A 55,857-nucleotide genomic window follows, 5' to 3' on the forward strand; every position below is an offset into this window, starting at 1 on the left:
CCACAACGAAGAAATTTTCGGGTGCGCTGATAAAGTCCGTGAATATACCTGGGGAGGTAGAGGACTGAAATTCCGCACCGGTCACCACGAGGTAGTTTTGCGTGTTGGTGAGCAGGAAGCCCCAGCCCACGGTATCGCCCGCATCGCCTTCGATTAAGCCGTTTGTCGGCTCTAATTGTAATGAGGTCGCTGCTTGGCTAGAGGGAAGAATACACAGCAAACTGGCTAACAGGATAAGTTGTTTGATCATCAGAATATCTCCTTATTAAGGTCTAGCGGAATTGATTGGTTAAGGTTTTCGATCCGGTTACTTCGCCGTTATTGCTGCTAAACGGGATGACAGCTTTAAATCTGGCGCTATTTGGGCAACCGCTAAAATTGATTGTGGTGGTGCCGCTCACTTTAGCCCCTGCCTGGATGTTGCCGACGCCTAACGGAAAGGATAAGGGACTTGTAATGACTGGGTTACAAGCGGCTCCGGAAGTTTGTGTAAGGGTTAAGCCGTCGATCTGGGTATTTTCGGCGATACATCCGCTCTTGTTTGACAGGGTGATAGTCCATTGGCGTTCAGTTTGAGTACCCGATTTAGCGGTGATAGATGCAAACAACTCAGGAAGATCACCTACTCCACAACCCACTGGGTTTTCTATAAACCGGTCAGAAAAGTCCGTTTTAACATCGTCCCAGACAATTAAATTGTCAATTGCAACACTAGCGCCTGAGATATTGTAAAAGTAGGCGAGAGCAAGGCGTGAGCCATCAGGTATGGCACCCCATGGTGAGGCATCATGGTAGCGCTGTGTTGTAACAAGGTTTCCATCAAGATAAAGATAAAGCTTACGTCCACCAAATTGCGCAATACCTGTTTCATTCCATACCATCGCATAATGGTGCCAGGCTGAACGGTCACCAAGAATGCTATCTAATGTTCCGGATTGGGTTGCAGTATCCACTAGCCCACTACAAAAGCTATTAGTTGCGACCCCTACTGTCCCGTAAAAGCCGAAGCCACCACAGCCGTTATTAGACCCAAACCCCATTCTCCAATGAAATACCGGCAAACTAGGTGGAGGCACGTAAAAAATCATAGTCACTGCATCAAAAAAGTTACTTGGGAAATTACTGAGTTTTGCCCAGAATTCTATTGTTCCCTTACTTTTTGACACAACGGATGTGGCAGGAAAAGTTAAGGCAAACACGTTTGAGTTCCCAACGTCATTCACAAAAGACTGACCAAAATTAGCAAAAGGGCCTGGCGCGAAATGCCCAGCTGTTTTTTGGCCTCCAGGCCCCACTTCGCTATTCGCAATCTCAGCATCACTGCCCAATTTGTTCCATAACACCACATTCCCGGTTTCAGCTTGGGCTGCAGGGCTGAGCAAGCCGAGCAAAGCCACCAGGCATGCGATGGCAGATAGGGTTTTGCGTTTAATTCCGTTCATAGAATCCTCCTTTAGGGAGTCAAGAAATACAATATGCCGCAACCCGTTTATGGTGTCGGTTAGCTGGGTAGGGCAGGCGAATAGTTAGAATTATTGTAAGAAAAGAGGATGGAGCGAAGCGCCATGGCCGGCAACAAGCCGATAAAAGCCAGGAGAGGCGCCAAAATTTATGGTACGAAATATAAGGTAATTAGGCAATCGATAACTAGTGAGTTAATTCTGTGGCTTGATGACATTTAGGGTTGATTTGTTTGATTTACCGGCATTCGTCAAAGCGCTCGGCGCTGCCGCTATGGGCATAGCCGGGTATAATCCGCGGCTATTGTTGACAACCCTTCTCCGCCATGTCCGAAGACTACTATTTCACCCCCGATCAAGCCGTCGAATCCCTAAAAGTGCCGCCGCATTCCATTCAGGCCGAGCAGTCGGTGCTGGGCGGTTTAATGCTGGATAACCAAACCTGGGATTCGGTTGCCGATAAGGTGGTCGAGACCGACTTTTATCGCCGCGATCATCGATTGATTTTCCGTGCTATCGCCCAGTTGGCGGAGAAGCAGGACCCGTTCGACGTGGTGACTTTGTCCGAGGTGCTGGAAACGACCGGCGAATTGCAGGATGTGGGCGGTTTGGCTTATTTAAGTACGCTGGCGCGCGATACGCCCAGCGCCGCGAATATTGTCGCCTACGCCAACATCGTCCGGGATCGTTCGGTTTTGCGGCAATTGATTCATGTCGGTACCGAGATTTCCGATTCGGCATTTACCACTGAGGGCCGGGAAACTGCCGATTTGCTCGAAAATGCCGAACGCAAGGTCTTCGAAATCGCCGAGCAGCGCCAACGTGGGCAGGGCGGGTTTAGCTCGATCAAATCCTTGCTGGCCAAGGCCGTGGATAAAATCGAAACTCTCTACGAACTCGATGGCGACATCACCGGCGCCAGCACCGGCTTCACCGATCTGGACGAAAAAACCTCCGGTTTGCAGCCCGCCGATTTGATTATCGTGGCTGGCCGGCCATCGATGGGTAAAACCACGATTGCGATGAATATGGCTGAAAACGTGGCGCTGAAAAGCGGCATGCCGGTTGCGGTGTTCAGTATGGAGATGCCGGGCGAATCCTTGGCGATGCGGATGATGTCGTCGCTGGGCCGCATTGACCAGCATAAAGTCCGTACCGGCAAATTGGACGACGACGATTGGCCGCGTTTGACTTCGGCGATCAATCTGCTCGCGGAAACCAAGATGTTCATCGACGACACGCCGGCCTTGACGCCGACTGAAGTCCGCTCGCGCGCCCGGCGTTTGACCCGCGAACACGGTCAGTTGGGCCTGATCGTGTTGGACTATTTGCAGTTGATGCAATCGCCTGCAAGCGGCGATAACCGGGTGCAGCAGATTTCCGATATTTCCAGGGGCTTGAAGGCGCTGGCCAAGGAGCTCAATGTACCGGTGATCGCGCTGTCGCAGTTGAATCGGAATCTGGAGCAGCGCCCCAACAAGCGGCCGGTGATGTCGGACTTGCGCGAGTCCGGGGCGATTGAGCAGGATGCCGACTTGATCATCTTCGTTTATCGCGATGAGGTCTACCACGAAGACAGCCCGGACAAAGGCATCGCCGAAGTGATTATCGGCAAGCAGCGGAACGGACCTTTGGGGACGGTGCGGTTGACTTTCCTGGGCCAATACACCCGTTTCGAAAACTTTGCCGGCGTTTATAACGGCCCCGAGGATTACGAATGACGCCTGCGGCTTTTGTGCATCTGGATTTGGAAGCCGTGCGGCACAACTTGGCCCAAGTGAAGCGTTACGCGCCGGACAAAAAAATCATGGCGGTGATCAAAGCCAACGGCTACGGCCACGGCATGACGCGGGTAGCCACCGCTTTGGAAGCGGCGAATGGTTTTGCGGTCGCGCGGGTGGACGAGGGCGTCAGGCTGCGGCAAGCTGGATTTAAACAAGCCATCACCGTATTGCAGGGCTTTGTCTGCGTCGATGAGTTGTTGCAGTTGTTGAAGTATCAATTGGCGGCGGTGATCCATACCCCGCAGCAAATTGCCATTCTGCAGCAGCAAGCCGACGCCGAAGGCAAACTTGCTGTCTGGCTGAAAATGGACACCGGCATGAATCGCTTGGGCTTTAAAGGCGCCGATTTCAATGATGCTTACCAGCAACTGTTGGGCTGCGCGCGGGTCGAGCAACCGATCAATCTGATCACCCATTTTGCCAATGCCGACGATTTGCTGGACGATAAAACCCGCCGGCAAATCGATTTGTTCAACGACGCGGTCAAAGACTATCCCGGCGCGTGCAGCATCGCCAATTCCGCAGGGATTATCGGCTGGCCGAATGTCCGTTTCGGCACCGCTCAGGACCGCAGTAGCGATTGGGTGAGACCGGGATTGATGCTCTATGGCTGCTCGCCGTTTGCCGGTAAAACCGGTGCGGATTTTGGTTTAAAGCCGGTGATGAGTTTGCATTCACGGCTGATCGCGGTCAAGGATGTCTCCGCAGGCGAAACGGTCGGTTACAGCGGTACCTGGCAATGCAAAACCGCAACTCGACTGGGCGTAATTTCCATCGGTTACGGCGACGGCTACCACCGCCACACCAAGAGCGGCGCGCCGGTGTTGGTAAACGGCCAACGGGTGCCGTTAATTGGCCGGGTATCCATGGACATGATCACCGTTGATCTCAACCAACTGCCGGATGCGCAACCCGGCGATCCGGTAACCTTGTGGGGCGACGGCTTGCCGGTGGAAGAAATCGCCCGTTACGCGGAAACCATTCCGTATACTTTGTTGTGCGGAATTACGCAGCGGGTGCAGGTGATCGAGCGTAGGCTGGATTAGGCTGTAAGGCTCAGTTGCAAAGCGAAAATCGGAGGTTGTTTGGTCGATTGCCGAATTTTGCCTGCATTTATGTCCAGGCAAGTCTTAGATTGCAGGCGCTTTTGAGTGATGAGGCTCTGGCCTAAAGATCGGTAGTCCACGCATCGAGCTGCAAGCCTGAACGACTGAGTTATTTTCTCGGCGATTCAGGCTTTTTTATTGATTGGCCGAGTTATATGCTAAATCGCTGCAGATCAGAGAGAGAATATTTTAGCTTCGAGCGGCCATCGTCTAGCTTGGCAGAAGAATGCGCTGGATCCGAGGCAGAGTGGCGAGGCTTTGTTGGCGAGAGGGGCTTAAAATGCCGAACTTTAGTGCTTTCAAGCGTTGGCTTGAGAAAATTATTCGGGAAGGCGGGGCTTTTAAACTTGTCGCTGCTGGGAGCTAGGTTGGTTGTTAGTCATGGTTAGTCTAGCTTGCGTAATTGCACGTTTAAAAGCTTACGTTCCTCCGATTACGTGATCGCCAATTAGAGCTTGTTTTCCTTGGTGCGACCGCACTGTAAAACTATTGATTTATCATTTAACAGCATAGAAAAGGGATAACCTTGTATGTTTGAAAGAGTTGTGTTGAAACGTTCACTTGATGGTCCGGGAATTTCTATAGGTGAAATTGCGGAAGCATTGCTTTTTTATCAAAGTGTTCATGTTGTTTTAGATCATTCAAGCCTTTTTGGTCTTATTAAAAACATAGGAATGCGTAATGTATTGAAATTACTGTCTTTACCAGATATCCGAACGACATACATCGATGAAATGACAGGAACACGCACTGAGCAGACTTCTGCTGGACCTGAATATTCACTCGTATCCTTCATGCTCACAGGACACCAAGATATTGGGGTTTTTCCCTCTCGAAAAAAACGACTTGAAGCTATGCTTGAAAGTAATGGTTACAATAAATCAGATGTAAAGTTTTTCGTAGAAAAGTTTCGTAAGTGTGTAAGTTATAAAAAATTAGGCGACGATTATTTTATAAAAGGAGGGTTAATTTCCGCTGCCCGAGTTGATTTATTTGAGAATGCATACGTTGCAGAGGCTTCAAAAGTTGTTGCACAACATCTCCTTGGGCAACACTCTTTATCCAGTAACTTTTTCTTTCGTGTGATTCCAAATGGTGAAACATTTAGCGTCGCTACAAATCTTGATTTTGATTTGATCTCTACTATCCAACAAGCAAAAGATAAAAATGCGGGACAATATACTCCTGCCCATATCACGAGTGAGCTACTTAATGCATCAATGGGAGTCATATTTGCCGGACACTATGGAGGCGATTTCTACACATCCGAGACAGAGTCTAAAATAATTCAGTTACGACAGCGTTATCTCCTTCATAGGTTTCAACTTGACCGTTCCGCAATTAGTGATTTTCAAGAAATAACTCTTAAGGGAAGTCCAAGTATTGTTGAGGTAATCAATCAAAAGAAACGATCATTTGAAGAGTTTCTTGAACTCCTATCATCTGCAAAAAAGTTTAAAAACTGGCTTAAAGGCAAATCACCAGATGAATCTCTAATAACTGGTTATCTAGAAGATATTACGGCACAGGGGTGGCTGAGCAGTGCACCAGGAAAGGTGTTGCGATATGTTGTCGGATCTAGCGTAGGTGCAATAGAGCCTATTTCTGGATTAGCCATCTCCGCAGGTGATAGTTTCTTCTTAGACAAATTATTTTCTGGATGGAAACCTAATCAATTCATAGAAAGCAAAGTTAGACCTTTTGTTGATCCAGATGGAGACTTTGACTGAACAAGTTATCGCATTAACACATTGAGCTTGGTAGGAACCAGCCTATTCCAGTCAAACCCTTACTTCCACTTCGTACCCCGAGTATTTGCGGATATTAATTACGCCGTTGTCGAAGATCAAATACTGGCCTTTGATGCCTTCCAAAATGCCGGACACTAATGGCTCTTTATCGAAATTAAACGACTTCACTTTGCTGGGGTATTGCAGCACCGGATAGTCGAGCGTTAGCGGTTCGGCATCGCTGAGCAGCTGCGGCGGAGTGTGGGGAAATTGCGCGGCGATGGTTTGCAACTGCTCGGCGCATTCGGTGAGTAACCCGTTGCGGATGGCCGGCAAATCCAAGGGCGCAGCGTTGTTTTTCAACATTTGTTGCCAGCTGGTTTTGTCGCTGACGTGTTGCGCCAGAGTGACTTCGATTAAACCCGACAGATGGCGGGAAGCGACCTTAAAAATGGGTAAGGCCTGCACCGCGCCTTGGTCGATCCAGCGGGTTGGGGTTTGCGATTGGCGGGTGATGCCCACTTTGATGCCGGAAGAGTTGGCTAGATAGACAATATGCGGTTGAAAGCAAAACTCTTCGCCCCAACTGGGTTCGCGGCAGGTGCCGGCGGCGTAGTGGCAGGTTTCCGGCTTCATGATGCACATGTCGCATTGCGCCAGTTTGATGAAACACGGGTAGCAATAGCCTTGATTGAAGCTTTTGTTGGTTTTTTTCGCGCAATGCACACAAAAGATTTGGCCGGTGTAACGTAGCGTGAGTTTTTTACCCAACAGCGGGTTCAATTCGATTGCCTGCTCGCCGACCGGCAAGCGGTATTGCACTGGCGCGGCCAACGCGCTGGTCATTTTCTGCAGACTGCCTAACACTTGATTTAATCCCGATAGCTGAATAACGGCAGCTATAATGACAGCGTTTCCAGCGTACTCAAAGAGGATTCGATGTCATTCATGCAAGTTGCTGCGGGTGGCAATATTCCGTTTGAAATAAATGTGGTGGTCGAGATTCCCGCATTCAGCGATCCGGTCAAATACGAGGTGGATAAACATACCGGCGCTCTGACAGTGGACCGCTTCATGGGCACCGCCATGCAATATCCCTGCAATTACGGCTACATTCCGCAAACCTTGTCCGAAGACGGCGATCCGGTGGATGTGATGATCATCACGCCGGCACCGTTGCTGAGTGGCTGCGTGATCAATTGCCGGCCGGTAGGTGTGTTGAAAATGATAGACGAAGCCGGCCCTGATCCCAAGCTGTTGGCGGTACCTGTGCCGCGCTTGACGCCGTTTTACAATCACGTCAACGATTACAAGGATTTGCAGCCAGACAAGTTAGCCAAGATCACCCATTTTTTCCAACACTACAAAGATCTGGAAGAAGGCAAATGGGTCTGCGTGGAGGGTTGGGGCGGGGTTGAAGATGCGCGGCAGGAAATTTTAGATAGTGTCGGCCGCTATAAAACCTCGCATAGCAGCCGTCGCTAATCTGTTGTTCTGTGGTTAGTTGATCGTTTGGGCGAGTTTCAGTTTTTTCGCGCGGTACATCGCGCTATCGGCTCGGTTTAGTAGGTCAAGACTGCTTTGGCCGTCGTGGTGATAGATGGCCGCGCCGATGCTGGCACTGATAGCAACCGGCTTGCCCGCAATGCTGCAAGTTTCAGCCAACTGGGACTGAATTTTTTCTATCACCGCCGCCACGCTGTGATCAGCATCGACTTCACCCAACAACACCAAGAATTCGTCGCCGCCGTAACGGCAAGCGGTGTCGCCGCAGCGCAGACAAGCCGACAAGCGTTCCGCCACTTCTTTCAGTAATTGGTCGCCGGCCGCGTGGCCGAGTTCGTCGTTGATGTTTTTGAATTCGTCCAGATCGATAAACAATAGTGCGACCGGCCGTTGCTGACGATCCGCTTGGGCCATGGCCTGTTGCAGTCTATCCAGTAATAAAACTCGATTGGGTAAGCCGGTTAACTCGTCGTGATGTGCGCAATGCAGCGCTTGCCTGTAATTCTCGTTACTTTCCAGTAGTTGCTGTTCCAAGGTTTTGCGAGTGGCGTTCAGCGACTCGATTTGTCGGCGGGCGTCGGCCAGCTGTTGCTGACTAATCGCCAGGGCGCGTTCCAATGCCGCAAGCTCGGCTCGGGATTGATTCAATTGACAGCATTCGCTGTCGCTTTCGCATACCGGTGTTTGGTTAAGCCAGCGCTGGGCGACGATGGGTGAAACAACAGTGTATTTATGTTGCTGGACTCTGATTCGGTTATCCATCACAGCGCCTCCATTAAGTCAGCGGCTGAATCGATGGTAGTCAACACTGCGCTAGAGAAGATCGAATTATCAAATTTCATGACAATAACCCATATGAATTGAGTGGCCGGAAATCTCGTTAACCGAGGTTTGTTGGCTTAACTGGATCAATTCATGTGCCAGACGCGCGGGTTTTAAAGCTGTTGTTGGGTAACTGCCTGTTGTTGAAGGAGTTTGGCAGGAATGAAAAGATGGAAGAGAGGCTGGATAATGCGGGATATGGGGTCTAAGTGCAGACGGTATTTCGTCAATATTACGAAATACCGTATTCCCAGGTTTGGATAGCTGGAGAGGGGGGCGGTAACTTAGGTTTTTTGCTCGATAACCAAGTTTTTTTGCAATTCTTGTGGCGGTACCGGATGGGTCGGCTTCTGATACGCTGCCAGAATTTGCTTAACGTAATTGCGAGTTTCTTGATAGGGCGGGATGCCTTGATAGCGCTCTACTGCGCCTTCGCCGGCGTTATAAGCGGCCAGCACCAAATCGACTTTACCTTCGAAATGTCTTAGCAGCCAGTGTAGATAAGCGGTGCCGCCTTTGATGTTTTGAATGGGATTCCAGCTGTCTTTTACCCCAAAACGCTCGGCGGTTTCCGGAATGAGTTGCATCAGGCCTTGGGCATTTTTACCGGACAGCGCGCTGGGGTTGAAAGCCGATTCGGCTTGAATCACCGCCATGATCAGTTGCGGATCGATGCTGTAAATGGGGGCAATTTCTTTTACCCAAGCCTCTACCCGTTCGCGGTTAGGATTGGGATCAGCGACCAGCTTCACTTCGGGTTCCGGAGTCGGTGGTTGGCAGGCGGGGTCGTCACTGGGTGTGACATCGCCGAAACGGGTCAGCATTTGCTTGGCATGGCTATCGCCGTGTTCTGCCGCTTGTTTGAACCAGTGACTGGCCAGCGGAATGCTGCGAGCCACGCCGCGGCCGTTGAAATACATAAAGCCGATGCTGTAAGCCGATTCGGCATCGCCTTGCAGTGCGGCCTTGCAGTACATATCAAAAGCTTGATGGTAATCTTGTTTGACAGTGCGGCCGTGTTCGAAATCGGCAGCGGTCTTGCGGATTTGTTCCAGATTAACCGGCGCTACGTCCTGAGCATTAGCGATTTGGGTGGTGAGGCTCAAGCACAGGGCAAGTAGCGATTGGCGTTTCAAGGTCATAAAATTCTCGTTCTGTATTGCTGAGACTAGGCTCTTCTAAACCCGGCCGGAAAAGGATTGAAGCGTCAATCCTCCAAGCTTCCAGCTACCGTATACATTGCAAGTGCTTGATCGCCCATATGGCCGAGTTTCCGTGCAATTGCGCTTCATAGCATCCCGCAGGATGTTGGCAAACCTTGAAATAGTTCCGGGGCCGCTGAGGGTGTTAGCTTTACCGGAACTGCTTCAAGGTTGTCCGCACTATACCGCCTGTTTTGCTGAGGCTATATTGCCCATATGGGCAGGTAAGTCTGGCGCGAATATATCACAGCGTTGATTTTACGGCGATTTAAACTGTTGTTTTTGATGTGGTTGTGGCGGATCTGCCGGCGCGGGGCCTGGTTTGGCTCTCGGTTTTCATTAGTACAGAGCAGACAAAATCATCCCCTGATTTCTTATCAAGATGACTTGCCGCGGAATTTTCAGGATTGGCCGGCAAATTTGCTCCTACGAGAAATTGCGCTGACTAAGCCCATGCCCAAAGACATCAGCAGGAAGCCGCCAGGCAGCGGCACCGTCGAGGGTGGCGGCATTATTGCGACACCACTGAAATTCACTTGCTGTAGTCCGCCAAAATCAAAAGCAAGTGCGGTATCAAACGCTTCGTCGCCCCAGTTAATCACCCCAAACTCAAGAAAATACGATCCGGTTGCGGTGAACGAGTAAGCGGACTTAATCCAGCCGGTCGGGCCACAGGTGTTGGCGTTATCCCAGCAAATGCCGCTTGAACCACCCAACGGTATCCAGCTTGTGCCGGCCGCAGCAAAGCCAATGGTGTTACCGTCATTCAATACCGCATCGAGTTCATCCGGTAAGTTGTTATCTACCTGACGATTCAACACATTACCGGGCACGACATTACCGTTAGCGGAATTGGTGCTGCGGGCTGTAAACAACCAGGCGGCAGTGTTGTGGGTATCCGCATTGACCAAGCGCGCCCAGGCGTAGTCGTCATAACCACGGCCATCCGTTGAAATGTAATTGAATTGCAAAGTCAGCGTGTCATTCGCATTGGCACTGAAAGCATTCGATTGAATTTTCGAGCCATTGGTTTGGTTCTCGGTGCCGCGTCCTTCATCTCTCAGAACCAAAGACGAAACACCATAAACACCGCCGGATGTCGACACGTAACCGAACTGAGCGTTTCCAGTCGGTGAGTTATTGACCGTATTGTCCCCGTAAATCAGCCCAGCTGCGCCGCTTGCCGTCCAGGTGTTATTGCTTAAGGAAATATTGGCAGCTTGCGCGGTAGGTAGCACAAGCGCCCCGCTTAAACTGAGGGCGATGAGGGGAGTGCGCGTAATTTTCATGGTTTTACCTTTTTAATCTGTCTATGGATAAGGCTCAGGGTTTTTATGAATAAGCCGCGCCAATCTCATTAGATCGTGCTGTTTGCCTGGTTAATCGGCGAAACTTATTTCGCGGTGTATTCCATGTGGCGGCAAAAAGGTTCAATGCAGGAGGTCGGTTTTCAGCAAAGCAACTTTAGAATCTAAGGTTTAAGCTTTGGCGGTGCGGACTGATTGCAAAATGAGCTGTTCCTATACATCAAAGGTCGAGTTTGCCATAATTCCAAGAACTGATCTTCTGGGGGTATGGACATTAACAAGCGAATTTTGTTGGGGGTTTGCGGCGGTATCGCGGCTTATAAAGCGGCAGAACTGGTGCGCTTGTTGCGGAAGCAAGGCCACGAAGTTCGCGTAGTGATGACCGCAGCCGCCCGCCAGTTTGTTACGCCGCTGACCTTTCAGGCCTTGAGCGGTCATGCCGTACATAGCGACTTGCTGGATGTCGAGCAGGAACAGGCCATGAGCCATATCCATTTGGCACGCTGGGCAGACCTATTGCTGATTGCGCCGGCGACCGCCGATACCTTGGCGAAAATGGCGCATGGTTTGGCGGATGATTTGCTATCTACCTTGTATCTTGCGGCCGAGTGCCCGGTATGGGTCGCGCCGGCGATGAACCAGGCAATGTGGCGTAAATCGGTAACCCAAGAGAATGTTGCCAGGCTGCAAAGCCATGGTGTGCAATGCATCGGCCCGGCTGCTGGCGAGCAGGCTTGCGGCGAGCAAGGTTTGGGACGCATGGTCGAGCCGGCCGAGATTTGTCGGCAACTGCTGGCGCCTGAGCAGCCCGGTTTTCTGTCGGGCATTAACATAGTCATCAGTGCCGGACCGACGCGAGAGCCGCTTGATCCGGTGCGGTACATCACTAATCGCAGTTCGGGCAAAATGGGTTATGCCTTGGCCGTCGCCGCCCTCTCAGCCGGTGCCAACGTGACACTGGTCAGTGGCCCGGTCAGCTTAGCCGTGCCGGCCGGCGCCAAACTTATTCCAGTGGAAACCGCCTTGCAAATGTATGATGCAGTGATGATGCATAGCCGGATGGCGGATATTTACATTGGTGCGGCGGCGGTAGCGGATTACCGGCCGCAACAGCTGGCTGACAGCAAGATAAAAAAGGCTGGCGACACCAGCAATATAGCCTTGGTAAAAAATCCGGACATCATTGCCGCGGTGGCTGAATTACAACCAAAACCTTTGGTTGTGGGATTTGCCGCGGAAACCGACGATCTGGAAAATTACGCCAAACACAAGCTGCAAAGCAAACACCTGGACCTGATCGCCGCGAATTGGGTTGGGCAGGCTGAAGGCGGTTTCGAGAGTGATCGCAACGCCTTGCAAGTATTTTGGCCGGGTGGTCAACAAATGCTGCCGATGACCGATAAACATACCTTAGCCGCACAGCTGCTTAAACTGATAGCCGAGAAATTGCATGAAAAAAATCCAGTTAAAAATTCTTGATCCGCGTCTGGGCCGGGAGATTGCTTTGCCCGCCTACGCTACCCACGGCTCTGCGGGGCTGGATTTGCGCGCCTGTCTGGATCAGGCCTTGACCTTGCAGCCGGGCGAAACGGCCCTGATACCTACCGGCCTAGCCATTCATATCGACGATCCGCATTTGGCGGCGGTGTTGCTGCCGCGCTCGGGCCTGGGGCACAAGCACGGCATCGTGCTGGGTAATTTGGTGGGTTTGATCGACTCTGATTACCAGGGGCAGGTGTTTATCTCCTGCTGGAATCGCGGCAATAGCGCATTTACCGTCGAAATAGGTGAGCGCATCGCGCAAATGGTGTTTGTGCCGGTGGTACAGGCCGAATTTGAGTGCGTGGCCGAATTCGACGAAAGCCATCGCGGCAGCGGCGGTTTTGGACACAGCGGCCGGCACTAAGCGGAGTCGCGACGGATGGGACGCATATTTAGCATAGTAGCCGGCATCGCGGCGCTGATGGTGTTATTGGCCGGTGGTGGCGCCTATTGGTTTTCCGCGGCCCAGGTTAGCGAAACCCAGCAAACCAGTACCACGGCCATTGCCAGCGGCATGACAGTCAGCATTGTCAGCCAGATCGAGACCTTGCAGCGGGTCATCGACGGTCTGGCGCAGGCGCCCGATGTGGTGGCGGTACTCGCCAGCGATAGCCACAATCCAGCGGCTTTGGATAATGTCGCTGCCAGGCTACAGAATACGATTCCACAAGCGCTGCGTGTGCGCTTGTTGCCAGCGACGGTCAGCGAGCCGGATCTTAGCCAAGTGCCGAATATGGGCTTTGCCGATTTGGAAATGGTGCGCGCCACGCTGACCGCCAAGCAAAAGCCCTTCGTGCAAGGCGAGGGCGAGCATCGGCATTTGGCAATGACGGCTGCGGTCAGTCAAAACCAGCAAGTGATTGGCGTGATTTTGGTTAGTTTAAAGCCGGATTTATTGCAACAGCTGATTAGCAAGACTACTGTCGGCAACGGTTATGTGGAGATCAAGCAAGAGCAGGCGGTATTGGCTAGTGTCGGCATGCAGGAATTGAAGGCGGAGGAGCCGCAAGTGATGCCGCTGACTAACAGCCGGTGGTCGTTGGAGTTGTCGATAGGTGGCGGCACCAGTACCGATGACATCATTTTATTTTCCTGCATTATATTGATCCCCGCTTTGTTGGGTTGTTTGGCGTTTTTTATCGGTTATCGTAAATTGGCCGATTATCTGCATCACGATCAAAGCAGTATTTTAAAAGCCGCCAAGGACATGATGACCGGCAAGCAGGTTGGCCACTATCCGGTGCAACTCGATGAAATGCGGCCGATTATTTCGACTTTGGCGCAGTTTAAACGCATCCTGGAGCAAGAAAAAAGCCCGAGTAAAGTCCCTGACGAATTGGGCGAGTACGATTTTTTCGACGAGTCGTTCGACATTGATTTTATCGAAGAGTCGCCTAAAACCGCCGAGCACTATGCCAGTGTGCCGGTCAGCTTGGGGACGGCGCCTATCAGCGTGGCCGAGCAGGCGCCGCTTAGTGTCGCGGCTCCCGCCGAGAAATCGGCACCCGTGGCGATGCCAAACGTTGCGCCGACGGCAGGCGAGTCTTTTGCCGATATTTTCCGTACTTATGATATTCGCGGTATTGTCGGACGCGGTTTGACGCCGGAAACGGTGCACAAGATCGGCCGGGCTTTGGGTAGCGAGGCCAGGCAGTTAAATATCAAGACTATTGTGATGGGCAGGGACGGCCGGCTATCCAGTCCCGGCTTGGCGGATGCGCTGGCAAAAGGCATTACCGAAGCCGGTTGCGATGTATTAAACATTGGCTTGGTGCCGACGCCGTTGCTGTATTTTGTCACCCAGCACAGCGAAGGCCGCAGTGGTGTGATGATTACCGGTAGTCACAATCCGGCTGACTATAACGGCCTGAAACTGGTTTTGAACGGTGAAACTTTATCCGGCGACAAGATTCAACAATTAAAAAAACGTATCGAAGCCGGCGATTTTAGCGAAGGTACGCCGGGTTCCATAGAGCTGAATAACCTATTCAGCAACGAATATGTCGGCATGATTTCCGACGACGTGCATTTGGTTAGACCGATGAAAGTGGCTGTCGATTGCGGCAACGGTGCGGCCGGACAACTGGCACCGATTCTGTTGCGCACGATGGGTTGCGAAGTGATCGAGTTGTATTGCGAGATTGACGGCAATTTTCCCAATCATCATCCCGATCCCAGCAAGCCGGAAAATCTGGGCGATCTGATTAAGGCTGTGAAGCATTATGATGCTGATATAGGCGTCGCTTTTGATGGCGACGGCGACCGAATTGGCGTGGTCGATTCCGGCGGCAAAATTATTTGGCCAGATCGGCAAATGATGCTGTATGCCCGCGATGTCTTGGCCAATAAACCGGGAGCGGAGATCATTTACGACGTGAAATGCTCCCGGCATTTGCACGATCAAATCGTCAAACGCGGTGGTCGGCCGTTGATGTGGAAAAGTGGCCATTCGCTGATGAAAGCCAAACTCAAGGAAACCACGGCGGCGCTGGCCGGTGAGATGAGTGGACATATTTTCTTTAACGACCGTTGGTTTGGTTTCGACGACGCCTTATATGCGGCGGCGCGGCTGATTGAAATTCTGTCTGCTGATATGCGTAGCAGTAGCGACGTATTTGCCGAACTGCCGGATAGTATCAATACACCGGAGCTGCATGTGCCGATGGTAGAAGGCGAAGGCATCCGCTTCGTGGAACAGCTATTCAGCCAGGCCAAGTTTAAGGACGGCAAGATCATCAATATCGACGGCATGCGCGTCGAATTTGCCGACGGCTGGGGCCTGGTCAGAGCCTCTAATACCACACCGGTTCTAACCCTGCGTTTTGAAGCGGATAGCCAGGATGCGATGCAACGTATTCAAGCTCAATTCAGGCAGCTGATGCTGCAAATCAAACCCGATATCAAACTACCTTTTTAATTGTTAGTGATCATGAAAGAAAAAACCGCGCACCAGATTGCCCACGTTCTTATCGAAGCCTTGCCGTATATTCAAAAATTCAAGGGTAAAACCGTTGTGATTAAATTCGGTGGCAACGCGATGGTCGATGATGCGTTGAAACACAGCTTCGCCCGCGACATCGTGTTGATGAAGCTGGTAGGTATTAATCCTATCGTCGTGCATGGCGGCGGGCCGCAAATCGGCGACTTGTTAAAACGCCTGGGTAAAACCTCCGAGTTTATCGACGGTATGCGCGTAACCGACAGCGAAACCATGGATGTGGTGGAAATGGTGCTGGGCGGCCTGGTAAACAAAGAGATCGTGAATATGATCAATATGCAGGGCGGCAAGGCGGTAGGTCTGACCGGTAAGGACGGTAACTTCATCCATGCCCGTAAGATCAACATGACCAAGGCCGGCGCGACGCTGGATGATGCTCCGGAAATTATTGATCTGGGACATGTCGGCGAAGTCAGCAGTATCGATCCGGCGGTGGTGGAAATGTTGGGTAACAGCGATTTTATTCCGGTGATCGCGCCGATTGGTGTGGGTAAGGACGGACATTCCTACAATATCAATGCGGATTTGGTGGCCGGTAAGGTTGCCGAAGTGTTAAAAGCTGAAAAGCTGATGTTGTTAACCAACATACCCGGCATTATGGACAGACAGGGCAATTTGCTGACCGGTCTGACCTTGACCGATATTGATAATCTGATTGCCGATGGCACGATTTCCGGGGGGATGATTCCGAAAACCCGCTGCGGCACTGATGCGTTGAAGGGCGGTGTGACCAGTGTGCATATCATCGACGGGCGGGTCGAGCACGCGGTGTTGCTGGAGCTGTTCACCGATCAGGGTGTCGGTACCTTATTGTTGCGCCGCTAAGCTGGATTGAATGAATGGTGCAAAGGCTTGGCGAATACTTTGCGCCTTGGCGCCTGAACATAATTCGTTGCCCAGGCTGGATTGGCGGCAGCGAATATCCAGAAATATCTGCAAAGTGTTGTTACGCTCCAGTAGCGATACCGACAGGCTTAAATCGTCGTCTTTCTGCGGGGCCGCGCGCATGATCAGTTTCTCGCTTTCCACGTCTTGGCCGGTGGTGGAGTGAGTCGCGACAAACTCGCCGGCGACTTTCCAGGCTTTTTCGCATTGCCCGGCGTCCTGGCAAACAAACAGGCCTAACTCGTTGCTGGCGTTACTGGCCGCTAAACTATCGCCGTTGACCGGTTTTCCGTCGTTGTTGTTGGCTTGGGTGAGGAATTGAAAGCGGGCTATGTCGGCTTTGAATTCTTTTTCGCTGTTTTGTCTGTCTTGTTGGTGACGCAAAAGCTCTTGTTTGCCCGCTTCTATCTGTTGTTTGCTGGCGGCAATATCCGCCAGTAATTTCGGCGGTATCTTGCTGCCGCCGCGCTCAAGATTGGCGGCTTGTTGCTGTTGCTGCTGCAATTGCAGTTGAATGCGTTCGATATTACCTTCAATCACTTTTTGCCCGGCATCGAAGGAAGCCATTTTATTGATCAAGGCTTTATTCATATCATCAATGTTACGAAAAGTGCTCAGCAGGACTTTGTCGTTGGCGTTTTGCCTGGCAATGATCTTTTCCTGTTCCTTGCGTAGCGCATCCAGCCGCTTTTGCTGGGCTATTTGTTCGGCGGTTTTGGCTTTTTCAAGCACATCGAGCACGCGGGCTTTCTCGCTTAATGTTTCCCGTTTGTGCTTTACCTGATCCGGCGGTACTTGGTCGGAGAAATAGACGTTACCGTTTTCATCCACCCAACGATACATTTTTTTGGCATATGCCGGCTGACCCAATGCACATAGCAAAGCTAGAGCGACAAATGAGGTTCGTTTGAAGGGGGCATGTCGCATGGCAATACTGGCTAGAGGCCTAGCCCAGTAGGCTGACCAATTGATGCAAGGGCGGCAAAATCATCATTTTTGCCAGTTGCAACAATACCAGCGCCACCAGCGGCGATAAATCTATCCCGCCCAGGTCGGGTAAAACCTTGCGACACACGTTCAGCAGCGGATCAGTCAAACTGTACAAAATCGATGAGGCTGAGCCGTAGCTGCCGGGGGCGAACCAACTGAGGATGGCGCCGGCAAAAATGGCGTAAACGAAAATATCGATCAGCATTTTCAGCAAGTCGGTAAACGACAATAACGTCAATGCCACAAAACTCACGGACAAGCCTTTAATAGCCAGTATCGAGAAGTTGGCTACTATTTGCAGCAACAAGGCCAATACCAGAGAAGAGCTATCGATGCGGCCGATAGACGGGATGAAACGGCGCATGATCCTTAGCGGCGGATGGGTGATTTTCACCAGAAATTGCGATACCGGGTTGTAAAAATCGGCCTGGGTCCACTGCAATAAGAAGCGCAATGCCACCGCTAAAATGTATAAAGAAAACAGGGTGTCTATCAGGAACACTATCGGGTCGGTCATGTAATTGCTGCCCATTAGTCGGCTCCTAGTTGTTTTGACATTTCAATGGAACGGTCATTGGCGGCATGCAAGGCTTTGGCAACCAGTTCGACAAAACCGTTTTGCATAAATGTCTCTATGGCTTGCTGAGTGGTGCCGCCCGGCGAGGTAACTCTGGCGCGCAATTGTGCGGGCGATTCGGCCGATTCCAAAGCAATTTTGGCGGCGCCCAGCGCGGTTTGTTGTATCAGCAGTCTGGCGGAACGTTCGTCCAGGCCCAATTCCAGGGCGGCTTTTTCCATCGCTTCCATCAGCAGGAAGAAATAGGCTGGTCCGCTGCCGGAGACGGCGGTTACCGCGTCAAGTTGGTTTTCGTCGTTGACCCACAGGGCCAAACCGACAGCGCGTAAAATATTTTCGGCCAGATCTTTTTGTTCGTCATCAACATTGGCGTTGGCGTGCAATGCGGTTGCACCGGTTTGCACCAGTGCCGGTGTGTTTGGCATGCAGCGCACGATAGCGGCCTCGCTACCTAGCCACTTAGACAGGCTTTGTTGGGAAATGCCGGCGGCAATCGATACGACCAGCACATTCTTTTGTTTCAGGCTGGGAGCGATTTGCAAAGCAACATCGCGCAATATTTGCGGTTTAACTGCCAGCACCACGACTTCGACTTCGTTAATGACTGTCTCGTTGTTGGCGGTAGTATTGACATGAAGTTGATCGGTGTGAGCCTGCAACGTGGCGGGCGCGGTATCCGACACCCAGATCTGCTGCGGTGAATGGCCGCTGGCAATCAAGCCGCTGATTAGACTGGTCGCCATATTACCGCCACCAATAAAACCGATTGTTTTTGTTTTCATAGCTTACTGATTAGTCTGTTGAATTGTTACGGAAACCGCTTTTCGCGATGCATTCTACATGACAATGGTGGCGTCGCAGAGAATCTCAAGTCGTTACGGATTTTTGCAAGCCGATATGCCGGGGGCGGATACCTAACAGTATCAGCGCCGAACTATAAATCAAGATTGCCGAGCCGATTGTTATCCCCAGGTGCAGGCCTCGTTGCGACGCGCTCCAATCGAGCCAAAGCGTCACGTCGACAAAATAATATAAAAACGCCGACATCACTGCGTTGGCCACCACAACCCGCATTATGAATATTAGCCATTGCTCGCAAGGCTGGTAAATTCGGGTTTTTAACAACGTCAACAAAAGAAGGAGCGCGTTTAGGTATGCAGACAAGGTAGTTGCCAGGGCGATGCCAAGATGAGCGAAGGGAAATGCCAGCAGCACACTCAATATGATATTCGCGACGATGGAATGCATACCAAAACGCATTGGCGTTTGTGTATCCTGGCGGGAAGTGAAGCCTGGAACCAATATCTTGATCAACATAAAGGCCAGTAAGCCTAGCGCATAAGCCATCAGGCTCTTGCCTGCCATCCGCACATCGTCGCTGCCGAATTCATTATATTGAAACAGCGTTGATAACAAGGGCTCAGCCAGCAGTGTTAAACCCAGGGTAGCAGGCAGGCCGATCAGTAACACCAGTTTCAAGCCCCAGTCCAACGCTTTGGAAAAGGCCAGGGCATCTTCAGCGGCATGGTTCTCGGACAATCTCGGCAAAATGACTGTCGCCAGCGCCACACCCAAAATTCCGAGCGGAAACTCCACCAGTCTATCGGAGTAGTAAAGCCAAGAAACGCTGCCCGAAGTTAAAAATGAGGCTACCAGAGTGCCGAACAGCAAATTGACTTGCACCACGGAGACCCCAAAAATGGCGGGGAGCATCTGCTTGAGCATACGTTGCACCGCTGGGTCTTGGTAGCCCCAGCGCGGCCTGGGCAGCAAGCCGAGCCTTATCAGTGCAGGGATTTGAAATAACAGTTGCACTACGCCGGCGCCAAATACGCCCCACGCTAAAGCCATAATCGGTTCGGCCATTAACGGCGAAATCCAGATTGCAGCGCCTATCATGCAAATATTCAGAAATACTGGAGTCAGTGCCGGAATGGCGAATTTGCCGCGTGCGTTCAAAATCGCACCGGCGAAGGCAACCAACGTAACGAAGAACAGATACGGGAAGGTGATGCGCAGCATCTGCACAGCCAGTTCGTACTGGCCGCCTTCCCACAGAAAGCCGGGTGCAAAAAGCAGGATCAGCAACGGCGCTGCAATGACGCCTGCCACTGTGAATAACATCAACAAGACAGCCAAGGTGCCGGCGGTGCGGTCGATAAACAGCTGGAATGCCTCGCGGCTACCTTTTTCGTTATAATCGGTCAGTGCCGGCACAAATGCCTGCGCGAACGCGCCTTCCGTGAATAAGCGGCGTAGAAAGTTCGGAATCCTGAAGGCCACGAAAAACGCATCGGTTGCCGCGTTAACGCCAAAAATGTTGGCAAATAGCATGTCTCTTACAAAACCCATGATCCGCGAAATCATGGTCATACTGCTAACGATTGCGGTGGATTTAAACAGCTGCTTGCTCACTGCAGGCCTCAGATTGAGTTTGGGAACACTAAAAATTTGACAATCATAGCATCCAAAATGATAATACGCGGTTCCAGATTAACTCAAAAGAACTGATAGACTATGGCTAATTCACCACAAGCTAGAAAAAGAGCGCGTCAGGCTGAGAAAAGCCGTATTCGCAATGCCGGACAGCGCAGCAACTTACGCACTTTCGTTAAAAAAGTGATCGCCGCTGTTAGAGCAGGCGATAAAGAGCAAGCTCAAGCCGCGTTTAAAACCGCTGTTCCTGTAATTGATTCGGCTGTTAACAAAGGCCTGATCCACAAAAATAAAGCCGCTCGCAGCAAAAGCAGACTTAACGACAGATTGCGCGCAATGGCTTGATCTCGACGCAAAGTCGATAGATCAGCAAGGCCTATGCAACAGATGTTGCTTGGGCCTTTTTTATGCGCGGCGGTTTTATCTCGCGCAGATACCAGATGCTCTGGTTCCTAATCTTTCCGATAATCAAAGGTTGTTAGCTTTCAAGCAACTTATTTGGAATAAGTTGCTTGCGGCGCGTGGACATGCTGCTAATCTGATAGCTTTCAGCTCATCAGCCTAAGGTACTGTCATGAATAACCAAGACCAAGCCAAACTGCGTTGGGGCATTCTCGGCGCGGCCCGCATCAACGAACGCTTATTGCCGGCAATAGTCGAAGCATCCAATGCCGAACTGATTGGTATCGCCAGCCGCCGTCCCGGGGCTGCGGCGCAAACGTTGGCTAAGTATGCCCCCTGCCACCCTGAGATACAGAGTTACGACAATTTAGATTCTCTGCTCAACGACGATGACGTACAAGCCATTTATTTGCCAATGGCCAATCATGAACACGCTGAATGGACTTTACGTGCCATCGAGCATCGCAAGCATGTGCTGTGCGAAAAACCGATGGCGCTGACAGTTGCCGATATCGATGCAATTGAAACCGCTGCTCGCCGTTACGGGGTGACCGTGATGGAAGGCTTTATGTATCGATTCCATCCGCAACATGCCCGAGTATTGGAGTTGATCGGTTCCGGACTGATAGGTGAAATTCGATCAGTACGTGCCAGCTATTCGTTCATGATGCGCCCGGCCCGGATGTATCGTTTAGCCGACGATGTTTCGCACGGCGGTGGCGCGATGTGGGATATCGGCTGCTATGCAATTCATTCGCTACGCATGTTTTTTCAGCAATCCCCTTGCCGGGTAACGGCGTTGTCTAAATACGTGGAAAGCGGCGCCGACATCGCCACTAGCGGCGTGCTGGATTTTGGCGAAGGCAAATTTGCGCATTTCGATTTCAGCTTTGAACGGGCTCGGCGCTGCGAATACGAAATCATCGGTACCCAAGGGGGTATCAAATGTCATGTGGTTTGGCAATTGCCCGGTGATGTGCCAGTGATTTCTTGGTGGACCGAGGACGGTCGCCAGTCCGAAGAGCGTTTGCCGGCTTCCAATCACTTCCGCCTGGAGATTGAGCATTTCAGCAATTGCGTGCTGAGCGGTAAGGGGCCGCAGTTGTCCCTAGCCGATGCCCGCGACAATTGCAGAACGATAGTGGCCGCATTGCAATCGGCGGCGGAAGGTCGGGTCGTCGAAATTTAATGGCAACAAGGCGAGGACGTCTGAGCGAGTGCTGTCAAACTCTGCAAAAAGGCCATGTCTTTGAGCCTCGTTCGCGTTTAATTCATATGAGTTTGCGGCCTCAGGAGCTTGTCGATGAACGAAATATTATCCAAAATTGTTCGGTGTGATGCCTTACGTATCGTTGCGATGTTAGCGACATTGAGTGTTCTTCAAGTGGGTTCTGCATGCGCCGTTGACGTGGTACAAGCCCGGAAAGATTTGCAGCAAATGGGTGTTGAATACACGGCACAGCAATTCGCGACCTCGGCTGGAGCCGGCGATATGGCGGCGGTGCGATTATTTCTGGATGCGGGAATGGATATCAACGCTGGCGATAGTGCCGCTTTGGGGTTGGCGGCCGGTAGAGGGCGGACGGAAATGGTGGAACTGCTATTGGCGAACGGCGCTAAGCCGACAGCAAATGCGCTGCAGTTTGCTAGAACACGAGGCCATTGGGAAATTGCAGATATGCTGGTGCGGGCGGGGGCCAAGGAATAGCCATCGCGTGCGCACAGATTGAGCGATTAGCGGGGATGCCAAGATTTTTCGACGAGAAAAGATGGGCGTGACTCCCTCGAGTTAGCTTAAGGGAGTCACGCGGAGACTTAACGCGCGAGTTTTTTCCGGCCGTTGATTCCCAAAATACCTAAGGCAGAGCCGAACAACCAAATCGCCGCTGGTACGGGCACTGCGGCAATATTGCTGGCGAACAGCTGGTTGTGGAATTCGATATTGCCGGCAAACGACTGAGCAACCAATTGGCCGTTCAATTGTCCGTAACCGCCGAATACGTTGGCCCAGGGCGCTAGAATCGAGCCCTGAGGGTTCTTGCTGCCCGCTAACGTTAACGACGTTGCGTCATAGAAATTGTAGATGACGTGTGTGGCGTCGATGCCGTTAAGATTGACTTGGCCGTTTTGAAATATCTGGCCGGTGCCGCTGACATTGATCAATACCGTGGAATTGCTTGGAGCGCTGATGTTGATCGTATTGCTCGCGGTCAGTTCGGCGCCGTCTATGTCAAACACGTTGAGTTCGCTATTGTTGCCGGTCAGATTCAGCGTACCGTAATTGTTGCCGACACTGCCGTTGGCGGTCAAAGCGTTCCAGGCGTTGGAGATATTTTGATATTGGGTTTGCGCACCGGAAAAATCCACCAATGTTTGCGCGAAGACGCCGCCATTGGCGGTAAAGCTGCTTAGCAGGGTGCCGCCTGCATAGATGCTGCCGTTCTGACCGTTGCCTACACCGCCGTTGTTGGCGGTAAGCGTGCCGTTGACGACCAAACGGGCTGCGTTGCCACTGATTTGCGAGGCCACCGAATAGTTGGCCAATGTAATATTGCCGCCGGCAGCCAAGTTGCCCTCTGTATCGGAATTTGAGCTGATGAAGTTGCCGAATACGAAAACATTGTAGTCGCTGGCCGGCCCTACCAAGGCTGCATGGGCTGGAGAGATGGCGGCAGCCAATAATAAACTAGTAGTTGCTATAGTGTGTGACAAACGCATTTTCCTTTAACCTTGAATAAGTATGATGGCGGGATGCCTTAAATTGATAATGTCTCGACAATATCCTTTCCCATGCGGAAATGTCTTAAGCAAAACCGACGGTTCAAATAAGAGCGTGATGACAAATACTTGACCACGCCGTTGGTCGACCGGAGAAGTTGGCTTTTACCGATTCGAGACCTATATTAAGTGACGAGCCGTTAATAGTCGGTTATCCCGGATTGCGGCGATAAACCATGCACTTCCGGCGTCCATTCTATCTGATTTGAATTTCGGGCGATACGGCCGTTGGTACAGGTGACTACCGGGTTAGCAAACTGCTAACCCGGCAGCTTATTCGAAGCCGTTTTTATTGGCTAAATGTCAATCCGTCATTTGCGACATCGATTTTGATCGAGTCCCCAGGGATGAAGCGTCCTGACAAAATCTCATTAGCCAGCGGATTTTCCAATTGCCGTTGTATCGCCCGTTTCAAAGGCCGTGCGCCGTAAACCGGATCGAAACCGGCTTCGCCGAGTAGATCCAGTGCGGTTTCGCTGACTTCCAGACCAATGTCTTTTTCCTGGAGACGACGGCGCAACAATTCGATCTGAATTTTACAGATGGCGCGGATTTGGCCCTGGCCGAGCGGATGGAAGACCACTGCTTCATCGACCCGATTGATGAATTCCGGTCGGAAATGCTGAGCTACAATCTCCATCACCGCATCTTTCATTTCGACATAGTTGTCTTCGCCCGCCAGTTCCTGGATCACGCTGGAGCCCAGGTTCGACGTCATTACCACCACCGTGTTTTTAAAGTCGACGGTGCGACCCTGTCCATCCGTCAAACGGCCGTCGTCAAGCACTTGCAGCAATACGTTAAACACATCGTTATGGGCTTTCTCGATTTCGTCAAGCAGGATGACCGAGTAGGGTTTCCGGCGCACGGCCTCAGTTAGATAGCCGCCTTCTTCATAACCGACATAGCCGGGAGGTGCGCCGATCAAACGGGCCACGGAATGTTTCTCCATGAACTCCGACATGTCGATGCGCACCATTGCTTCCTCGGTATCGAACATGAATTCGGCCAAAGCCTTGCAAAGCTCGGTCTTACCGACTCCTGTCGGCCCCAAGAATAGGAACGAGCCGTTGGGCCGGTTCGGGTCCGACAGGCCGGCGCGGGAGCGGCGGATCGCGTTGCTGACGGCTTTCAAGGCCTCGGTTTGGCCGATCACCCGTTTGCCCAGCTCTTCTTCCATGCGCAGCAATTTTTCGCGCTCACCTTCCATCATTTTCGAGACCGGAATGCCGGTCCATTTCGAAACCACTTCGGCGATTTCTTCTTCCGTGACCTTGCTGCGCAGCAGGGTGGTTTCCTGCATTTCTGCTTGCGAAGCCAAGTCCAGTTCTTTCTCCAGTTTGGGTATGTCGCCGTATTGCAGCTCGGACATCCGCGCGTAATCCTGGCTGCGGCGGGCCGCTTCCAGTTCCAGGCGGGCATGTTCCAGGCGTTCCTTGATCGTTGCAGTGCCTTGCAATGCCGCTTTCTCGGCTTTCCAGATTTCTTCCAAATCGGAATATTCTTTTTCCAAGTCGGCGATTTCCACTTGCAGGATTTCCAGGCGTTTTTTTGAGGCCGCGTCGCTTTCGTTTTTCATGGCCTCGCGTTCGATTTTCAATTGAATCAAACGCCTGTCAAGTTTATCCATCGATTCCGGTTTGGAGTCCATTTCCATCCGGATCCGGCTGGCGGCTTCGTCGATCAAGTCGATGGCTTTGTCCGGCAATTGCCGATCGGAAATGTAGCGGTGCGACAGCATGGCGGCGGCAACGATGGCCGGGTCGGTGATGTCGACGCTGTGGTGGATTTCGTAACGTTCTTTCAAGCCACGCAAGATGGCGATGGTGTCTTCGACGCTCGGTTCGTCGACCAGTACTTTTTGAAAACGGCGTTCCAATGCGGCGTCTTTTTCTATGTATTGCCGATATTCGTCCAGCGTTGTGGCGCCGACGCAATGCAGTTCGCCGCGAGCTAGAGCGGGTTTCAGCATATTGCCGGCGTCCATCGCGCCTTCGGCCTTGCCGGCGCCGACCATGGTGTGCAGCTCGTCGATGAACAGGATGATCTGGCCTTCCTGTTTGGCAACGTCATTAAGTACGGCTTTCAGACGCTCCTCAAACTCGCCGCGAAACTTGGCGCCGGCGATTAATGCCGCCATGTCTAGCGACAATAGTTGCTTACCTTTGATACCTTCCGGCACTTCGCCGTTAACGATACGTTGCGCCAGACCCTCGACAATGGCAGTTTTGCCGACGCCCGGCTCGCCGATCAGCACCGGGTTGTTTTTGGTGCGGCGTTGCAAGACCTGGATGGTGCGGCGGATTTCGTCGTCACGACCGATCACCGGGTCCAGCTTGCCTTGTTCGGCACGTTCGGTCAGGTTGATGGTGTATTTTTTCAAGGCCTGGCGTTGATCTTCGGCGTTGGCATCGTTGACGTTCTGGCCGCCGCGCATGTTTTCGATGGCTTTTTCCACGGCCGAAGCGGTGACGCCTGCTTGCTTGAGGATTTTTTGTAAGGAGCCGCTGGCTTCCAGGGCTGCCAGCAAAAATAATTCGCTGGAGATGAACGCATCTTTACGTTTCTGCGCCAGTTTGTCGGTCAGATTCAACATCCGCGACAATTCGTTGGAAATCTGCACATCGCCGCCGGCGCCGGAGACGCTGTCCAGACGATCAATTTCCTTGCTTAGCTCATTGCGCAAGGCGTTGACCTGGATGCCAACCTGCATCAGTAAAGGTTTGATACTGCCGCCTTCCTGATCGATCAACGCCAACATTACGTGCACCGGCTCGATGAACTGGTGGTCCTTGCCTAGGGCCATGCTTTGCGCGTCGCTGAGCGCCTGTTGAAATTTACTGGTTAATTTATCCATTCGCATGCTGCGTACCTCATTTGGGATATAAATTGTGTTGCCGCAGAGATGGGGCGCTACGTAACGCTTTTCAAGCGAGGGCTGGTGGATAATTCCACTATTTTTCGGGTGAAATTATTGCTACTGATTGGTGGCTTGAGATGGACATCGTTGGTAGCCTTGATAAATGATTCAAAGTACAATGCTCGCGCTCAGATAACAGATGTTGAGGGATTATGGCCTTTGCTAGTCAGCAGGTCCGGTTGTCAATATTGTCGGTCTGCGTAACCATTAGTTTTATTTTGTAGGAGTTTTAGAAATGGCAACAGGCACTGTAAAGTGGTTCAACAACACCAAAGGGTTTGGATTTATCGAGCCTTCCGAAGGCAAGGAAGATGTGTTTGTGCATCATTCCGTAATTAAGGGCGAAGGTTTTAAAACCTTGTCTCCAGGCCAGTCGGTTCAGTTCGATATCGAATCCGGTCCTAAAGGTTTGACTGCCGCGAACGTCCTGCCCAGATAAGCGTTAACGGTTACGGGTAAAAAGGCTCTTGCTTGCAAGGGCCTTTTTTATGCCTGTTACAAAATGGATTTTTCGGTCGAGGACAATATAACCAAGCTATAATGCAGCCATCCCTTCCAAACCGGCGTAACTGACTATGGCACGCGAATTTTCTTCTTTAAAACAAATGGATACCCCGGTCAAAGTGCTGTTTACCGGCTATTTGACTACCGTGGCGGTTGGCTATCTGATGGCTTTGATCCAAATTCTGTTTACTCATGGTATGGCTGACGGCAAGTTTGGTCTGTCGATAGACGACATTGTTTACAGTTATTACGGCAATCGTTCGGGAACCGTGCTGGAAACCAAGCTGAACGGGTCCATGAAGGAGAATGCATCCGAACAGGAACGGTTCGCCATTATCCAATGGGTACGCGATGGTGCCGACAAGGACGATTTTATCGACGATGGTATCGAAAAAATCATTCAGGAACGGTGTGTGATGTGTCACAACAAAGACGCACCGGTCCCGGATTTGAGCGATTTTAAAGTGTTGAAGGAATTGACCAAGGAAGACGAAGGCGCGACCTTCAGTTCGCTGACGCGGGTGTCACATATTCACTTGTTCGGCATCAGTTTTATTTTCATGTTTGTCGGCTTGATTTTCAGTTTTTCGGAAACCAGTACCATCAAGTACAAATGTATTGCGATCGGTATGCCCTATATGTTTTTGCTGGTGGATATTTTGTCGTGGTGGTTGACGAAGCTGAACCCGATGTTCGCCTGGCTGGTGATTGTGGCGGGCGGCGGTATGGCGGTGTCGTTTGCGTTTATGTGGACGGTGTCCGTCGCGGAAATGTGGTTGTTTGATAGGGTGTTTCTGGATGCTGACGGTCAGCCCAGAGTGCAGTGGAGCACAATAGTAGAAGCCAAGTTTAAGCAGGTTGGCGGAGAAGCCGCAGCCAAAAAATTAGGTGAAGTACTGAAACAAGCGGGTGTTTATGTCTGGTCGAAATTTCAGAATCAGGGGCTGCCGTTTTTGAAGGATTTGTACGTAAAAATAGCCAAGAAAGACAAGTAGTTAAGTAAATGTGATTGGGTAGGCAAAACACTGTCGAGAAGTTAAAGTTCCGCGCTTGGCAAGCCGATAACCGGAGCGGTATGATGCAAGCTCGATTTGCAGGAGGTGTACCATGATTAGCAATGTACTGAATAGCGCAACCAGTCTGATCAGTAATGCTCAGCAAAAAGCCAGTACCGCCGCGCAAACCATCGCGAATTTGCCGGTGCAAGCTCAAGAAGTCGGCGGCTCAAAAGATGTCGGTTCAGCTGATTTGTTCAAGCCGGTGTTGAGCTTGAAAGAAGCTGAGTTGGAAACCTCGGCTGGTGCCAAAATGATCAAGGTTCATGAAAAAACGCTCGGATCTCTTCTCGACGTGACGGCCTAATGGCTGACGCTGACATCATAGCCCAGCGCTTTGATGTCAGCGGCAAACGCATTCATTTCTTCAACGCTCATTCTTTCCAGTTCGTCCGCTTCCATTTGGAACGATTGCCTGGCCACGCTGTAAAGCATAATTTCTTGCAGTTTAATCTGGTCAAACTGTAATTCCTGCAAAAGCGCTAAATAGGCCTGCTTTTCCCCATCAGACCACGCTTGCCGATAATGCAACATGCAGGTTTGTAGTTTGGTTGGACAAAGTCTGGTGGCAATTTCTAGACGTTCCAATAACTTTTGCTGACTTTGACCTGTGCTGTTGATCAACTTGCGGCCCTGTTCGGTCGCGCTATCCAGCTTGAACCATAATTCGCCGTTGTGTCCGCTCAATTCCGCCAAGCCCGCTTGTACTGTCGATTGGTGTATCAAACTGCCATTGCTGATCAATACAAATTTGCTGGCTGGAAATACGCCGGATTCCGTGGCGATCTTGCCGATCAGATGCACGGCTTTATCAAAATCTATTAAGCTGGTCGGTTCGCCGTTGCCGGAAATGGCGATATCCTTGATAACGCGGTGATCGATTTCGACGTTAAATTGCTCAAAAAAATCGCCGTGTTGCACGTAATTTAAAAAGAAGCGCAGTTCCTGCTCCAGTAAGGCAAAATCCATTTCCGGCGCATTACCGCGCTGTAACTGCGGTACTTGGCAGTAAATACAGCGCCAGTTGCAGGCATTGTTCGGATTGAAATTGACACCTATCGATAAACCACCCGCACGGCGGGAGATGACCGGGTAGACATATTTCAGGCCAGCGACATTACGGTTGTGATTGGTGGTGGTGAGTATCGGTTTCACTTGAGATGCGCCGCGCAAACCGTAACGGGTTTGCGCGGCCATGAGTTAGATTCGGACTAGCACTTCGCCGCGTCCGGTTTCCGCCATATCGCCGCCGTAACGCTGCACGCGGTTAAACGCCGCACCACTGTCGGCAAAACGGGAATTGAAGGATTTGAACGATGCGAACAGTATGGGCAGGAAGGCCAGTGTGTGGGAGCCGCAGTCGTTAAAGGTCGCTGATAATTGCGGCTGATTCCATAGCAACAAAGTGCCGCGCCGCATCGCATAGCCCAGATAGCGGCCGGTGTTACCCATCACCGCGATAGTGCCTGCCAGCATCCGCGAGCCGCAATAATCGCCGGCATTGCCTTCGATCAAAATCTGGCCTCGGCGCATATGGTCGCCGGCACGCTGGCCGACATTACCTTTCACTAACACCGTACCGCCTTTCATGCCTTGTTTGTTACCGGGTAGGGCCCCGCCCAGAAAATCGCCGGCATCGCCTTCGATTTGAATCAAGCCGTTTTTCATTTCACATGCGGCATACAGGCCTGCGTCGCCACTGACGTTGATCGTGCCGGATTTCAGTTGCATACCCAGATAAGCGCCGGTATCGCCTTGTACGCTGATGCTGCCGCCGTCCAATTCCTTGCCAATGAAGTCCAGCTTGTTATTGCTATAGGCGATAATGATTTCTTGGGTGTTCATGCCGGTGATGTAGAACAACTCGTCGACCCGGCGGCGGCTTTTGCCATTCTGTAGTTCGATGGCGGCAATCGCATCGACGTCCAAACCTTGCAGCTTTTGACAAACCAGCGGCGACATGTCGATACGCTGGTCAGTTGGCTGTTTCAGGGTAAAGGTTAACGCGCTCATGCCATGATCTCCTGCAAATGAAAGTGGAACGGTCCCAATTTGCCGCCGTAGTTGCCGGCACTGATGCGCTTGATGCCGTTGGCCGCGCCCAGATCGCAAACCGCTTGGATACCGACGCGCATGGCCTTGTCGATGTCTTCCTTAGCCAAACCGTCGATGACGATTTCCATCACCGATTCGATTTCCGGCGATAAATCGGTTTTGGTCACACCTTTTAAAGTCGGGCAAAAAGCATCGTTTGTTGATGCGCCCAATGAGGCGTATTTTGAGCCAACCTTGGAGCCGGAGCGTACCACGCCGCCGGGGAAGGGCATAATCACATTCGGGATTTTTCGCATTTCCTCAATCGCCGCCTCGCAGGCCGCCAAAGCTTGTGGTTGCGATTCTGCCAACACCAGAAAGTTGCCGCCGCCGACCGCATCCACCATGCCTGTGGTAGCTTCTGTAAGAAACTCACCGTCCATTACCGGCACTCGCCAGTAGCGCTTGCCGCCGATCTTTTTTGCAATTTGAAAGCCATCGCCGAAGTAACGCAGGTTTTTACCCAACGGAATTGGCTTGCCGCCTTCGATGCCGGCAAATAGTGCCGAGGTTGGCGAGGTCAATACGCATTGGCCGGCGCGGGTTTCTAATTGTTTGGCCAGACCTTTGCCGCCCATCGCGTAAATCATGATGGCGACGCCGGGCCGTCCGTCGGGCGTTTCGTTCGGGCTCAACACTCGTTCGATGCCCGCCTCGCAGCCGCAAGCAATTACAGAGGTCGCGAAGCCGGTCATCGCTTGCGCGGAAATCATCGCCCATTTTTCGTTTTGCGCGGTGATGATGGCGCGCGTCGCCTTCATCGGAAAGGCTTCGGCGAAAGTTTTGTCTATGGTTACGCCATTAATGATCATGCTGCACCTCGCAACGGATGTGCCGTTAAACTGCCGCGTCCGTCTTCGCTAATTTCGTCGTCGCTGATTTTAAAGTTGCCGAGTTTCATGGTCAGGTATTTGTCGAAATAAGGTTTGAGGTCTTTTTCGATGGATAGATCGTAGTCCGGTTTGACGATATGGGTCGTGCCCCAGGTGACTTTCACCACCTCGCCGTCTTTAACGACCAGTTCGCCGTCCTTGAACACGTAATCGGGTTTGGTGAACATGGTCTGGCGGTCCGAGTTTTCAGTGTAAACGGTGATGTCGGCCCAGTTGCCTGCACTCAAGGCGCCACGATCTTTTAGGCCGATGATGCGGGCCGCGCCGGCGCGGGTCATGATGGCGATTTCGTTTAACGTGTATTCGCGCTCGATCGAGGCTAGCGTGGTCATTTTTTGCGCTTCCGGATGGATGGTCGCCAGCATGTCGTTCCGGAAGCTGCGGTCCATCAGCAGGCGGATCAGATGCGGATAGCTGGTGAACGGCGCGCCGTTGGGGTGGTCTGTGGTCAGGAAGATTCGCCAAGGATCTTCGACCAACAGGAATATTTCTAAACCGATGGCCCACTGTAAGGCATTGACGAAGTTTTGGTCCTTGTATTTAAACGGCACCACGCCGCAGCCGGCATCGCATTCGATGTCCATGCACACCCATTTATTGGGGCTGGCGAAGCGATGGTTGGCGTGTTGGCGCATGTTGTCGCCGGAGGCGGTCACGGTCTGGCCGAACAGAATCTGGCCTACATCAGCTGTAATGTTCTTGTTGTTGTTGATCGCCTCGGCAATTTGCGCGGCGCCGGAGGAGAATTTGAAATCGCCTTCTTTACCGTAGCTATGGAACTGAATATGCGTCAAGTGCATCGGCAGGCCGTCGATACCTTCGATGGTATTTAAGGTGGTTTCCAGATTGCCCGGTACGCCTAAATTGCAGCCATGCACATGCAAAGGATGAGTGATGCCGAGTTCTTGCACCGCTTTAGCTAAGGTTTGCAAGATTTGACGGGGCGTGACGTCGTAATGGCTGTTCTTTTCGTCCAAATCCAGTTTGCGCTGGTTGAATTTGAACGCATTGATGCCGCCGGCGTTGACCACCTTAATGCCGATGCCTTTGGCGGCGTTCAGCGTCCAGGCCACGTAATCATTGATGGCTTTTTGATCTTTGTTGGCGGTCATCATGCGCAGCAAAAAGTCATCGCTACCCAGCATGACATAGCCGCCTTTATCCACTATCGGTGTGTCGCCCATTTCCATATGTGCTTGGCGAGCGTTGATCGGCAAAACCGCCGGTTCGAAGCAGGCTGTGTAGCCCATTTCCGCATAGCGGTAGCCTGCTACGTAAGTGCTGGGCATCGCGTGACCGTTACCGGAGCGGGTAATCGGCGTGCGGTGCACCGGGTCCTGGCGATGGTCTTCCGGCAATAGGGTGCGGGCGATATTGCCTTTGCCGCCGCCGATGTGGGTGTGCATGTCGATGGCACCCGACATGACCACTTTGCCGCGCAAATCGTATTCTTTGTCAACCGGTCTGCCGTCTTTAGGCGCATCGATAATGCGGCCGTCCTGCACGTAAATGTCTTGCTGTTGTCCGTCGATGCCGCTGGCCGGATCGTAAACGGTTCCACCTGTAAGTTTTATCAACATGTGTTTGATCCTAAAGTGCTTGTTCGATAGCGGACAGGACTTCGGCGGTACTGGGCAGGCCGGAGTCGCGCAATTTTTTCAGGCGGATCGCCACCACATTATCCAGGCGGTAAGCATGGCCGGAGTGGTCGATGCCGGGCGTGCCCACGGGAATAAACACATCCGGTTCTTTCTCAAACTTCATGCCGGAGCGAGCGATGACGATGGTCGGTAAGTGGGTTTTTGGGGGCAGTGCACTGCTGTTAAAGGCCTGAACCCACAGCAAGGCATCGGCTTCGCCGTTATTTAGTAGTGTTTGGCCGTCGTACAGATAAGGATCGTACTCGGGGTAGCCACGGGCAAAGTTGACGCGCGCGGGGTAGCCGGTGGTCCAGCCGCAGACTTGGTTGGCGGTTTGGTCGCCTTCCTTGCCGCCCAGCGGAAAGCCGGAGCAGCGGGTGCCGGCTTGGTTAAAGTCTTTAACGATATTGCACAGCGTTTGCACGGTTAGCTCAGCTTGATCGAATGCCAATGCCGCCGCACCCCATAGAATGACGCCATACTGTGCGGCCTTCAGTTTGTCGGCGATAAGCTGTAGCTCGCTAATGGCGATGCCGGCGACACTTTGTGCGTGTAGCAAGTGGCCTTTAACCAGGGCCGACAATGCGGCAGCCACATCCGGTAAGTCGGCGTCGGCACAAGGTAGTACGCGGGCTTTTTGGCCGGTAGGAGAGGTTGAGGCGTTTCCGGAGGGGGCTTTGCCCAGATAAATAATTTCCCGGTTTGCCGTGTTGTCGAGGAACATGGCTTCCTCATTCCACAAATACTTCTCGAAAAAGCGTGGTGCAAAAGCTTCTAGGTCGGTGCCGACTATCAGCAATAAATCGCAGCGGTTTTTCAGTTCGGCTAATGTGGTATTCATCCAGCCGGAGTCTTGCAAAGCCAGTAAATTGCGGCGTGCGTTATTAAAATTGAGGTTATCGACCACTGCGCCGCTTTTGTCGGCTAAAGCCAGCAATGCGCGCATGCCGCTCACGTCGGTGGCGCAGCCGCCGATCACAGGTTGATGGGTGTTTCGTAGCAATTCCGCAGCTTTAGTGGTCGCCGCTTCCAAACTCGCTGCCTGCCCGGCAATGCGCGGCACGGTGTCCGCTATGGCTTGTTCGAATGCCGGTGTATTAACCGAGCAACCGTTTGCGGTCACTTTCAAGGTTGTGCCGTCCACCTGTATGCTCAGGTCGTCGGTACCCATGCCGCAAAAAGGGCTGGGTACCTCGGTTATTTCAGTCATGGAAAGTCCTCAATCTTTTTTAATATATTTGAATCGTGGATCGTCGGGCGTGCCTTCCAGGATGCCGGCGGAAGTTTCTGCCGCATCCCACATCAACACGTCCTCAATTTTTTGGGCTAACAGAAAATCTTTATCGGTGATGCCTTTTGCCGAATGCGTGACCAACTTGACGATCACGAATGCATAGGAAACAGTTAAATCCGGGTGGTGCCAGGCTTTTTCCGCCAAGTGGCCGACGGTGTTGACCACCATTAAAGTCGCTTTCCAGCCGCTGGTCTTGATTTTGCGGCGGATCCAGCCGTTTTCGTAATACCAGTGCGGCAGTTCCTGTGCTAAACGTTCGGCGATTTCGGTCTCGCTATAGACCTTGGCAGTATCGTGCGACATCGATTATCCCCCCCGGATTGAAGTGACTCGGCATTCTATCGCACAGTTTAGTCGGTGTCTTTACGGTGTACAGGTGTTTGGCTGGATTTCAGTGTCAATTGTCGGCAACTGGAGGGGGCTTTTTTTTAACTGGCTTGCTTAGGTGGGTTGAGGGAATGCCTCAGCGCAGAGGCATTCTTTTCGGCATGCGTTTGCTATTTAACCACTCTTAACTGCGGTTTTTGCGGAGGTTTGGGTTCTGTCGGTGTCGGCGGGGTTTCGTCCTCATTCTCTTCCGGGTCGAAAATCATACCTTTGCCATTTTCCTTGGCATAGATGGCCAACACCGCTTTGCACGGCGCGATAATCCGCATGGGTTTGCCGGCAAACCGAGCGTTGAATTGGATTTCTTCATTGCCGAGCACCAAACCTTGAATGGCTTCCGGGCGCATATTCAATACGATTCGGCCATCTTCCACGAAGTCGCCCGGCAGCGTTACGCCGGGGTAGTCGGCGTTGACCAAAAGATGGGGGGTCAGGCTGTTGTCGACGATCCATTCGTAGATGGAGCGAATCAGATAGGGTTTAAGTGGGGTCATTTGCTTGGGGCTTGCATCATGTCTTTTTCTTCGCGGCTCAGGCTTTCTTGAAAAGCCCGTCTGGAGAAAAGTCGGTTGGCGTAGGCGGTGATGCCTTTGCCTAGGCCGGCAATATCAATGCCGATGCTGGGAAGTCGCCACAAGAATGGCGCCATCGCACAATCAATCAGAGAGTACTCGTCGCTCATAAAATACGGTGTCGCTTCAAATACCGGCGCGGCAGCCAGTAAGCTTTCCCGGAGTTGTTTTTTAGCCTTCGCGGCTTTTTTGTCACCGTTGACCAGAACGTCATCCAGCAGCGGATACCACTCCTGATCGATGCGTTTGATCAGCATCCGGGCGTTGGCGCGGGAGACCGGGTCCATTTGGTGCAAGGCGGGGTGGGGGAAGCGTTCATCCAGATATTCCATGATGATGCGGGCGTCGTACAGCACTAAGTCGCGTTCCACGAAAGTCGGGGCATTACCGTTGGGGTTCAGTTCCAGCAGATCTTCCGGCGGGTCATTCGGGTCGAAAAACTCAACTTCCGCTGGCACGCCTTTTTCGTATACAACTAGCCTGGCGCAGTGGCTCATTATGCAGGCTGGTGATGAAAAAAGAGTCATTGCGGATTTTCGGCTGGTGATGTTTGCCACGAAGTGAACCTCTTTGAGTAACAGGATTTAAACCGGGGCAGATTGTAGCATGGATGTTGGGGCTTTTGGGGGCGATGCCGGACGCATTCTGCCCTTGAAAATAACGGGCTGCACCCGGCTATTTTAAACGGCTTGCCGCACTATTCAGCCCAGTTTGACGATGATGTCTTCCAGTACATTCGCGGTGGCATGAACCTTGTCGGCGGCATTGGACAAATGCCGGTAAAGTTCGCGTTGCTTAAACATATTCAAGTAGTCATCGCCTTGGAATAAATCGGCGATGGCCTTGCGGTACATCTTCTCGATGCGGCGCTCCGAGTGGCGGGCGGCAAAAGCGTGCTGCTCGGCCTCGGCAGGGTCTTTGCCTAATACGGCGAAGCCGCGCTCCAGTGCTTTGATCCCCACTTGCAACTCAATGACCATCGCTTGCGAATGGCTGTCGGGGTTCAGTTCCAGGGCTTCCATCTCGTTATACGTGCTTTTGCAATAGGTAACGATGCTGTCCATAGAGGCGATGGCGCGATAAATGTCTTCGCGATCAATCGGTGTGGCAAACGAGCTGTTAAGTTCGTGCAGATTGTGCATGCGGATTCGGTCGGCTTCGTGTTCGTCTTCTTTCAACATCTTGCCGGCTTCGACTGATTCGCTGGCCATGAAACGGACCAGATTATCGACGGTGACGCAGACCTGCTGGCACTGTTGGTGCAGCAATAGATAGAAGTCGGCGGTTTTCGGGAATATTCTCTGAAACAGCCGGGAGGCCAGTGAAAGCTTGGGAGATGACATGAAGATTACAGCGGCTATTTGAGAAAGTAGTCGAATATCAGAAAACTGATGCAGGCGATCATGGCCGCGCCGGGGATGGTGATCAGCCAGGTTCGCAAAATTTCCAAGGCTTTTCCCCAGCGTACCGCTCTGGGGCGATCAGATGCACCAATACCCATGATGGCCGATGCTACAACATGCGTTGTGGACACCGGGGCGCCGAGTAGTGAGCTGCCGAAAATAGTCAGGCATGCGCTCAGTTGTGCGTTTAGCGCGTGGATTGGGCGGATTTTATAGATGGCAAAACCCAAGGTCCGCACGATACGCCAGCCGCCGGTCAATACGCCTGCTGTCATTGCGCTGGCGCAAAACAGCATGACCCAGCCGGGCACTTTAAAGCTGTCGATTTCGCCGCTGAGTAACAAAATCAAGGTCAACACGCCCATGCTTTTTTGCGCGTCGTTGGCGCCGTGCGAAAAGGCCAGCGCCGCGGCGGTCAGCCATTGGGCGTTACGCAGCTGCCGATTAATGCTTGGCGATGCGGACCGCAATAAGAACATCGTCAGTCGCTGAATGATAAAGCCCACCAGAAAGCCCAGGACGGGCGAGAGCAATAAAGCCAGTAGAATTTTACTGAAGCCATGTATGCGGCCTTCACTTAAAGCGTTGAATCCCCAATCTATGGGTTTGCTGCCTATGCCGATTAGCGTGGCGCCGATCAAGCCGCCCATCAGCGCGTGAGACGACGACGATGGTAAGCCGCGCCACCAAGTAACCAAATTCCAGAATACTGCGGCGAAAAGTCCGGAGACTACGATTAACAGCGCATCCGCTTTGGGAATGGAGGATAGATCCAGCAGGGTGCCGACTGTGTTGGCGACGGCGGTTCCGCCTAGCAGCGGCCCCAGGAATTCGAAGATTGCCACCACCAAAACCGCCTGCACCGGCGTCATCGCGCGGGAGGCGATGACGCTGGCAATGATATTGGAGGCATCATGAAAACCGTTGGTGTAATCGAATACCAGCACAATGATGATCGCAACACCGATAAACGAAACCAATGCCTCCAAAATAGTGACGGCTTAATGCAGATTAATTGACGACGTTATGGCCGCGCTGTCTCAGGCAGTTGCGATAGGCATTTTTGTAGCGGTCGTTGGCTTGTATGCCTTGCTGAGCGCCGCCGCCGATACCGCCGGCCGCTGCACCAATGGCTGCACCGGTGCCGGGGTTGCCGACTACCGCGCCAATGGCCGCGCCGCCAGCAGCGCCTATCAAGCCGCCAACTGCTGCGCCGGTGGCAGTGTCTTTAACGGTGCTGGACGACTGCGAAGCCAGTTGCTCGCATTCCTGCATGTCTTGATTCAAACGGAACGCATTGGGATCGTTATAGGTGTCCACCGTGGGAGTCCAGCCGGTGGTGGTGGCGCAACCGGCGACTAACAGGCTGGATGCTAAAATCGATTTAAGCGGTAATTTATGCATGACAAGTCTCCTTCATTAATGCTGAATGCATTGACAGTGTTCCAGAGAGTAGTCCATTTTGCACTGTTTTGGAAATTTACAAGTCAAATTGACACTGGCAAGCCTGTCACGTATGATTCGCAGCCTTTTTTATCCGTTTTTATCACCAAAGGCAGTAGCACATGAAAAGAACTTATCAACCCAGCAAAATCAAACGCGCTAGAACTCACGGCTTTCGTGCCAGAATGGCTACTGTGGGCGGTCGCAAAGTGATCAATGCGCGCAGAGCTAAAGGCCGCGCATCGCTGACGGTTTAATTGTCGGCGGAAGATTTCGGCTTTCCCGATCAGTATCGGCTAGGGACGCCCGCTGAGTATAAAAAAGTATTTACCAATCCCGTAAAGTCCACAGATAAATATTTTACGGTGTTGGCGACGAACAATATCCTGCCGCATCCGCGGCTGGGTTTGGCGATCGCAAAAAAAACTATAAAAAAAGCAGTCGCAAGGAACCGCATAAAAAGGGCTGTCAGGGAAAGTTTTAGATTACAGCGTCAACATATCGTCGGCATTGATATTGTTGTTTTGGCAAGAGGTGATGCAGCAAATGCAGCCTCGCCGATATTGAGGAAGTCATTGGAAAGGCATTGGCATAAACTGGTAGATCGATGCGATTCCTGCTCATAACCCTGATCAAGGTTTACAAATACTTCATAAGTCCTTTGCTGGGACCCAGATGTCGTTTTTATCCCAGCTGTTCAAGTTATGGCTTAGAGGCAATCCAGATTCATGGTGCTTTCAAAGGCTCTTACCTCACGCTTCGACGCTTATTAAAATGCCACCCGTTTCATGAGGGTGGCATTGATCCTGTTCCGGAAAAATTGAGTAAATAACAATGGATAACATAAGATTTGTACTGGTCATGGCGATGTTGATGATCTCCTACATGCTGTGGGAATCGTGGCAGATCGATTACGGCCCCAAGCCGCAGGCCCTGGTTTCTGATAAACCCGTATTGGCTGGTGATGCAGCAACAGTGTCCCCCGGACAAACGGCGGGAGATGCCCGGGCTGCTGCGGTGCCGACTGTCGCCCAAGTAGCTGCTGAAAATGTTATCAAAGTCAAAACCGATGTTTTCGAGCTGGAAATTGATCCTCAGGGCGGCACATTACGCAATCTGGATTTGTTGAAATATCCGCACGAGAAAATCAACACCGTAGTCGACAAAGCTTATGCCCTGATCGGCATGACGCCTCCGGAGAAAAACCTAAATCCGATTCGGTTGTTCGACAGCAATCCCGACAGCCTGTACCTTGCCCAAAGCGGCCTGATTGCCAATGCCAATTCCTTGGCTGCCCCCGATCATAAAAGCCTGTTCACCGCCGAAAAAACCGAATATCAGTTGCTTGATGGGCAGGACGAGCTGAGAATCCCCCTGACCTGGACTAATCCGCAGGGATTGACGGTTACCAAAACATACACCTTCAAACGCGGCAATTATGCCGTTGGTCTGGAGCAAAAGGTCAGCAACCATTCCGCACAGGACTGGTCCGGCAAGCAGTACAACCAACTGGTGAGAACCCAGTACAGCGACAAAAGCAACAACAGCTTTATTCGGACATTCTCCGGCGGCGTGGTTTACACCGAAAAAGACAAATTCCAAAAAATCAAATTTGAAGATATGGCGGATGACAAGTACGACGTCAAAGCCAAGGAAAATGTGCACAGCAAAGGCGGTTGGAGTGGCATGATCCAACATTATTTTGCAGCGGCCTGGATTCCACCTGCCGATCAGGACGCCCAGTTTTACACCAACGATCTGAAGGATGCGCGTTTCCAGGTCGGTTCCTTATCTCCCGATTTGACGGTTCCAGCCAATGGCGAAGCCGTGTTTAGCAGTCAGTTGTTTGCAGGTCCGAAAATTCAGCCAATCATGGAGGCTTTGGCGCCAGGTCTGGAACTCACCGTCGATTACAGCTGGTTGACGCCGATCGCCAAAGGTATTTATTGGCTACTTAACCAAATCTACGGTTATGTCGAAAATTGGGGCGTGGCGATTCTGGGCGTCACCTTTGTCATTAAGGCCTTGTTCTTTAAACTGTCGAAAGCCAGCTTTCAGTCGATGGCCAAAATGCGCAAGATTCAGCCGCGCCTGAAAGAACTGCAAGAGCGTTATGGTGAAGACCGCCAGAAATTCAACACAGAAATGATGGCGATGTACAAAAAAGAAAAGGTCAATCCTTTGGGCGGTTGCTTGCCGATTATGGTGCAGATTCCGGTATTCATCTCCTTGTATTGGGTATTGATTGAGACCGTCGAAGTGCGTCAGGCCGATTTCGCCCTGTGGATTCAGGATTTGTCGGCACAAGACCCGTTCTATCTGCTGCCGATTTTGTACGGCATCACCATGAAGATTCAGCAAAGCTTGAATCCGGCGCCTATCGATCCGCTGCAAGCCCAGGTGATGAAAATGTTCCCTATCGTGTTCACCGTGTTCTTCCTGTTCTTCCCGTCCGGTTTGGTACTGTACTGGATCTGCAACAACAGCTTGTCGATCATCCAGCAGTGGTATATCACTAAACACGTGCTTGAAGAGGATGCGCACAAGCATAGCGTAGTACCTTAATGCTGGGCGGCGACACCATAGCCGCCATTGCCACGCCGCCCGGTAACGGCGGCGTCGGCGTCATTCGCATCTCCGGGCCATCCGCGCCCGGCATCGCCCAAAGCCTCACCGGCAAAACCCTACCCAAACCCCGCTACGCCCAATTTGCTAGCTTCCTTGATGCCGATGGCCGGGTAATCGACAGCGGCTTGCTGCTGTATTTTGCCGCACCGGCTTCATTTACCGGCGAACAGGTTATCGAACTGCAAGGCCACGGCGGCAGCGTGGTGCTGGATATGCTGTTGCGGCGGGTGCTGGAACTGGGCGCGCGTTTGGCTAACCCCGGCGAATTTAGTCAAAGAGCTTTCCTAAACAACAAAATTGATCTGGCGCAAGCCGAAGCGATAGCCGACCTGATCAGCAGCGGCACCGAACAAGCCGTGCGCTCTGCGCAGCAATCCATGCAGGGCGTGTTTTCCGAACAAATCAACGAACTGATAGACGAACTGATCGAGCTGCGGGTGTTTATCGAAGCGGCCATCGATTTTGTCGATGAAGAAATCGACTTCCTGGGCGACGGCGTGGTGGCGGGGCGCATAGCACGCTTGCAAGGCAAGCTTACCGACATTGGCAAAACCGCCCAGCAAGGCCGGCTGTTACACGACGGCATGACCGTGGTATTGGCCGGCAAGCCCAATGCCGGGAAATCCAGTTTGCTAAACGCCTTAGCCGGTCACGATGCGGCCATTGTCACCGACATCGCCGGCACTACCCGCGATGTGCTGCGCGAACGCATTCAACTGGATGGCATGCCCTTGCACGTCATCGACACCGCCGGCTTGCACGACAGCGACAACCCGGTCGAGCAGGAAGGCATCCGCCGTGCCCGCCAGGAAATCGCCAAGGCCGACCGGATTTTATTGTTGATAGACAGCACCGATCCAGATAGTGCCAGCTTGGATGCCAGCCTGCCGGCCAACATTGCGGTCACCAAAGTTTTCAATAAAATCGATCTGATCGGCGGTCAACCCAGGGTCATGGAAACTCAGCAAAGCACCGAAATCCATTTGTCCATCAAACATAAACTTGGTCTGGATTTGCTGCGCCAACACCTGAAACAAAGCATGGGTTTTACGGAAAGCGTGGATAACGTATTTGTCGCCAGAACCCGCCACATTCAGGCCTTGCAACTGGCCGCGCAAGCCGTGGACCGCGCCGCCGAGCAATTGCTGCATCAAGCGCACGAACTGGTCGCGGAAGAATTGCGGCAGGCGCAAACCAGCTTATCCGCCATCACCGGCGAATTTACCTCCGACGACCTATTGGGGGAGATTTTTTCCAGCTTTTGCATTGGTAAGTAAGCGACTGACGCGGACTTATCAATCGATTTGCTCCAATACCACCGGCTTGGCGCTAAAGACTTCGGCAACCAATTCCAATTGCGCGGCAAACAGCGGCAGGGTCGGAATTTTCCAGGCTTTGCCGGTGAATTTGGCCAGGATGTTGTTCAGCCAAGGCCGGTCGGAACTGGCGTGGTGAATGATGAAACGGTAGGACTCGCCGTCGTTGAATACCGCAAAATCTTCCAGGGTCACTTCGATGGTGTGTTCCTCGCCATATAGCCGGGTCTGCACATACACTTTCCTGGCATCGAGATCGAAGTTGAACTGGGTCAACTCGGCGATGCCTTTCATGATGATGTTCGCCCCCCAAATGATCAGCGCGTTGGGGGTTAATTTGATGACGAAACGGATTAAGCTGGATTTAAAACTCATGGCGGGCCTTTAGTGGTTGGCTGGGTAAAACCATGATTCTAAACATTGTCGGCGGGATTGTTGCGTAAATATTTCAACGATTGTCACTCAGGTGCCAAACCTCAAGCGAATCAGGTGCTGGCGGCCGACTCGCTCAAATGCGCATAGGCCGGAAAGGTTTGCAGCCGGCTGTCGTCCAGCGGTTCGCCGATGGTAAAGTGATATAGGCTTTGCCAGTCGTTATCTTTTAAACCCAACACACCGTGTACCGCATCGTCAAAAAAACAGCCGATGCCGGTGCCGCGCACGCCGGCGGCTTCCGCTTCCAGGTATAAAATCTGCCCCAGTAGGCCGCTTTCCCAGAACAGCCGCCGATAGCGCCAGGCTTCGGTGTCCACATTGTCGGCAAAACGCGCCAACATCCCTAAGCTGAACGCGCTATCGCTGGCGATGGGTTGGTGGCAGGACAGGGTTTTTGCGGCTTGCCTGACGCTGCCGGCCGTCAGCCGATAAAATTCGAACGGTGCCTCGACGGTCTGCCATTCGTAATCGGCGGAACAAAGTGGTTTTAATTCCGTCGCCGCATCTGCCGTGCGCGGCAGCACATATAAGCCCGGTTCCAGGCCGGCCACTCGATGCACAAATAAGACGATATTGACTTGCGCCGGCCAATTCCAGGCAGTAAACGGCGGTTTGGCGTTGGGCAGCAGCGCGGCCAGTATTCTGTGAAAATCGGCCAAGGGCAGCTCCGGGGATTTGCCGTTAAAGTGTTGTGCGCTACGGCGTTGGCGAATCAACGCGCTGGCGGGCAGATTGTGGCTGGGCGCGGGTAGATCCAGGTTTGGTAGGGCTAAGCGTTCGGCAACTGTCGTCGGCTTGACGGCTTGGGCGGAGACTTCATCGATAATCGGCCAACGGTAAAAATGCCTGCCGCTCAAGCGCTCGGCCTTCCCGAACCATTCGGCGCTTTGGCTAAGGGCTGCTAAATGTGCTGTGGAAAACTCAACGTCCGCCGTTTGGCCGTCATGCAACCGGCAGACTAAATCCGGCGTTTCGTGTTCGGTCGCGACAAAATCCTCGCTGCGATCCAGCCCCAGCCAGGCGGCGATGTCGGCATCGGCAGTCTCGCCCAGCAATTCTATCGACCAACCCAAGCAGGCAGCGGCATAACTCAGCGCGGCCAGTGCATGACCGATGTCGTGTTGGCAGTAGCGAAAGGCGCGCTCGCCGTATTTCCAGGCTTCTCGCCAATGAATTGAGGACAGGCCAATATAGACTTCTTTACCCGCCGTTTCCGCAGTAAACCGGCTGCGACGCTCCAGATGATGATCGTGACTGACGTAGTGATAGACGCCAGGTGGCAACAACTCCTGATCGGTGCAAAGCACATAAGCTTCGGTGGGATGCAAATTACCGCTGGACGGATTGCAGCGCAAAGCCCAGCGGTCCGGACCAAACTGCTTCCAGGCGGACAAGCCGAACGATAATTCCAATAGCAGACCGAGATTGGCTAGGTTTAACGGCTGCGGCTCTATCTGTTCCGGTTTGTCCAAGTCCGCGAACAAACAACTTAGTTCGGTGCCTGGTGACGGCAGTTTTACCGCTTCACAACTGCTAAAACGTCGAAACGGATTGGGCTGATCGTCCCAATCCAGCGACTCCGGGCCTTTGGCGTAGGCGTTTAATTGGTGTTTGGTGCGGTTGTGGTAGCTAATGACAGCGTCTGCAAGGTTGTTCATTGGGTTCTCTCTATACATTCAATGCTGTGTGGATGGAGCGGAGTATTTTCTGAAAATTAACAATGTTCAGCATGTTTCGTGCCTGATCCCCCCGTGTTTAATTGGGCTGCCTTCCGGTGGTTTAAAGTCTCAGGTTCGCGCCAGAAATATTCGCGTTCTTCAAGGTAAGCAAGTGTTGGTGGATTTCCACTATATACCCGTCTGACGCTCGGCGAATTAACATAGTTTCGATAGAAAGGGATGGCTGTTGGCGCTGAAAAATTTTGTAAATCCCTGCTTTTTATGGGTATTTTTTGGGTGGTCTTGTTTTTGCTTTCGTTGGGTTCGATAGTTTAGCAAGCATCCAGCTTGCGCTTTGGTCCGAATGGGGTGCTGGGTAGACAGCACTAATTTATTCAGCGTAGTTAAAAGGTTCGGGAGCGTCGCAATGTCCACAAGTTATCCTTTTGTGTCGGAACAAAAATTGTCCGACAAATTAGTTTCGGGGTCCTTTTTAGGCAATTTCAAAACCGCTTTCAAGAAAATCACTCTGCGCAAGTGTCTGTTGAAATTGCATCTGTATATTTCCTTGTGGTTGGGTACGCTATTGGTGATTGCCGGGGTTACCGGCAGCCTCTTGGTTTACGAGCATACTTTGGATAAGTGGCTCAATCCCGACATGATGAGCGTGGCCGTTGGCGAACGCTGGTTACCCATTGCGGATTTAGTGGTAATCGCGAACCGCGTCTCGCCCATTCCAGAGCCACCCTCCCATCTACAGATGCCGGAGGACCCGAGCGAAGCGCTCATCGTGCGTTATCAAGCGGCGGCGATGCCGGGCCACAAGGGCCACAATCATCACTTTCACGAAGTTATGGTGAATCCGTACACCGGTCAGGTGCTTGGCGACCGGGATAGAAACGACGCCTTGATGACATTTATTTTGCGCCTGCATTTCAGCCTTTTGGCGGGTGATTTCGGTAAGCTGGTCATGGGGATTACCTCTTTGCTGACCTTGGTATTGACGGTTACCGGCATCTATTTGTGGTGGCCGAAACTTGGCAAAATCAAGCAGGCTTTTCTGATTAAACGTAACGCCAGCTCCACGCGCTTTAATTTCGATCTGCATAAAACCACCGGCATCTATACAGCTATAGTCATGTTGGCAGTGGCCCTCTCCGGGGTGTATTTCAATCTGCCGCAGTTGTTTAAACCGGCGGTTAATTTTTTCTCACCTCTCGAAGACATGCCGCGCGGCATCAAATCAACAGCAAATGGCGGCAAGGTAATTCAACCGGAGATAGTCAAGGCCAATATTCAAGCCGCGTATCCAGGGATTCAGATTCAACGGATTTTTCTGCCGGTCGGTGAGAACGGCAGTTACATGATCTCTGCTCGCCAGTCCGACGAACTGCGCAGCAAAGGCTCTACCAGCTTTTGGGTCGATCAATACGACGGCGCGATTTTGGCGGTGCGCGACCCGAAAAAATTCAACGCCGGTAACGCTTTTATCAATTTGCAACTGCCTTTGCATAGCGGCGAGATTCTCGGTACTCCAGGGCGCATCGCGGTACTAGTGGCGGGGTTTGCGCCGTTAGTGATGATGGTCACCGGCCTGATCCATTGGTTGAAAAAGCGTAAAGCTAATCGTGCCCGTCGAGCCGGTTTGAAAGCCGCCGCTATCTAACGTTTTTCCCACGATGACGAACTAACAAACTCCGGCGCGTGCCTGCGCGCCGTTGAGGCGCTTTTGTGCTCAATCCCGACCCTTCCGTAAACTTTAAAGGACTTTGAGGTTATCGATGTTACCTACTCGTGCCACCACCAAAAACATTGCTGTGGTATTACCTTTGATCATGCCGTTGAATTTGGCCGCTGTGGAAAAAGCGCCTGATGAGCTGGATGAAATGGTGATTACCGCAACCAAAACCGAACGCAGTATTCGCGATGTATCGGCTACGGTGACAGTGATCGATAGGGAGCGTATCGAAAAATCCAACGCGACAACCGTCGATCAACTACTCAAGGGCGTGCCGGGTGTGTATGCCAGCCGCATGGATGCCTCGTCTCCCAATCGGATTGCCCAGACCTATACCCGAGGCCTGCCGGGCAATGGCCGCACCCTGGTATTGATCGACGATGTGCCTATGAATGTGTCCTACGACAGTCAGGTGGATTGGTCGCAACTGGGCACTATTGACGTGGATCGAGTGGAAATTGTCAGAGGCGCCGGTTCGGCCCTATACGGCAACCATGCGATGGGCGGTGTAATAAACGTTATTTCTAAAGCGATTACGCCCGGCGTGAAAGGCAAAGTGGATAGTGAATACGGCAGCATGGAAACGATCCGTGAAGCAGGTATCGTCTCTTACGGCGGCGAGCACAGCGGCGGTTCGGTATCAACCAGTTATTTGGAAAGCGACGGCTATAACATGTGGCGCCCCGATACGAGTGTGGCTTCTATTCCCTTATCGCAACGCGATAAAACCGGCACACGTAAGACCAATGTAGGCGCCAAATTTACGCACGAATTTGATGCCTCTAATCTGCTGGATCTGAGTTTTTCCTATTTGAGCGACGTTGCAACAGGCTTATATCGAATTCCTGATTATATAGCCCAAGATAGAGAGCAATACCTGGGTTCGGCACGTTATCGCTATTTGGGGGAGCGTTCTGAAGCCACGGTAGTCTTATACAGCCGTATTGGCCGAATGGATGCCGATAGTGCAAACGCTGCCAATGCAACCAGTCCGGATGTGGCCCGCCCCGGCACGATGGCCGCCAGTCTGATTTCCTATCGCGGCGATTTTGACGATATGGAAGCCGGTATTCGCGCGCAATATAGCCATTACATAGGCAGCCATCACAAATTGACGGTGGGCGGACAGCATGCAGACAGTCAAATGACCATGATTAACCAGTTTCCTGCGGAACGTGGCAGAGAACAGCTTGTTGAGGGCGGTATTCAACTGAGCGGCATATTTTTGCAAGACGAAATCAATTATGGACCGTTGAACGTAAGCTTGGCCGGGCGTTGGGATCTGTGGCAGACAGACGGCCAATTCAGAGATACCAAAACCAGTTTCCCTGGGCAAGGCCAATGGGGTAATCATGCGGAGGACTCGTTTTCGCCTAAGGGTGGGTTTTCGTACAAGCTCACCGATGATTTAGTGCTGCGCGGCTCGATAGGTCAGTCGTTTAACACCCCGGATGTTTCTCAGCTCTACGGTAATAGCAGGCGTGGTGGGACGACCGTGGCTTACGGTAACCCGAACTTGACTCCGGAAAAAGCCGTTTCCGGTGATATTGGCGTGGACTATTACTTTGGCCGGCAGGGATATATCAAAACCACGATCTATAACACCACCGCGGAGGATTTTATCGCCACAGTGCAACGAAGCGGCGCGACGGTTGGGACCACCGACAAAATTAATATCGGCGCCATTCGGGCCGAGGGTATTGAGGTCGAAGGGATGTGGAAGCTAGGCGATTTCCTGACTTTGTACGCGAGTTACACCAAGAACGATTCGATTGTCACCAAGCACGATAGGAATCCTAATTTGATCGGCAAGCAACTTACCAATGTGCCGCAAGATCAAGGTAGTTTGCGGGCTGATGTTAGCCTGCCTTACGGCTTTTCGGTTTTCGGTGCTTTCAATTACGTCGGCGACCGATACTTTACCGAGACCAATTTACCTACCGCACCGGGCGGCTCTGCCGTGTATAAAAGCTACGCAACCTACGATTTAGGGGTGGCCAAGACCCTAGTCAAGGATGTTACCGCCCGGATGACCTTCATGAATATCGGTAACGATAAGTATGAAGGTATCGGGTATATCGCGCCGGGCGCCACCATTACCGGCGGTATCAGCGCCAAGTTTTAAAATTGAACCGGCGCGAATAGGTTGTCGGGCGATTTTATAAGGGCGAAATGCGGTTAATGGGTAAGCAACTCTTTTTCCGGAACGACCAAGTCCTCGGTCCAGCACCCAATCGGCCGGCCCAGATTTAGGTCCTGGTCTTCGAAGCGGACTAAAAACACGGTGAGTCCAGGATCTTCTTCAACATGGCCTTTCATCACGATCACGCCGCGGGCGCCTTCTTGCGCCAGCACTTCGCCTTCTTCGCTGTCCGGCATACTGCCATCGTCAATAATCGTATGCGCGGCATATACCACGTCGCCCAAATCCAAATCTTCTACGTTCATGCTGTGCTCCTGTGAGAGTTTTGTAGTAAAGCCGACAAAAACCTCGGGTTTGTTGTGAAACGGCGTGCCGATTAAGGTTGGCCTGCTGCCTTTGGCTGAGTAATTTCAGCGTCTTAGCTGAAATTTTCGCGTATGGCATGCAGGTTGCTTTAACTGTTTACAAGATCAATGCCAAACCGTTCAGGAGACTTAAAGATGATTACATTAACCGAAAGCGCCATCCAAGCCGTGGGTCGTTTTATCAGCAGTTCCGACAAGCCGACCGGTGGGCTGCGCATCGAAGTGACCGATGGCGGTTGTTCCGGTTTGTCTTATGGCATGAAACTGGAAGCAAAAGAAAATGCGGACGATACCGTCATCGACTGCGGCGCGGTCAAAGTATTTGTGGACCCGCTAAGCTTGCCCAGCCTGAATGGCATGTCCATCGATTTCGTCGACAGCCTGGAAGGTTCCGGCTTCAAATTTACCAATCCCAACGCGGTGAAAAGCTGTGCCTGCGGATCATCATTTACCACCGGCGAAAGCGGCGGCACACCAAAAACCTGTTCTTAAGCATTCGAGGAAATAGCTATGTGGGATTATTCAGATAAAGTAAAAGATCACTTCTTTAACCCTAAAAATGCCGGCGCGGTGGCGGGTGCCAACGCGATTGGCGAAGTGGGTTCCATCAGTTGCGGCGACGCTTTGCGTTTGACCTTGAAGGTCAACGACGACACTGAAGTGATCGAAGATGCAGGCTTTCAAACCTTCGGTTGCGGCTCGGCGATTGCATCGTCTTCGGTATTGACCGAAATCATCAAAGGCCTGACTTTAGACGAAGCGTTGAAAGTCACTAACCAGGACATCGCCGCCGAATTGGACGGCCTGCCGCCGGAAAAAATGCACTGCTCGGTCATGGGCCGGGAAGCCTTGCAAGCGGCGGTGGCTAACTATCGCGGTGAAGAATGGAAAGACGATCACGAAGAAGGTGCGTTGGTCTGCAAATGCTTTGCCATTGATGCGGTGATGATTGAAGAGATGGTGTGGGCCAACAAACTACGCACTGTTGAAGACGTGACCAACTACACCAAGGCTGGTGGCGGTTGCGCGGCCTGCCATGAAGACATCGAAGCCATCTTGGAAAAAGTCCTGAAAGAGCGTGGCGAAACCTTCGATCCGAATGCGGCGCCGGTCGCCAAGCCCGAGCCTGTGGTTGCTAAAGGCCCGCTGACCAATCTGCAACGCATCAAGAAAATTGAAGAGGTGATCATGTCCTTCCGTCCGCAATTGATGGCCGACGGCGGCGATGTGGAATTGGTGGAAGTGGTGGATAAAACCGCTTACGTCAACATGACCGGCGCTTGCAACGGTTGCCAAATGTCCGCCATGACCATTGCCGGTATTCAGCAACGGCTGATGGAAGTGATGGGCGAGTTCATTAAAGTCGTGCCGGCCTCGCAAATGCCGAAACTGGTCACGATAGAGGAGGCCAGTCATGCCTGATATTTATCTGGATAACAACGCGACCACCAAGGTGGACAGCGCGGTGGTCGATGTAATGATCCCGTATTTTACCGAGTACTTTGGTAATCCATCGTCTATCCATCGCTTCGCCGACGGCGTGGCCAAGGCTATCAAGAAAGCGCGCTCGCAGGTGCAAGAGTTGATTGGTGCCGAGCACGACTCCGAGATTATTTTCACATCCTGCGGCACGGAATCCGATTCGACGGCAATCTTGTCGGCGATCAAGGCCCAGCCCAATCGTAAGGAAATCATCACTACCTCGGTGGAACATCCGGCAATTTTGGCCTTGTGCGAAAACCTGGAGAAAGAAGGCTACACGATACACCGCATGCCGGTGGACAAATGCGGCCGCTTGAATCTGGAAGCCTATAAAAACCTGTTATCGGATGAAGTGGCTATCGTGTCGGTCATGTGGGCGAACAACGAAACCGGCACCATCTTTCCGGTGGTGGAAATGGCCGAAATGGCCAATGCGGCCGGCGTGATGTTTCATACCGACGCCGTGCAGGCGGTCGGCAAGATTCCGATGATGCTGCAAGACACCAAAATCGATATGTTGTCGATTTCCGGGCACAAATTGCACGCACCGAAAGGTATTGGGGTGTTGTACTTAAAGCGTGGCACACGCTTTCGCCCGCTTTTGCGCGGTGGACATCAAGAGCGCGGCCGCCGAGCCGGTACTGAAAACACCGCGTCGATTGTCGGCTTGGGTAAAGCCTGCGAATTGGCGATGGAGCACATGGAATACGAAAACGTGCAGGTCAAAGCCATGCGCGACCGGCTGGAGCAAGGCATCGTAGCCGCCGTGCCGCACTGTTTTATCACCGGTGATTTAAACAACCGCTTGCCCAATACCACGGACATTGCGTTCGAGTATATCGAGGGCGAAGCGATTTTGATGCTGTTGAATAAAGCCGGTATCGCGGCTTCCAGTGGTTCGGCTTGTACATCGGGTTCTCTGGAGCCGTCGCACGTGATGCGGGCCATGGACATTCCCTACACCGCCGCGCACGGCACCATCCGCTTTTCGTTCTCGCGCTATAACACTATGAGCGAAGTCGACGAAGTGTTGAAGGTGATGCCCAGCATCGTCGCTACTTTGCGGAAATTGTCGCCGTATTGGGACAGCATCAACAACGAACCGGTTGCCGACCCGGAACAGGCTTTCCAACCCACTTATGCTTGATTAAGCGCATCAATTGGTCGGGTTTGCACTGGTGTCCCTGAGGCCAGGCGCAATCCGGCCAGTTTGGTTTTGAGTCAACGCCGCATAAACCGGTGTTGACACCAAAAATTTTCACTGAGGATTGTTATGGCTGAAACGCTTGCTGATTTACGCGCGGTATTGTCCAAGATGGAAGCCGCATTGAGTTCCATCACCGACTTCAACGCCGAGGTGCTTGAGTTTGTTGATGTTCACTATTCGAGTTTGCTGAATGATCAAAAAGTCGTCCAGGTTTTCAAGAATGTTGGCGATGCTGAGGATGAACTGCAAAGACAACTGAATTTTCTGCGCTCGCGTTTGACTGCCGGCATAGCAGAATTTAAAGCAGTTTGTGAGGCGGAAGGCTGAACGCTGTAAGCCAGCAACATGGATTAAATCGGTAGCGAAGACCTGTTTAACCCCCAGCAAATTGAGATAGTTCTGAGCCGTTTATTGCATTGGAGGGCACCAATGTCGGCTTAAGTCTCTATCACAGAACCAAAAAAGGCGGTTGTTCAACCGCCTTTTCTGTATTTTGGCAGAGCAGTTCGCTCAAACCTTTCTGGTTTTTCTGGTAAGGCCCAAACCAACCAACGCACTGCCGAAAAGCCATACCGCACCGGGTACAGGCACAGCGGCGACATTGAAGTTGATATTGTTAATACCGTTGTTCCAATCGGTGCCTAGGATAATTCTGATCGAATGAGCAGTAACGCCAGGGGTGAAAGTATGAGGTGCGTCGCCGGGTACTGCATAAGGTGCATAATCGACAAAAATGTTGGTAGGATTGGTACCATCAACCACTCTCAAGTCGCTCGCATTGCGAGTGAAATTTCCCGGCCCTGGATACGCAGCAACGTCGAAGCTTTCCAAGGTGACGCCCTGATTTGGATTGATTGCCGTCAGCGTAATGCTCAAAAGCAGACCTGATGTATGAGCAAACGCCGCTGAGTTTAAAGTGGCATAACCGGCATTCCACAATAGGGCATCGTTATAAGCCGTTGTGCCATTGAGGTTCAGGCTGGAATACGATACCGCCACGTCCGCGGTAGAACCGTAACCTGCTGGAACCGGGTCGTAATTGTCAAACGGCTGTAGCGCATCGAAGTTAATCGTCGCGGCTTGTGCGTTGAATGCGGCGGTAATCAGTATTAACGGATAAAGCTTTTTGGATAACATCGGCGACCCCTTCAAACGGCGTAAAAATACGCCTATCAATTGACAGAAACTCAAGAACAGTAGGCGCTGTTCCTGATTTCGAGATTAAAAGCAAAATACGTTCCATTTTATATGTTGTTTGTTTTTGCCAATAACTTCAATAGGTTGAGTTAGCAGGTATTGAGCGGTATTAGGATAATGCCATTTAAAACGTTGAGTGATGTAAAAAATGCCGACATCGGTAGTGCGCAAGCGCAGACATCAAATTCGATATACCTTAGTCTGTTAGAGGATGTTTCGCGCAACCGCAGCAGCCAGGCCAGCCTTTTTACTGCTGCCAACCCAGCCGGCAAATCCGGAAACAAACAACCAAATACCTGCCGGAATCGGTACTGCCGCCGGTGCGGCTACGTCAAAGGCGATCTCGCCAATTTCCGAAACCAGATAGGCTTCGTAATAAGAGTTGATTTGTAAGCGCACATAGCGCGCTTCGCTGTCAATCAAGTCGAACACCGTTGCCGGGTAGGGTGGTGTGGGGTCCAAATCGCTGGGCATTTCGGGGTTGGTGAAGTCGCCGGCTTTATTGGACGTGGAAAAATCGGCTTCCAACGATGTGAACAAACTGATCGACGCGACGTTGGCGCTGCTGTTAGAGGCCATATTCCATAAAGCCATTTTCTGTACCTTGTAAATGGCCCCCAAATCGAAATCCAGAATACCGGTGCACGGGCAATACGCCGGGCTGATCCAGCCGTTACCGATTTCCGGGCCGGCACCAATATGTGTTGGGTTTAAGTTCATATAATCGGCAAACGCGGTGGCGCCACTGCTAAAACCGGCGGATAGACCGGATTGGTTAAACATAGGCTTTTCGTCGGTTTTGGCCGGAAATCCCGCAATACCCGAATAGTTGCCTATGGTGTTGTTGATCACCGCCACCGGTGACAAGATGGCGCCGGCTGCTGCCGGTTGTGCCAAGGTGACAATACCCAACAGGCCAAACATGCAAGCCCAACCATTTTTACGTGAAGTCATACGTGTTCCTCCTAAGTGATGTATCCGGAAACATGCTGAATAGGCGGCGCCGGCGCTACCTGCCGGGCCTCCAAGTCAAGAATGTAAGCTAGTAAAAATAATCAGTCAAAATATTTTCGAGGCCAGTTTTTTGAATATAAGAAATGTGTGTCGGCTTACTTTAACTACCAGTGCGGTGGGCATTGTGGAATTTGCGTACCACTGGCGCAGGCTGCGAACAGACCATTGTCGGGTTTGCGACAATTTGCCTTTGCGGTTGCGAGGTTGTCTTGTCGATAGTCTGCCAATCACACAGTAAAGCCCAAGGATTCCGCAGATTTAGCAGTTGGCAAGCGAATTGCTTAATCACTAGCAAAGGAGTAGCCAATCTGGTTGCTCAGTTTTAGACACCGGCAGTATGAGGCTTGGCGATGACTTCTGATCCCCGCACCATCATTATCGACGACACCACGCTCCGCGATGGCGAGCAGTCGGCCGGCGTGGTGTTCTCGTTGGAGGAAAAGTTGGCGATTGCCAAGCAGTTGTCCGCGCTGGGTGTGCCGGAGTTGGAGATTGGTATCCCGGCCATGGGTGTACAGGAACGCGACGAAATCAAAGCCATTGCTCAATTGAAATTGCCTAGCAATTTATTGGTATGGTCCAGGATGCGTGAAGAAGATTTGCAACACTGCCTGGGCTTGGGCGTCGGCACCGTGGATTTATCGATTTCCGCGTCCGATCAACATATCCAACACAAACTCAAACAAAGCCGGGCTTGGGTGTTGGCTACCATCGAGCGCTGTGTGAAAACCGCGGTCGATGCCGGCATGCGGGTTTGCGTGGGGGCCGAAGATGCGTCTCGCGCCGACAGCGAGTTTCTGGCGCAAATGGCCGAGGCTGCGCAAAGGGCCGGCGCGATAAGAATTCGCTTTGCCGATACGGTCGGCATCATGGAACCGTTCGGCGTATTTGAAGCGATTCGCAAACTGCGCGCCGTCACCGACATGGACATTGAGATGCACGCCCACGACGATCTGGGCTTGGCAACTGCCAATACCTTGGCCGCCGCATATGCCGGCGCTACCCACGTCAATACCACCGTCAACGGTTTGGGCGAACGGGCCGGCAATGCCGCTTTGGAAGAAGTGGTTGTAGGCTTGAAGCAGCTGTACGGTTTTGAAACCGGTGTGGATTTGCGCAATTTTCCTGCTCTGTCCCATCAGGTGGCGACTGCGTCCGGCGACACGATAGGCAGCCGTAAAAGTTTGATAGGCCGCGATGTGTTCAGCCATGAAGCCGGCATTCACGTCGACGGTTTGCTGAAAGACCCCAACAATTATCAAGGCGTTGACCCTGCCTTGGTCGGTCGCAGCCACCAACTGGTGCTAGGCAAGCATTCCGGCAGTCAAGGCGTGATGCACGCCTACAAACAATTGGGCATCCAGATTAACCGCTGGCAGGCCGGCCGCCTGCTGCCGCTGATTCGCGAGTTTGTCAGTTTGCACAAACGCGCACCGCAATCGACCGATTTGAATCAATTTTTACACAGCCTATAGCGAGGTGTCAGATGAGTAGCAATCGTCAAAAACCAGCCGTGCCCAGCACCGCCAAAGTCGACGTACCGCAGCAAACTGCGGCGCAGCACGAACTGCCTGATGACCGTTACCCCGGTTCGTTCTTCCGGGTGCCTGGCGTGCCGATGCCCGGCAAAACCACCTGGAGCTTGGCAAAATGATGTTTTTGTCGCCGTCGCGTCCCAGCGTTGCATCAGGACTCTGGCAAGACTGGCGCGACGATGTGGCTTGCGTGTTTGCCCGGGATCCGGCAGCACGCGGCTTACCGGAAGTATTGTTGGCTTACCCCGGCGTGCATGCGGTGTTGCTGCACCGAGTCACCCATCGCTTGTGGCACGCCGATTGGAAATTGACGGCGCGGTTATTGGCGGCCTTTGCCCGCTGGTTGACCAACGTCGATATTCATCCGGGCGCGACGATAGGCAAACGCTTTTTCATCGATCATGGAGCGGGCGTGGTGATCGGCGAAACCGCTGAGATCGGCAACGACGTGACCATGTATCACGGCGTGACGCTGGGTGGAACCACCTGGAACAAGGAAAAACGCCATCCGACGCTAGGTAACAATGTGTTGATTGGTGCCGGGGCCAAGATCCTCGGCGCGATCAATCTGGGCGATAACGTCCGGGTCGGCGCCAACTCGGTGGTGATCAAAGACGTGCCGCCATGCTGCACCGTCATCGGCATCCCCGGTCGGATTATCCAGCAAAAAGGGATAAAAATTCAGGACCCGCGCGGTATCGACCTCGATCACCATTTAGTGCCGGACCCGGTGGGCAAAGCCTTGAGTTGTTTGGTGGAACGTCTGGACGAGTTAGAAAGCAATCAAAAACGCTTTGTAGTCGCGGAAGAAACTTGCGGCAGCTGCGAAGCGGAAGGTGTCTGCCACGGCGAAGACGTGGTGGTACTGAAGCAAGCAGCAGGTGGCAAGTGATGGAAATGGATCTGTTGCAATTCGACGCCAAGGACTTGTACTACGAGAAAGCCGACAGCCAGGAAGTGGAGGACTTGATCCAATACGCTTCCGAACTGTACGCCACCGGTGAAGCGGAGCTGCCGTTATTACAGGCGTATTTGCGGGCACCGGAATCCTTGAATGTGCTGGTGTCTTTGAATCGGTTTTATTACTACCAGCATCGTTTACCGGAGGCCTTATTGATCTCCGAGCGGGCCTTGAACTTGATCCGGCCCGGCATCGATTTTCCGGAAGATTGGCGGCAGCTGGAAAGAACGCATATCAGCGAGGCGCCAAAGGACTTGCTGACTCGGATCAGGCTATATCTGTTTACGTTGAAATCCATCGGCTTCTTGAATATGCGCTTGGAAAATCTGGAACTGAGCAAGGCGATTTTCGAAAAGTTGGTGTCCTTGGATGACAAAGACAGGATAGGCGCGCAGGGGCTTTTGGAGCTGGTTGTGCGTCGGCAAGAGGCGGCGGAAGGGATTTTTCG

At 52.2% G+C, this 55,857-nt stretch carries 57 protein-coding genes (2 of these 57 cut by a window edge); 29 read left to right on the forward strand and 28 right to left on the reverse strand.

Annotation, left to right across the window (positions count from 1 at the left end; genetic code table 11):
• Both QLH52_RS12960 and QLH52_RS12965 read right to left on the reverse strand, forming a co-directional pair.
• Positions 1-250 carry the 5' end (the start) of a VPLPA-CTERM sorting domain-containing protein gene (locus QLH52_RS12960; protein ID WP_033159131.1) on the reverse strand. It extends 314 nt beyond the left edge of the window, so only the first 250 of its 564 coding nucleotides appear in the window; the start codon lies at positions 248-250; the stop codon falls past the left edge of the window.
• A gap of 22 nt (positions 251-272) precedes the next feature.
• Positions 273-1,442 carry a LamG domain-containing protein gene (locus QLH52_RS12965; RefSeq protein WP_101054251.1) on the reverse strand — a complete coding sequence of 390 codons (1,170 nt, stop codon included), beginning with the start codon at positions 1,440-1,442 and terminating at the stop codon, positions 273-275.
• Between the two features lie 344 nt (positions 1,443-1,786).
• Between QLH52_RS12965 and dnaB the strand changes: the two genes are divergently transcribed.
• The 3 genes from dnaB to QLH52_RS12980 all read left to right on the forward strand — a co-directional run bounded on the left by dnaB (position 1,787) and on the right by QLH52_RS12980 (position 6,080).
• Entirely contained in the window at positions 1,787-3,181 is a 1,395-nt protein-coding gene (dnaB, locus tag QLH52_RS12970) for a replicative DNA helicase (RefSeq protein WP_033159133.1), read from the forward strand.
• Entirely contained in the window at positions 3,178-4,290 is a 1,113-nt protein-coding gene (gene alr, locus QLH52_RS12975; RefSeq protein ID WP_101054248.1) for an alanine racemase, read from the forward strand. The genes dnaB and alr overlap by 4 nt, the downstream gene beginning before the upstream one ends.
• A 590-nt stretch (positions 4,291-4,880) precedes the next feature.
• Entirely contained in the window at positions 4,881-6,080 is a 1,200-nt protein-coding gene (locus QLH52_RS12980; RefSeq protein ID WP_319961874.1) for a hypothetical protein, read from the forward strand.
• Between the two features lie 51 nt (positions 6,081-6,131).
• Here QLH52_RS12980 and QLH52_RS12985 read toward each other — a convergent pair whose 3' ends face one another.
• A complete protein-coding gene (locus tag QLH52_RS12985) occupies positions 6,132-6,926 on the reverse strand; it encodes a DUF2797 domain-containing protein (RefSeq protein ID WP_319961875.1) in 795 nt (264 codons plus the stop codon).
• A gap of 93 nt (positions 6,927-7,019) precedes the next feature.
• On the opposite strand from QLH52_RS12985, the gene ppa reads away from it, so the two are divergent.
• Entirely contained in the window at positions 7,020-7,565 is a 546-nt protein-coding gene (gene ppa, locus QLH52_RS12990; protein WP_319961876.1) for an inorganic diphosphatase, read from the forward strand.
• A 15-nt stretch (positions 7,566-7,580) separates the two neighbouring features.
• On the opposite strand, the gene QLH52_RS12995 is transcribed toward ppa, so the two are convergent.
• The 3 genes from QLH52_RS12995 to QLH52_RS13005 all read right to left on the reverse strand — a co-directional run bounded on the left by QLH52_RS12995 (position 7,581) and on the right by QLH52_RS13005 (position 10,899).
• The gene (locus QLH52_RS12995) at positions 7,581-8,348 is read right to left on the reverse strand and encodes a diguanylate cyclase domain-containing protein (RefSeq protein WP_319961877.1); all 768 of its coding nucleotides are present in this window, start codon (positions 8,346-8,348) and stop codon (positions 7,581-7,583) included.
• 344 nt (positions 8,349-8,692) lie between these two features.
• Positions 8,693-9,550 carry a transglycosylase SLT domain-containing protein gene (locus QLH52_RS13000; protein WP_319961878.1) on the reverse strand — a complete coding sequence of 286 codons (858 nt, stop codon included), beginning with the start codon at positions 9,548-9,550 and terminating at the stop codon, positions 8,693-8,695.
• 461 nt (positions 9,551-10,011) lie between these two features.
• Positions 10,012-10,899, reverse strand: coding sequence for an NF038132 family protein (locus QLH52_RS13005; RefSeq protein WP_319961879.1), 888 nt, complete (start codon positions 10,897-10,899; stop codon positions 10,012-10,014).
• 285 nt (positions 10,900-11,184) lie between these two features.
• Here QLH52_RS13005 and coaBC point away from each other — a divergent pair, with 285 nt between their 5' ends.
• Genes coaBC through argB form a run of 4 tightly spaced genes read left to right on the forward strand, consistent with a single transcriptional unit; the run spans position 11,185 to position 16,282 of the window.
• Positions 11,185-12,396, forward strand: a complete 1,212-nt coding sequence (coaBC, locus tag QLH52_RS13010; protein WP_319961880.1) for a bifunctional phosphopantothenoylcysteine decarboxylase/phosphopantothenate--cysteine ligase CoaBC — start codon at positions 11,185-11,187, stop codon at positions 12,394-12,396.
• Positions 12,368-12,823 (forward strand): dUTP diphosphatase, encoded by a 456-nt coding sequence (gene dut / locus QLH52_RS13015; protein WP_319961881.1) that lies wholly within the window; start codon positions 12,368-12,370, stop codon positions 12,821-12,823. The genes coaBC and dut overlap by 29 nt, the downstream gene beginning before the upstream one ends.
• Before the next feature lie 15 nt (positions 12,824-12,838).
• A complete protein-coding gene (locus tag QLH52_RS13020; protein ID WP_319961882.1) occupies positions 12,839-15,376 on the forward strand; it encodes a phosphomannomutase/phosphoglucomutase in 2,538 nt (845 codons plus the stop codon).
• Between the two features lie 12 nt (positions 15,377-15,388).
• Positions 15,389-16,282, forward strand: coding sequence for an acetylglutamate kinase (argB, locus tag QLH52_RS13025; protein ID WP_033159176.1), 894 nt, complete (start codon positions 15,389-15,391; stop codon positions 16,280-16,282).
• Here argB and QLH52_RS13030 read toward each other — a convergent pair.
• The 4 genes from QLH52_RS13030 to murJ all read right to left on the reverse strand — a co-directional run bounded on the left by QLH52_RS13030 (position 16,265) and on the right by murJ (position 20,324).
• A complete protein-coding gene (locus QLH52_RS13030) occupies positions 16,265-17,269 on the reverse strand; it encodes a DUF4124 domain-containing protein (protein ID WP_319961883.1) in 1,005 nt (334 codons plus the stop codon). The genes argB and QLH52_RS13030 overlap by 18 nt on opposite strands.
• A gap of 19 nt (positions 17,270-17,288) precedes the next feature.
• Positions 17,289-17,864 carry a YggT family protein gene (locus QLH52_RS13035; RefSeq protein WP_033159143.1) on the reverse strand — a complete coding sequence of 192 codons (576 nt, stop codon included), beginning with the start codon at positions 17,862-17,864 and terminating at the stop codon, positions 17,289-17,291.
• On the reverse strand, positions 17,864-18,691 hold the full coding sequence (gene proC, locus QLH52_RS13040; RefSeq protein ID WP_033159144.1) for a pyrroline-5-carboxylate reductase: 828 nt from the start codon (positions 18,689-18,691) through the stop codon (positions 17,864-17,866). The genes QLH52_RS13035 and proC overlap by 1 nt, the downstream gene beginning before the upstream one ends.
• A gap of 85 nt (positions 18,692-18,776) precedes the next feature.
• The gene (gene murJ, locus QLH52_RS13045) at positions 18,777-20,324 is read right to left on the reverse strand and encodes a murein biosynthesis integral membrane protein MurJ (protein ID WP_101054226.1); all 1,548 of its coding nucleotides are present in this window, start codon (positions 20,322-20,324) and stop codon (positions 18,777-18,779) included.
• A 102-nt stretch (positions 20,325-20,426) separates the two neighbouring features.
• Here murJ and rpsT point away from each other — a divergent pair, with 102 nt between their 5' ends.
• The 3 genes from rpsT (at position 20,427) to QLH52_RS13060 (ending at position 22,455) form a co-directional block, all read left to right on the forward strand.
• Positions 20,427-20,690: a 30S ribosomal protein S20 gene (gene rpsT, locus QLH52_RS13050; protein ID WP_020483383.1), complete on the forward strand. Its 264-nt coding sequence runs from the start codon at positions 20,427-20,429 to the stop codon at positions 20,688-20,690.
• A gap of 229 nt (positions 20,691-20,919) precedes the next feature.
• Entirely contained in the window at positions 20,920-21,936 is a 1,017-nt protein-coding gene (locus QLH52_RS13055; RefSeq protein ID WP_101054224.1) for a Gfo/Idh/MocA family protein, read from the forward strand.
• 114 nt (positions 21,937-22,050) lie between these two features.
• Positions 22,051-22,455: an ankyrin repeat domain-containing protein gene (locus QLH52_RS13060; RefSeq protein WP_319961884.1), complete on the forward strand. Its 405-nt coding sequence runs from the start codon at positions 22,051-22,053 to the stop codon at positions 22,453-22,455.
• 107 nt (positions 22,456-22,562) lie between these two features.
• On the opposite strand, the gene QLH52_RS13065 is transcribed toward QLH52_RS13060, so the two are convergent.
• Both QLH52_RS13065 and clpB read right to left on the reverse strand, forming a co-directional pair.
• Complete coding sequence (locus QLH52_RS13065) at positions 22,563-23,459, reverse strand: choice-of-anchor A family protein (RefSeq protein ID WP_165786370.1); 897 nt, start codon at positions 23,457-23,459, stop codon at positions 22,563-22,565.
• Positions 23,460-23,814: 355 nt separating this feature from the next.
• Positions 23,815-26,388 carry an ATP-dependent chaperone ClpB gene (clpB, locus tag QLH52_RS13070; protein WP_319961886.1) on the reverse strand — a complete coding sequence of 858 codons (2,574 nt, stop codon included), beginning with the start codon at positions 26,386-26,388 and terminating at the stop codon, positions 23,815-23,817.
• 292 nt (positions 26,389-26,680) lie between these two features.
• Between clpB and QLH52_RS13075 the strand changes: the two genes are divergently transcribed.
• The 3 genes from QLH52_RS13075 to QLH52_RS13085 all read left to right on the forward strand — a co-directional run bounded on the left by QLH52_RS13075 (position 26,681) and on the right by QLH52_RS13085 (position 28,311).
• The gene (locus QLH52_RS13075; protein ID WP_020483379.1) at positions 26,681-26,884 is read left to right on the forward strand and encodes a cold-shock protein; all 204 of its coding nucleotides are present in this window, start codon (positions 26,681-26,683) and stop codon (positions 26,882-26,884) included.
• 136 nt (positions 26,885-27,020) lie between these two features.
• Positions 27,021-27,944, forward strand: a complete 924-nt coding sequence (locus QLH52_RS13080) for a hypothetical protein (RefSeq protein WP_101054218.1) — start codon at positions 27,021-27,023, stop codon at positions 27,942-27,944.
• A 112-nt stretch (positions 27,945-28,056) separates the two neighbouring features.
• Complete coding sequence (locus QLH52_RS13085) at positions 28,057-28,311, forward strand: hypothetical protein (protein WP_101054215.1); 255 nt, start codon at positions 28,057-28,059, stop codon at positions 28,309-28,311.
• Here QLH52_RS13085 and QLH52_RS13090 read toward each other — a convergent pair.
• From QLH52_RS13090 to QLH52_RS13140, 11 genes are all read right to left on the reverse strand, one after another.
• Entirely contained in the window at positions 28,308-29,201 is an 894-nt protein-coding gene (locus QLH52_RS13090) for a radical SAM protein (RefSeq protein ID WP_319961887.1), read from the reverse strand. The two genes, QLH52_RS13085 and QLH52_RS13090, sit on opposite strands and share 4 nt — an antisense overlap.
• 3 nt (positions 29,202-29,204) lie before the next feature.
• Entirely contained in the window at positions 29,205-30,017 is an 813-nt protein-coding gene (locus QLH52_RS13095; protein WP_033159151.1) for a formylmethanofuran dehydrogenase subunit C, read from the reverse strand.
• Positions 30,014-30,910 carry a formylmethanofuran--tetrahydromethanopterin N-formyltransferase gene (gene fhcD, locus QLH52_RS13100; protein WP_319961888.1) on the reverse strand — a complete coding sequence of 299 codons (897 nt, stop codon included), beginning with the start codon at positions 30,908-30,910 and terminating at the stop codon, positions 30,014-30,016. Before fhcD ends, QLH52_RS13095 begins: the two co-directional genes overlap by 4 nt.
• Positions 30,907-32,571: a formylmethanofuran dehydrogenase subunit A gene (locus tag QLH52_RS13105; RefSeq protein ID WP_319961889.1), complete on the reverse strand. Its 1,665-nt coding sequence runs from the start codon at positions 32,569-32,571 to the stop codon at positions 30,907-30,909. Before QLH52_RS13105 ends, fhcD begins: the two co-directional genes overlap by 4 nt.
• Before the next feature lie 10 nt (positions 32,572-32,581).
• Complete coding sequence (locus QLH52_RS13110) at positions 32,582-33,841, reverse strand: formylmethanofuran dehydrogenase subunit B (protein ID WP_319961890.1); 1,260 nt, start codon at positions 33,839-33,841, stop codon at positions 32,582-32,584.
• A gap of 9 nt (positions 33,842-33,850) precedes the next feature.
• Entirely contained in the window at positions 33,851-34,228 is a 378-nt protein-coding gene (locus QLH52_RS13115) for a 4a-hydroxytetrahydrobiopterin dehydratase (RefSeq protein ID WP_205451347.1), read from the reverse strand.
• Between the two features lie 194 nt (positions 34,229-34,422).
• Positions 34,423-34,806 (reverse strand): ClpXP protease specificity-enhancing factor, encoded by a 384-nt coding sequence (locus QLH52_RS13120; protein ID WP_033159156.1) that lies wholly within the window; start codon positions 34,804-34,806, stop codon positions 34,423-34,425.
• Positions 34,803-35,411 (reverse strand): glutathione S-transferase N-terminal domain-containing protein, encoded by a 609-nt coding sequence (locus QLH52_RS13125; protein ID WP_211555157.1) that lies wholly within the window; start codon positions 35,409-35,411, stop codon positions 34,803-34,805. The genes QLH52_RS13120 and QLH52_RS13125 overlap by 4 nt, the downstream gene beginning before the upstream one ends.
• Positions 35,412-35,585: 174 nt before the next feature.
• The gene (locus QLH52_RS13130) at positions 35,586-36,227 is read right to left on the reverse strand and encodes a DUF47 domain-containing protein (protein ID WP_319961891.1); all 642 of its coding nucleotides are present in this window, start codon (positions 36,225-36,227) and stop codon (positions 35,586-35,588) included.
• A 14-nt stretch (positions 36,228-36,241) separates the two neighbouring features.
• The gene (locus QLH52_RS13135) at positions 36,242-37,276 is read right to left on the reverse strand and encodes an inorganic phosphate transporter (protein WP_319961892.1); all 1,035 of its coding nucleotides are present in this window, start codon (positions 37,274-37,276) and stop codon (positions 36,242-36,244) included.
• Between the two features lie 22 nt (positions 37,277-37,298).
• Positions 37,299-37,691, reverse strand: a complete 393-nt coding sequence (locus QLH52_RS13140; RefSeq protein WP_319961893.1) for a glycine zipper family protein — start codon at positions 37,689-37,691, stop codon at positions 37,299-37,301.
• A gap of 161 nt (positions 37,692-37,852) precedes the next feature.
• On the opposite strand from QLH52_RS13140, the gene rpmH reads away from it, so the two are divergent.
• Genes rpmH through mnmE form a run of 5 tightly spaced genes read left to right on the forward strand, consistent with a single transcriptional unit; the run spans position 37,853 to position 41,635 of the window.
• Positions 37,853-37,987, forward strand: coding sequence for a 50S ribosomal protein L34 (rpmH, locus tag QLH52_RS13145; protein ID WP_020483365.1), 135 nt, complete (start codon positions 37,853-37,855; stop codon positions 37,985-37,987).
• Positions 37,988-38,356 carry a ribonuclease P protein component gene (gene rnpA, locus QLH52_RS13150; RefSeq protein ID WP_205451345.1) on the forward strand — a complete coding sequence of 123 codons (369 nt, stop codon included), beginning with the start codon at positions 37,988-37,990 and terminating at the stop codon, positions 38,354-38,356.
• Positions 38,338-38,562 (forward strand): membrane protein insertion efficiency factor YidD, encoded by a 225-nt coding sequence (gene yidD / locus QLH52_RS13155; RefSeq protein WP_081733834.1) that lies wholly within the window; start codon positions 38,338-38,340, stop codon positions 38,560-38,562. Before rnpA ends, yidD begins: the two co-directional genes overlap by 19 nt.
• A 2-nt stretch (positions 38,563-38,564) precedes the next feature.
• The gene (gene yidC, locus QLH52_RS13160; protein WP_033159162.1) at positions 38,565-40,295 is read left to right on the forward strand and encodes a membrane protein insertase YidC; all 1,731 of its coding nucleotides are present in this window, start codon (positions 38,565-38,567) and stop codon (positions 40,293-40,295) included.
• The gene (gene mnmE, locus QLH52_RS13165) at positions 40,295-41,635 is read left to right on the forward strand and encodes a tRNA uridine-5-carboxymethylaminomethyl(34) synthesis GTPase MnmE (protein ID WP_319961894.1); all 1,341 of its coding nucleotides are present in this window, start codon (positions 40,295-40,297) and stop codon (positions 41,633-41,635) included. Before yidC ends, mnmE begins: the two co-directional genes overlap by 1 nt.
• An 18-nt stretch (positions 41,636-41,653) precedes the next feature.
• Here mnmE and QLH52_RS13170 read toward each other — a convergent pair whose 3' ends face one another.
• Complete coding sequence (locus QLH52_RS13170; RefSeq protein WP_033159164.1) at positions 41,654-42,049, reverse strand: hypothetical protein; 396 nt, start codon at positions 42,047-42,049, stop codon at positions 41,654-41,656.
• A 110-nt stretch (positions 42,050-42,159) separates the two neighbouring features.
• Positions 42,160-43,767 (reverse strand): SagB/ThcOx family dehydrogenase, encoded by a 1,608-nt coding sequence (locus tag QLH52_RS13175; protein WP_319961895.1) that lies wholly within the window; start codon positions 43,765-43,767, stop codon positions 42,160-42,162.
• A gap of 427 nt (positions 43,768-44,194) precedes the next feature.
• Between QLH52_RS13175 and QLH52_RS13180 the strand changes: the two genes are divergently transcribed.
• Together QLH52_RS13180 and QLH52_RS13185 are read left to right on the forward strand one after the other, a co-directional pair.
• Entirely contained in the window at positions 44,195-45,433 is a 1,239-nt protein-coding gene (locus tag QLH52_RS13180) for a PepSY-associated TM helix domain-containing protein (protein ID WP_319961896.1), read from the forward strand.
• 115 nt (positions 45,434-45,548) lie between these two features.
• On the forward strand, positions 45,549-47,630 hold the full coding sequence (locus tag QLH52_RS13185) for a TonB-dependent receptor (RefSeq protein WP_319961897.1): 2,082 nt from the start codon (positions 45,549-45,551) through the stop codon (positions 47,628-47,630).
• Positions 47,631-47,683: 53 nt separating this feature from the next.
• Here the strand turns inward: QLH52_RS13185 and QLH52_RS13190 are convergent, their stop codons facing one another.
• On the reverse strand, positions 47,684-47,953 hold the full coding sequence (locus tag QLH52_RS13190) for a nitrogen fixation protein NifZ (RefSeq protein ID WP_319961898.1): 270 nt from the start codon (positions 47,951-47,953) through the stop codon (positions 47,684-47,686).
• A 195-nt stretch (positions 47,954-48,148) separates the two neighbouring features.
• Between QLH52_RS13190 and QLH52_RS13195 the strand changes: the two genes are divergently transcribed.
• From QLH52_RS13195 to QLH52_RS13210, 4 genes are all read left to right on the forward strand, one after another.
• Positions 48,149-48,505, forward strand: a complete 357-nt coding sequence (locus QLH52_RS13195) for a HesB/IscA family protein (RefSeq protein WP_033159169.1) — start codon at positions 48,149-48,151, stop codon at positions 48,503-48,505.
• A gap of 18 nt (positions 48,506-48,523) precedes the next feature.
• Complete coding sequence (gene nifU / locus QLH52_RS13200; RefSeq protein ID WP_020483356.1) at positions 48,524-49,435, forward strand: Fe-S cluster assembly protein NifU; 912 nt, start codon at positions 48,524-48,526, stop codon at positions 49,433-49,435.
• Positions 49,428-50,642 (forward strand): cysteine desulfurase NifS, encoded by a 1,215-nt coding sequence (gene nifS / locus QLH52_RS13205; RefSeq protein WP_033159170.1) that lies wholly within the window; start codon positions 49,428-49,430, stop codon positions 50,640-50,642. Before nifU ends, nifS begins: the two co-directional genes overlap by 8 nt.
• A 126-nt stretch (positions 50,643-50,768) precedes the next feature.
• Positions 50,769-51,029 (forward strand): hypothetical protein, encoded by a 261-nt coding sequence (locus tag QLH52_RS13210; RefSeq protein ID WP_319961899.1) that lies wholly within the window; start codon positions 50,769-50,771, stop codon positions 51,027-51,029.
• A 183-nt stretch (positions 51,030-51,212) separates the two neighbouring features.
• Here the strand turns inward: QLH52_RS13210 and QLH52_RS13215 are convergent, their stop codons facing one another.
• Together QLH52_RS13215 and QLH52_RS13220 are read right to left on the reverse strand one after the other, a co-directional pair.
• On the reverse strand, positions 51,213-51,839 hold the full coding sequence (locus tag QLH52_RS13215; protein ID WP_319961900.1) for a hypothetical protein: 627 nt from the start codon (positions 51,837-51,839) through the stop codon (positions 51,213-51,215).
• A gap of 264 nt (positions 51,840-52,103) precedes the next feature.
• Positions 52,104-52,853 carry a hypothetical protein gene (locus QLH52_RS13220; RefSeq protein WP_319961901.1) on the reverse strand — a complete coding sequence of 250 codons (750 nt, stop codon included), beginning with the start codon at positions 52,851-52,853 and terminating at the stop codon, positions 52,104-52,106.
• 410 nt (positions 52,854-53,263) lie between these two features.
• Between QLH52_RS13220 and nifV the strand changes: the two genes are divergently transcribed.
• The 4 genes in view from nifV to QLH52_RS13240 are tightly spaced (at most 11 nt apart) and all read left to right on the forward strand, a layout consistent with a single transcriptional unit that may run on beyond the window.
• Entirely contained in the window at positions 53,264-54,388 is a 1,125-nt protein-coding gene (gene nifV / locus QLH52_RS13225; RefSeq protein ID WP_319961902.1) for a homocitrate synthase, read from the forward strand.
• 11 nt (positions 54,389-54,399) lie between these two features.
• The gene (locus tag QLH52_RS13230; RefSeq protein ID WP_165385990.1) at positions 54,400-54,567 is read left to right on the forward strand and encodes a hypothetical protein; all 168 of its coding nucleotides are present in this window, start codon (positions 54,400-54,402) and stop codon (positions 54,565-54,567) included.
• Positions 54,564-55,340, forward strand: coding sequence for a serine O-acetyltransferase (gene cysE, locus QLH52_RS13235; protein ID WP_033159093.1), 777 nt, complete (start codon positions 54,564-54,566; stop codon positions 55,338-55,340). The genes QLH52_RS13230 and cysE overlap by 4 nt, the downstream gene beginning before the upstream one ends.
• Positions 55,340-55,857, forward strand: the 5' portion of a protein-coding gene (locus QLH52_RS13240) for a hypothetical protein (protein WP_084153507.1). It continues 22 nt past the right edge of the window; only the first 518 of its 540 coding nucleotides appear in the window; its start codon is at positions 55,340-55,342; its stop codon lies beyond the right edge, outside the window. Before cysE ends, QLH52_RS13240 begins: the two co-directional genes overlap by 1 nt.

The organism is Methylomonas defluvii (assembly GCF_033949435.1).
Taxonomy (GTDB): Bacteria; Pseudomonadota; Gammaproteobacteria; order Methylococcales; family Methylomonadaceae; genus Methylomonas; species Methylomonas defluvii.

Excerpts from the sequence above, each read along its gene's own strand:
- QLH52_RS12965 (WP_101054251.1), bottom strand. The coding sequence starts at position 1,442 with ATGAACGGAATTAAACGCAAAACCCTATCTGCCATCGCATGCCTGGTG.
- dnaB (WP_033159133.1), top strand. The coding sequence starts at position 1,787 with ATGTCCGAAGACTACTATTTCACCCCCGATCAAGCCGTCGAATCCCTA.
- alr (WP_101054248.1), top strand. The coding sequence starts at position 3,178 with ATGACGCCTGCGGCTTTTGTGCATCTGGATTTGGAAGCCGTGCGGCAC.
- QLH52_RS12980 (WP_319961874.1), top strand. The coding sequence starts at position 4,881 with ATGTTTGAAAGAGTTGTGTTGAAACGTTCACTTGATGGTCCGGGAATT.
- QLH52_RS12985 (WP_319961875.1), bottom strand. The coding sequence starts at position 6,926 with ATGACCAGCGCGTTGGCCGCGCCAGTGCAATACCGCTTGCCGGTCGGC.
- ppa (WP_319961876.1), top strand. The coding sequence starts at position 7,020 with ATGTCATTCATGCAAGTTGCTGCGGGTGGCAATATTCCGTTTGAAATA.
- QLH52_RS12995 (WP_319961877.1), bottom strand. The coding sequence starts at position 8,348 with ATGGATAACCGAATCAGAGTCCAGCAACATAAATACACTGTTGTTTCA.
- QLH52_RS13000 (WP_319961878.1), bottom strand. The coding sequence starts at position 9,550 with ATGACCTTGAAACGCCAATCGCTACTTGCCCTGTGCTTGAGCCTCACC.
- QLH52_RS13005 (WP_319961879.1), bottom strand. The coding sequence starts at position 10,899 with ATGAAAATTACGCGCACTCCCCTCATCGCCCTCAGTTTAAGCGGGGCG.
- coaBC (WP_319961880.1), top strand. The coding sequence starts at position 11,185 with ATGGACATTAACAAGCGAATTTTGTTGGGGGTTTGCGGCGGTATCGCG.
- dut (WP_319961881.1), top strand. The coding sequence starts at position 12,368 with ATGAAAAAAATCCAGTTAAAAATTCTTGATCCGCGTCTGGGCCGGGAG.
- QLH52_RS13020 (WP_319961882.1), top strand. The coding sequence starts at position 12,839 with ATGGGACGCATATTTAGCATAGTAGCCGGCATCGCGGCGCTGATGGTG.
- argB (WP_033159176.1), top strand. The coding sequence starts at position 15,389 with ATGAAAGAAAAAACCGCGCACCAGATTGCCCACGTTCTTATCGAAGCC.
- QLH52_RS13030 (WP_319961883.1), bottom strand. The coding sequence starts at position 17,269 with ATGCGACATGCCCCCTTCAAACGAACCTCATTTGTCGCTCTAGCTTTG.
- QLH52_RS13035 (WP_033159143.1), bottom strand. The coding sequence starts at position 17,864 with ATGGGCAGCAATTACATGACCGACCCGATAGTGTTCCTGATAGACACC.
- proC (WP_033159144.1), bottom strand. The coding sequence starts at position 18,691 with ATGAAAACAAAAACAATCGGTTTTATTGGTGGCGGTAATATGGCGACC.
- rpsT (WP_020483383.1), top strand. The coding sequence starts at position 20,427 with ATGGCTAATTCACCACAAGCTAGAAAAAGAGCGCGTCAGGCTGAGAAA.
- QLH52_RS13055 (WP_101054224.1), top strand. The coding sequence starts at position 20,920 with ATGAATAACCAAGACCAAGCCAAACTGCGTTGGGGCATTCTCGGCGCG.
- QLH52_RS13060 (WP_319961884.1), top strand. The coding sequence starts at position 22,051 with ATGAACGAAATATTATCCAAAATTGTTCGGTGTGATGCCTTACGTATC.
- clpB (WP_319961886.1), bottom strand. The coding sequence starts at position 26,388 with ATGCGAATGGATAAATTAACCAGTAAATTTCAACAGGCGCTCAGCGAC.
- QLH52_RS13075 (WP_020483379.1), top strand. The coding sequence starts at position 26,681 with ATGGCAACAGGCACTGTAAAGTGGTTCAACAACACCAAAGGGTTTGGA.
- QLH52_RS13080 (WP_101054218.1), top strand. The coding sequence starts at position 27,021 with ATGGCACGCGAATTTTCTTCTTTAAAACAAATGGATACCCCGGTCAAA.
- QLH52_RS13085 (WP_101054215.1), top strand. The coding sequence starts at position 28,057 with ATGATTAGCAATGTACTGAATAGCGCAACCAGTCTGATCAGTAATGCT.
- QLH52_RS13090 (WP_319961887.1), bottom strand. The coding sequence starts at position 29,201 with ATGGCCGCGCAAACCCGTTACGGTTTGCGCGGCGCATCTCAAGTGAAA.
- QLH52_RS13095 (WP_033159151.1), bottom strand. The coding sequence starts at position 30,017 with ATGAGCGCGTTAACCTTTACCCTGAAACAGCCAACTGACCAGCGTATC.
- fhcD (WP_319961888.1), bottom strand. The coding sequence starts at position 30,910 with ATGATCATTAATGGCGTAACCATAGACAAAACTTTCGCCGAAGCCTTT.
- QLH52_RS13105 (WP_319961889.1), bottom strand. The coding sequence starts at position 32,571 with ATGTTGATAAAACTTACAGGTGGAACCGTTTACGATCCGGCCAGCGGC.
- QLH52_RS13110 (WP_319961890.1), bottom strand. The coding sequence starts at position 33,841 with ATGACTGAAATAACCGAGGTACCCAGCCCTTTTTGCGGCATGGGTACC.
- QLH52_RS13115 (WP_205451347.1), bottom strand. The coding sequence starts at position 34,228 with ATGTCGCACGATACTGCCAAGGTCTATAGCGAGACCGAAATCGCCGAA.
- QLH52_RS13120 (WP_033159156.1), bottom strand. The coding sequence starts at position 34,806 with ATGACCCCACTTAAACCCTATCTGATTCGCTCCATCTACGAATGGATC.
- QLH52_RS13125 (WP_211555157.1), bottom strand. The coding sequence starts at position 35,411 with ATGACTCTTTTTTCATCACCAGCCTGCATAATGAGCCACTGCGCCAGG.
- QLH52_RS13130 (WP_319961891.1), bottom strand. The coding sequence starts at position 36,227 with ATGTCATCTCCCAAGCTTTCACTGGCCTCCCGGCTGTTTCAGAGAATA.
- QLH52_RS13140 (WP_319961893.1), bottom strand. The coding sequence starts at position 37,691 with ATGCATAAATTACCGCTTAAATCGATTTTAGCATCCAGCCTGTTAGTC.
- rpmH (WP_020483365.1), top strand. The coding sequence starts at position 37,853 with ATGAAAAGAACTTATCAACCCAGCAAAATCAAACGCGCTAGAACTCAC.
- yidD (WP_081733834.1), top strand. The coding sequence starts at position 38,338 with ATGCGATTCCTGCTCATAACCCTGATCAAGGTTTACAAATACTTCATA.
- yidC (WP_033159162.1), top strand. The coding sequence starts at position 38,565 with ATGGATAACATAAGATTTGTACTGGTCATGGCGATGTTGATGATCTCC.
- mnmE (WP_319961894.1), top strand. The coding sequence starts at position 40,295 with ATGCTGGGCGGCGACACCATAGCCGCCATTGCCACGCCGCCCGGTAAC.
- QLH52_RS13170 (WP_033159164.1), bottom strand. The coding sequence starts at position 42,049 with ATGAGTTTTAAATCCAGCTTAATCCGTTTCGTCATCAAATTAACCCCC.
- QLH52_RS13175 (WP_319961895.1), bottom strand. The coding sequence starts at position 43,767 with ATGAACAACCTTGCAGACGCTGTCATTAGCTACCACAACCGCACCAAA.
- QLH52_RS13180 (WP_319961896.1), top strand. The coding sequence starts at position 44,195 with ATGTCCACAAGTTATCCTTTTGTGTCGGAACAAAAATTGTCCGACAAA.
- QLH52_RS13185 (WP_319961897.1), top strand. The coding sequence starts at position 45,549 with ATGTTACCTACTCGTGCCACCACCAAAAACATTGCTGTGGTATTACCT.
- QLH52_RS13190 (WP_319961898.1), bottom strand. The coding sequence starts at position 47,953 with ATGAACGTAGAAGATTTGGATTTGGGCGACGTGGTATATGCCGCGCAT.
- QLH52_RS13195 (WP_033159169.1), top strand. The coding sequence starts at position 48,149 with ATGATTACATTAACCGAAAGCGCCATCCAAGCCGTGGGTCGTTTTATC.
- nifU (WP_020483356.1), top strand. The coding sequence starts at position 48,524 with ATGTGGGATTATTCAGATAAAGTAAAAGATCACTTCTTTAACCCTAAA.
- nifS (WP_033159170.1), top strand. The coding sequence starts at position 49,428 with ATGCCTGATATTTATCTGGATAACAACGCGACCACCAAGGTGGACAGC.
- QLH52_RS13210 (WP_319961899.1), top strand. The coding sequence starts at position 50,769 with ATGGCTGAAACGCTTGCTGATTTACGCGCGGTATTGTCCAAGATGGAA.
- QLH52_RS13215 (WP_319961900.1), bottom strand. The coding sequence starts at position 51,839 with ATGTTATCCAAAAAGCTTTATCCGTTAATACTGATTACCGCCGCATTC.
- QLH52_RS13220 (WP_319961901.1), bottom strand. The coding sequence starts at position 52,853 with ATGACTTCACGTAAAAATGGTTGGGCTTGCATGTTTGGCCTGTTGGGT.
- nifV (WP_319961902.1), top strand. The coding sequence starts at position 53,264 with ATGACTTCTGATCCCCGCACCATCATTATCGACGACACCACGCTCCGC.
- QLH52_RS13230 (WP_165385990.1), top strand. The coding sequence starts at position 54,400 with ATGAGTAGCAATCGTCAAAAACCAGCCGTGCCCAGCACCGCCAAAGTC.
- cysE (WP_033159093.1), top strand. The coding sequence starts at position 54,564 with ATGATGTTTTTGTCGCCGTCGCGTCCCAGCGTTGCATCAGGACTCTGG.